A 57671-nucleotide genomic window follows, 5' to 3' on the forward strand; every position below is an offset into this window, starting at 1 on the left:
ATGCACGCCTTGCTTTATCGTAACTGGAAGACCAGAGTGAAGGGGCGCGACTGGTATGACTTCCAATGGTATGTTGCCAATCGCGTGCCGTTGAACTTTGAGCATCTGCAGAAGCGCATCCGTGAGTTCAATGATGAGGACATCACAAAGGAGCGTTTTATGGAGATGCTGCACGAGAAGTTGTCAACGACCAATATGGAAGCTGTGAAGCAGGATGTCAGAGGTTTCATCTTCAACCAGCGTGATATTGAAATCTGGTCGAACGACTACTTCCTGAAGTTGGCCGACATGATGGTGTTTAAGGATTGAAAAGATAATAGTGGTACTTTACGGTCGTTCCGAAGTCATCTTGCGGTGGTTCCAATGGCATCTACGACCCTTTCCGATGATACTTTAGGGGGGTAAAGTATCATCGGAACATCCGCAAAGCGCCGTCGGAACAGGTGGAAGGAACGTCAGGAACGACCCTAAAGTGACATACCTTCGAAATAGCGACATACTGGAAATTTATCATACCTGATCCTTTCCACAATACCTTATATCAAAAAACATCCTCATCTCTCCCGTCATCTTCGGAATCACCTTTGTACAAAGGGGTTTCGACACGGGAGTGATTATTTTCATCCCTCCCATATCTCTCCCATATCACTCCCGTCACCCTCATGTAGGCTTCGTGATAAGGCATGATGTAAGTGTGTCCACTGAGACTTCAATATGCTTATACTCGGAGAGTCGAAGGGAGAGATGAAGGGAGAGATGAAGGGAGGGATGAAGGGAGGGATGGAAATGGTGAAATCCCTTTATTTAAAGGGCTCAGCGTCTCTAGACGGGAGGGATGAGCAGGATTTCTTTAATCGCTCGGCTCCGCCGCTTCGCTCTGCGAAGAACCCTTGGTTGTCTGTGAATAAGGCACACTTATTTCTTGATAATGCTACCTTATTCGTGCCAATTATTCCCATACTGGGAACTATTTATTCCCACCTTGGGAACAAAATACTCCCATACTGGGAATAATCACAAAGGAAGACCTTTTGAACCTCCGCCTCGCCAACAACGAGTCGCCTGTGGTAAAGACCATCATTTACCGCTGGGTAAAAGAAAGTCTCGTCGTCAAGATGGGTGCCAACCTCTGGCAGAAGGTTGAGTAACTAAAAAGCCTCCCGAATCTGGGAGGCTCTTTTTTTGTGATAGTACATAGTGTCAATTATCAATACAATAACCCAAACATCCATAATGGAATGCGGTTTCGATGACCAACCTCAGTATTGTCTACAGCAAGATAACTATCAGCTATATCCTTTATTTGGTCAAAGTTCTTCCCTTTTCCACCAACTTCGAACAGATACTTCTTGTCAACAAGGAAATCACCAGCTTTTGGGTAACGCACATCATGGCCTTGTGATAACTGGTTACAGAAGAATGTCTCACGAAGGGTGCCAGTATCAACTTTTGGTGTAAGCGCATACATCATAGTAGGATTATTGATGTATATTTTATCTGGGCGAGACAAGTTATCTGGACTTTTCGCATTGTCACTCAACAACAGAAGCAGGCCTCCACGCTGAAGCGCATAAAGCATCTTTAATCCTTGGTTGCGATCTGTTTCTAATTCGTTGTAGAGTTCATTCATCTTGGGCAACTGTGGTACCCTCTCCGCTAGAATCATCAGCAGTTTCTTTGTTTTACGAATTGTTGACATCGTAATGTCCTCGACATTAGGATAGTCCACCTCTATCACCTGATTGACAACATTCTGTAGCCTTTGGTAATAACCATGATGAACGGTCTTATAGAAAGGATAATAGCCCACTTCGAGATATTTCTTGAAATGCTCCAATATCTTTGTCTTGCCACACACCTCCATAGCAATGCCAACATGATCTGCAAGCAGCTGTTCAAGTGAAACTGAAGGAATCTGCAATATGCCTTCGTACCCCAAGAACTCACGTAGTGACAGACCCCGCATTTCATACATCGTCAGACGACGTGATAAATCGCCTTCGCTGCTCTCCAACTGAAGCATTGATGAGCCGGTATAAGCTACATAAAGTCCAGGATAGTCATCGCAGATATTTTTTAGTAGCGTTTGCCAGTGTTTGTAATAGTGAATCTCGTCAATAAAGAGATGGGTTCCACCATGCGTATAGTGATAGTCCACCACATCGATAATATCGTGAGAACTGAACCATAGATTGTCAAGCGACACGTATAGCACCTTGTCCAACTCTTTTCCCTTGAAAGTCTCCTTGATGTGTTGCAATAACAGAGTTGACTTACCACATCCCTTCGGACCTTTAATACCAATCAGCGAGTCATTCCAATCTATATGGCTGTATAGATAACGGAAAAAAGACATTGGCGTAGAAGTCAACCTGCGCTGGAAAATCTTAATAAGATAACTGATTTGTTCCTCCATACTTAATTAAAATATAGTTCTCGGCTGCAAAGATAATAAAATGTTTCCAAACATCAAAATATTATCCAATAAAATGTTTGCAAACACTTAAAATACATGATTTCAGCTTTCTCTCGTTCCTTGTTTTAATATATCTTTCTTTATTGGTTTTAATTTTAAGTTAATATAGTTATGTAGCGGAAAAATACAAAAACCTCAAAATTCATTTGGCCGAAAACCACAAAATTCTCAAAATCTTGCCCTGTTTATCTTCGCTTAAACCAGCTGAAGCCACTTGATGAGGAAGCATAGATATGGCCATCAGAGGTAGTAGCGATTAACTCGTTCCCCATATCTTGGATATCAACGCCGCGTGTTCATAAAAGCTGTCTTGAAAAGCCGTATTCCGCTGTACAAATTCGTAATTTCAATATTAGACTCTTTCCCCTGCTCGATGAAAGTATCTATTTACGGGTTTTGCTTCTTATAATCATCGTAACATTTAAAACAAAGCTCTCCATACTTTTGCATTTTGTCATATGCATTGGGAAGTGCTTTGTTGGGGAATGTATGAGCAATGACGGCGTGTATAGAAGTCATTGCTTTTCCCTTGTTATATGTAATCTTAATGGGAGTACAACATGCTTTTCTATCATTCTGAAAAAACGGCCATTCCTCTTTGTCGCCAAAAACAATACTTCCTGTATATCCCGTATCATCACTATACATCCTAAACAATGTGTCGAAAAAGTCAGAACAGAAAATCACATAATTGCGCTCTTTTGAGAATATCTCATCGAACAGGGTTTCAACGTACGGAAACAGAAAATGCATTTTTTCTTTTTCAACCTTTTTAAACTCGCGCGAAGCATAGGGAATTAATTCAAGTTGCAATTTTTTCATCAAAACTGTTTGCTTGGTTTCCCGAAGTAAGATGATAATTCGTTGGGAGTACCAAACAAATCCACAGACAACCGTTTAGCCGCGCTTATCTTGCAGTTTTTAATTGCTCAATAAATCTAAGGAGACCACTGTTATACAGATCTTCTAAATCTTTTTTAATTCGATCGTCTAATTCAAATGTTTGTCCCATAATCAGATTGTTTTAGATTTAATACGTTGCAAAGATAAAAAATAAAATTGAAAGTCGTATCATTTTGCACTATTTTTTACAATGACGACAAAAATGCTCTACCTGTCGTAAAGATCGACGCCAACCTCTTCTACTTTTCCATATCCGAAGCATGTATCCTTGAAGTCATTGACATCTTTTTCTTGTATGCCTCGACCACCATCGAGATGTTGGCTGATAATGCTGGCTATGCGATAGGCAATCAGTAGGCTTCGGCTATCGAAGTTGATGATATCGCACGAAGGCCGAACAACAAACGTATTGCAAACGATATTCTCTTTCCTCAGACGATAGCCCAGATTGTTTTCGGTCAGGGGGAATCGCTGAGAGTGCAAATCTGACTTCAAAGCATAGTCTTTCTGTAGCATTTCGTCCAATTGACGAAGCAACTCCTGATAGGCCGTTTGTTGACGTACCGTAGAGTCACTACCATCTTTTTGGGCATCTGCGAAATGGAAATCTACGGTGTTCATCGAGCTCTTGATATGAGCGGTGAATAGAATCACCCATGAGTCTTCGCCTGTAGCCATTTCCCTCAAGTCTTTGAGGAATGCCTCACGGTTGACATCTTTCTGGTCGAGAATTTCGATGGTTTTCTTGTCTTTTTTCTTGTCATACTCGGAGCGTGGACGCTTCTCGTAGAGCGACTCATCAGACATATTATAGAACGAATCCTGTTCGTCAGGATCCACCTCAATGTCCTTGCTGACATAATTGAAGCCACCGAATTTGGCTAGATAGTAACAAAACCATCCCGTTCCGTTCTCTGCAAAACTGCTGGTAGAAACGATGGTAACCTTTGACTTGCGATCAATAGCATAGCCATAGGAGCGGTTCTTGGGGAAATGTTCGACAACGAAGCTGTCTTGAGGATGTTCCTCACCACTGATAGCCTCAGCCAAATTCTTCAGTCGGAACTCAGGATACTTCTGACAGATTTCGAAGATATCCTTCATCTCGATACCTTGCCGAATCTGGATCCTCGAAAGGGGTATCCTTTGAGGCACGAAATTCAACTTCGCTAATTTCTCACCTCCACCGTCAGGCAGCTTATCCAGATACCCTCTCAGCGTCTTATCCACTGTACGACGGAAAGATTTACGCATACGGACTCTATATTCGTCCAATTTCTTCTCGCGCTTTTCCTCATCCATCGCATCCGTTAGTCCGGAACCAATGAGACCGGCAGGTACGGCAAAGATGGCCACGCCCATGATACCCACAAGTGTAGCGATAAATTTGCCTATCGGAGATATCAAGGGTTCGTCGACGACTTTTCCTGGGTCACCAAGATACTTTTCGTATGGCCAGATAAATGCATCCCAGAAGCTAAATTCGGGATCTACGCGGCTTTCTGCCAGATATAGGATTACCGTTAGCACACAGGTTATTGCTATCAGGAAAATACCAGACACGAAGATTTGACGTCGCGTGTTCATAAACGCTGTCTTAAAAAGACGTAATCCGCTGTACATCGTTAGGTTTTTATTCGTTATACAATTGAGGTAACGTTGCAAAGATAAAAAAATAAAATGAAAGTCGTATCATTTTGCACTATTTTTTTACAACAACGACAAAAATATCCTGCATATCGTGAAGATTGGCGCCAACCTCTGGCAAAAGGTTGAGTCAAAATATTTGAAATCATCAAACAGAAATGAAAAAATAATTGTATCTTTGCACCATGAACTATAATTATTATAAACTTTCTTTATCATTGTTTGCTCTCTTTGCATCAATGATTGTGTATGGAGGCGAATACTCAGTACAAGACTCTATACAACAGAAAGAGCGTATAGAGACTCCTCTTCCCAAAAGGCATTCTTCGGAACAGATACTATATCGCAAAGGCTATACCGTATCCTACAATAAAGATTATAAAATTCCCAATTGGGTGGCTTGGCATTTGACAGCAGAACACGCTACAGGTTCCATTCCTCGTCCAGGTAATGCTTGGCATGAGGATGAAGAAGTGCCTGAACCTCGTGCGACTCTTATTGACTATCGTGGCAGAGGATGGAGCCGAGGCCATATGTGTCCTGCTGGTGATAACAAGTGGGATAATGATGCCATGTATGAATCATTTCTATTTACTAACTGTTGTCCGCAGAATGCTAATCTGAATAGTGGCGACTGGAACCAAATAGAGATGGCATGCAGGCGATGGGCAGAAAAGTATGGAGATATCTATATAGTCTGTGGCCCCATATTATATAACAAGGTGCACGAAACGATTGGCCCTAACAAGGTGGTAGTTCCAGAAGCGTTCTTTAAGGTTGTGGTTTGTCTAAATGGCACTCCCAAAGGGATTGGTTTTATCCGAAAGAATACAGATCCCGCCAAACGCAACGACCTTTACGTCAATACCATTAGTGAGGTTGAACGCATTACAGGAATAACGTTCTTTCCACTCCTCCCCAAAGATATTTCCAAATCTGTCAAATCTAAGGCTGATTTGAAAGATTGGGAATAGTATCTTTATCATCTTTAGTGCTTCATCACCAAACAAACAGCCCGCCGAGCTATTAGCAGTTCGACGGGCTGTGATATTTGAAAAACTAAATTTCGATTACTTGGCGTAAGCCACAGACCTGGTCTCACGAATCACGGTGATCTTCACCTGACCGGGATAGGTCATCTCGTTCTGGATCTTGGTGGCAATCTCGCCGCTCAGTGCCTCGGTCTCGGCATCGTCCATCTTGTCGGCGCCTACGATGACACGGAGCTCACGACCAGCCTGGATGGCGTAGGTCTTGGTGACGCCAGGATAGCTCATAGCGATGGCCTCGAGGTCGTTGAGACGCTTGATGTAGGCCTCTACGATCTCACGACGGGCACCAGGACGGGCACCAGAGATGGCATCGCACACCTGAACGATGGGAGCCAGCAGGGTCTGCATCTCCATCTCGTCGTGGTGGGCACCAATGGCATTGCAGATATCGGGCTTCTCCTTGTATTTCTCGGCAATCTTGGCGCCATAGAGTGCGTGAGGCATCTCGTTCTCCTCATCGGGCACCTTACCAATATCGTGGAGCAGTCCGGCACGCTTGGCCTTCTTGGGGTTCAAGCCCAGCTCTGAGGCCATCACAGCACAGAGGTTGGCAGTCTCGCGTGCATGCTGCAGCAGGTTCTGACCATAGCTGGAACGATACTTCATCTTACCAATGATACGCACCAACTCAGGATGCAAGCCGTGGATACCCAGGTCGATAGCAGTGCGCTTACCAGTCTCAATAATCTCGTTGTCGAGCTGCTTCTTCACCTTGGCCACCACTTCCTCGATACGGGCGGGGTGGATACGGCCATCGCTGACCAACTGGTGCAGGGCCAGACGGCAGACCTCACGACGCACAGGGTCGAAGCCACTGATGACGATTGCCTCGGGGGTATCGTCGACCACAATCTCAACACCGCAGGCAGCCTCCAGAGCACGGATGTTTCGGCCTTCACGTCCAATAACGCGACCTTTCACATCATCATTGTCGATATGGAACACCGACACGCTGTTCTCGATGGCAGTCTCAGTAGCCACACGCTGGATGGTCTGAATCACTATCTTCTTGGCCTGGGCATTGGCATTGAGCTTAGCCTCGTCCATAATCTCATTGACATAAGCGGCAGCATCGGTGCGAGCCTCGTCCTTCATGGCTTCCACCAGTCGGGCTTTAGCTTCCTCAGCGCTCAGTCCAGAGAGTTCCTCCAGTTTCTCGCGCTCCTTCTGCTGCATCTTACCCAGTTCCTCCTGTTTCAGGGCCAGTGCCTTCTTCTCGTTGTCGATACGCTGCTGCTGATTATCCAAATCATTCTTGCGGCGGCCCAACTCTTCCTGACGCTGGTTCAGCGATATCTCACGCTGCTTCAGGCGGTTCTCACCCTGCTGGATATGCTGGTTGCGCTGCTGCACTTCCTTTTCGAGTTCGCTCTTCTTGTTGAGGAACTTCTCCTTGACCTCCAACAGTTTCTTTTCCTTGATAACCTCGGCCTCCTTGGTAGCAGCATCGACGATGTCATTGTATCTTCCCTTGATAACCTTCAGGAAGATGAAATATCCGCATGCCACACCTATAAGAAGCGCAGCAACGGCTATCAGAATTACATAAATAGTATCCATAAATAAATATATAGGTTGTTAATATTCTCTGTTCACTCTTCTTACTTCAAGGCGTCCTCGATCTCGGAAGTCAACTTTGAGAGAATATTATCATAAGGAGTGGTGTCGTTCTTGGCCATCTCTTTCTCATAGCGCAAAGCTATCTCGATGAGGGTCATCAACGCAATGGTATGGTCGCTCTTGCGGGCCTTGTAGACCTGCGAATAAGCGCCATAACGCTCGGTGATGAGTTTGGCCGCTGCACGGTAATACTCCTCATCCTCACGGTTATGGAGCACCATGGGGATTTCTTCGTCGTAGACGTGCAACGTTATATTGAGTTTCTCCTTACTGTTCTCTGCCATTGCTTCCTGTTACTTATCGTCCTTGAGGACATCAATGCATTTATTTACATCGCGAATCAACTTGGCCACACGCTCCTTGGCTCCTTCCAGGTCGCCATCGGTGATTTCCATCATTCGGGCCATCTTCAACGACTGATAGTCACGCTCCTTCTGAGTCAGCTTCTCCTCCAGTTTCTTGATGCGCTTCTCGTTCTCTTCGACCTTCGCACAGAGGCCTGCATTCTCCTTTTTCAATTCCTGAAAGCGGAGAATCAATTGACGAACGCGCGTCTGAAATGTGGTTAAAACTTTCTCTTCTTGAGCCATGTCTCGTGATTTATTCCACAAAAGTAGTCAAAAAACATTAAATTTCCTACCTTTGTGCCACATATTTAATATTTATTAATCATTTAGCATCGGTTTGCGGCTGCTTTTCCTTCTTTGCCAGCATCACAACACGATAAACGAAGTCTGTGGTCCACTTCTCTGAGAAGCCCAAGCGCTTGTTGTATTCACGAACGGCAACCACCGTCTTCAGCACACCGGCATCCTTGTAGTCGTTCTTGTTGAAGATATCGTGAACGGTCTTCTCGGTGGCAGTTCGGATAGCACTCTTAAAGAAACTGGGAAGACGAAGCTTGAACTTCATTAGGTTGCCGGAAAGCATCATCACATCCTGCACAAAAGCCTGGAACTGAAGCAGATATGTCTGCACATCCTGAATCTTACGACAGCGACGACGGATGCTCTGATCAATCTCTTTGAAGAAGTCGTCGTCCATCTCATAGAGCTCCTTCAACATTTTCTTACAACGGGCCTTCTCACCAATGCCCAGTTTGCCACCTTGGGTAGGAACACGCAGGGTAGTTTTAAACACACGCAGGTCGGGCAGTGCATTCAGATTGGTGATACCCAGATCTGCAGCCATCACTGCCTGAAAATAGACGCGAATCAGGGTCATGAAATCTTCCATGCCCCCAACTTTCTTTTCTGTATCAGCCGCTTTACGACCGAAGATTTTTGAAAAAATTCCCATAGTTTTGTCTTAATTCGACTGCAAAGGTACGCTTTTTTATCGACATTCGAATAATTTTCATGGGAAAAAGACTCTTTTGACAAAAAAAATTAGTACCTTTGCACCGAAAATATAACGTTATATCGATATTCATGAAAGGAATTGTATTGGCTGGGGGCAGCGGTACGCGCCTCTACCCTATTACAAAAGGAGTCAGCAAACAGCTGATACCCATATTCGACAAGCCGATGATTTATTATCCTATCTCGGCTCTGATGCTGGCGGGTATTAGGGATATTCTCATCATCTCGACACCCTACGACCTGCCTGCCTTCCAAAGACTGCTGGGCGACGGCAGCGACTGGGGAGTGCACTTCGAATATGCTGAGCAGCCATCGCCCGATGGTCTGGCCCAGGCTTTTATCATTGGAGAGAAATTCATTGGCGATGACTGTGCCTGCCTGGTACTGGGCGACAACATCTTCTATGGTTCTGGATTCACAGGACTACTGCGAGAGAGTGTTGAGAATGCTGAGAAGAATGGCAAGGCCACCGTATTCGGCTATTATGTCAACGACCCTGAGCGCTATGGCGTGGCAGAGTTTGACAAAGACGGCAACTGCCTGAGCATTGAGGAGAAACCCGAGAAGCCCAAGTCGAACTATGCTGTGGTGGGACTCTACTTCTATCCTAACAGCGTGGTGAACATTGCCAAGAATATCAAGCCCAGCGCACGAGGAGAACTGGAGATTACAACAGTGAACCAGGAATATCTGGCACAGAAGAAGCTGAAGGTGCAGACCCTGCAGCGCGGCTTTGCATGGCTGGACACAGGCACCCACGACTCACTGGCAGAAGCCAGCACCTTTATTGAGGTGATTGAAAAACGTCAGGGACTGAAGGTGGCCTGTCTGGAAGAAATTGCCTACAAACGCGGCTGGATAAACAAAGAACAACTGCTTGAGCTGGCCAAGCCCATGCTGAAGAACGGCTATGGACAATATCTGGCCCAGTTGGCAGAAGGAATCTAAGTCTAAGAATAAGTTACACATTATTTAATATAATAAAGATGGAAGAAATAAAGAAAATTGACCCTGCTGTAGAACCGGAGTTCAAAGAGGAAGAATTTTCGTTTGACTTTAGAACCATTTTCACACTCTTGGTTTTAAACTGGCAGTGGTTCCTGCTTTCTATGATTATCTGCGTCCTGTCGGCCGCACTTTACCTGCGTTGGGCTTCACCCGTCTACCAGATGTCGGCTAAGATGCTGATTAAAGACGAAGTCAACAACCGACGCAGCAGTGGACAGATGCTGGCCAACATGCAAGATCTGGGATTCATTACGAACTCTACAGGTATTGACAACGAGGTAGAGATTCTGCAGTCACGCATCCTGGCTCTTGAAGTGGTGAAAGACCTGAAGCTCTACACCGAGTACCGCACCGAAGGACGCATCAAGAAGACACTGGTCTATAAGGTTCAGCCTGTCACCGTAGATATGACTGAAGAAGACTTGGAAGAGCTGCCCAAAACCGGACTCACCATGAGACTGATTATCGAGGGCAACAACTACCAGGTGATTGGCAAGGACAACGAGTTTGAAGGTTCGTTTACTACCCTACCCGCCACTGTTGAGACACCTTATGGTACGCTGACCTTCACTAAGAATCTGGCAGCAGAGTTGAATGTCCGTCGTCCCAAAATGACGGGAGACAATGAAGATGAAGAACAGGAGGACAGCAAGAGGCAGTCGTTCGTCATCACCATCAACCCGCCTATGGCAGTAGCTTCGGCCTATGCCAAGGCCCTGTCGGTGAAACCAACATCAAAGATGACCTCTATTGCCGAGCTGACCATCAACGACCTGGATCCTGACCGCGGCTACGACTATCTGAAGCATCTGGCTGTGTGCTATAACCGTCAGGCTAATGCCGACAAGAACGAGATTGCCTATAAGACCGAGGAATTCATCAACTCTCGTCTGGCGAAGATTAACAATGAATTGGGTACCACCGAAAAAGGTCTGGAGGCCTATAAGCGCCGCAACAACCTGGTAGAGCTGAAGTTGGATGCCACACAGACCATGAATCAGGCCAACCTGTACTATGGTCAGCTGATTGAGGCAAGCACCCAGATTCAGATTCTCGATGACCTGCGCCAGTGGATTGGTAAACCAGAGAACAGATATCAGATTATCCCCTCAAATGTAGGTCTGAGCGATGTGGCTTCATCAGCATTGATTTCCCAGTACAACCAAACGGTGCTGGAACGTAACCGCATCATGGCATCAGCCTCGGAGCACTCTCCGCTGGTAATGACACATACTGAACAGCTCGACCAGCTGGAAGTCAGCATCCAGGAGGCTCTGCGTCAGGCTCGCCGCACGGCAGACATCCAGCGTCAGGGTATTGAGAAGCAGTATCGCGAATACCAGAGTAAAGTGGAAGCCACACCTGAACAGGAACGTATCCTGACTCAGATTGGACGTGAGCAGGAGGTGATGTCAGGACTGTATCTGATGTTGCTTCAGAAGCGTGAGGAGAACTCTATCTCGCTGGCAGCCACAGCCGACAAGGGAAAGCTGATTGACGAGCCCGCCTTTGGCGGAAAGGTCAGCCCCAAGAGTGCAATCATCATGCTGCTGGCCATCGTGTTGGGCTTCGCCCTGCCTCTGATTATTACCTATCTCCTTCAGTTCATGCGCTACAAGATTGAGGGTCACGAGGATGTGGCAAGGTTGACCAACCTGCCTATCGTTGCCGATGTGGCTGTGGCCAGCGATAATGTGAAGACCGCTGCCGGTATTGTGGTTCACGAGAACAAGAACAATCAGATTGACGAGATATTCCGCTCAATGCGTACAAATATCCAGTTTATGCTGAAGGAGGAACAGAAGGTGATACTCTTCACCTCGTCAACATCTGGTGAGGGTAAGACCTTCAACGCCGCAAACCTGTCAGTCAGTTTCGCACTGCTGGGAAAGAAAGTCATCCTGGTGGGTCTTGATATCCGTAAGCCGGCTCTGGGTCGTCTGTTCGACATCTCTGACCGTCAGATTGGTATCACCTCACTGCTGGTAAAGAACCAGGTGACCGAGAGCGACCTCGATGCACACATCAGACCGTCGGGTGTAAACAAGAACCTCGACCTGCTGCTTGCCGGTCCTACACCTCCCAACCCCGCTGAGCTGCTGGCACGTGAACAGATGGGAACCATTATCAAGATGCTGTGCGACAAATATGACTACGTGATCCTCGATACGGCACCTGTAGGTCTGGTTACCGATACCATCCAGATTGGTAAGTATGCTGATGTAACTGCATTCGTCTGCCGTGCTGACTACACGCCGAAGTCGAGCTTCGGACTGCTGAACAACCTCCACAAAGAGGAGAAGCTGCCCAACCTGTGCGTGATTATCAACGGTATCGATATGTCGAAGAAGAAGTACGGCTACTACTACGGCTACGGCAAGTATGGCAAGTACGGACGCTATGGCTATGGATACGGCTATGGACGCTATGGTCGCTACGGCTACGGTTCTTATGGTAATTACGGTAGTTACGGCAACTATGCCGAGAGCCACTATGGAAGAAAAGACGACGATTCAATTAAGAAATAAGCTATGACAATCGCTGTAGATTTTGACGGTACTATTGTTGAGCACCGTTATCCCGAGATTGGAGAGGAACTGCCGTTTGCGACAGACACTTTGAAGATGCTTATCAGAGACCACCACAGACTTATTCTGTGGTCGGTCCGCGAAGGCAAGTTACTGGATGATGCCGTGAACTGGTGTAAGGAGCGTGGCGTGGAGTTCTATGCCGTCAACCGCGACTATCCGGAGGAGACCACCGACAACAACCAGCATTTCAGCCGCAAGCTCAAGGTTGACTTGTGGATTGACGACCGCAACATCGGTGGACTGCCTGACTGGGGAACCATCTACAGAATGGTTAGCCGCCATAAGACGTGGAATGACATTATCAATGAAGAGATCAGTCATTTCCGCATGGAGTCTTACGAAGAGAGTCATCACAGAAGGAAGAAGCACTGGTGGCAGTTCTAAAATAAAAAAGCAGTCCTTTACGGGCTGCTTTTTCTATTCTACACCAAGAAGTATCTTTATTTTGAAGAAGGTCTTATTTCACCAAGACCTTCTTCTTTTTATTTCCTTGTTTAACGATATAGAGACCAGACTTTGAGAATGCCGACACCTGTCTGCCATCGAGCGTATAGATGCTGACGGGCAGAGCTGATGCGGATGTCTCGAAGGTGACAATGCTATTCATTGAAGACTCAACAGGACTGGTAACAAGTGCCAACTCCATGATTACTTTACCATTAGTGGCAGTGGTGCTCGTCAGGATGCCTGTGATGTCGTATTGTTTTCCTTCATAGTCCTTGGGCATCGTCATCTGATTACTGTCAAGTCCAAAGGTGTTGAAGACACGCACATCACCACCATTGCATGTGACAAAGACGCCCTTCATGCCCTCAACAGTAGCTCTCTTCATCTCTGCACCTATTATGGTGATCAAGTCAGAATAGGAAGACGAGTTAACCTGATTGGGAGTGAGGACATGAGGTTCGACTATTGAACCTTCACTCACATTGACACTTGAAGTATAGTCAACGCCTTCGAAAGCTACTAATCGTTCAATATCATTGACGGTCTTTCTAGTACCAGAAATAACGCCATTCAGCAAATCGTTTGCCTTAACATCCAACCCTGTATTCAACATCAGCAGACTGCCTGTAGCATCACGCAGATAGATATCTGAGTTGTATACATAGAGAACTTGAGCATTGCTTAACTTCAATATTCCAGAATAATTATTAGGCAAGTTCTTAAAGCCTGCAACATTATCAAGCACCTCCAGGTCAGAAACCGTCACCTTGCAGACAGCTGTCAGCTGGTCATTGTCATTTGCCTTGACCGAGATGTTAGCCTCACCCACGCTGATACCAGTCACCACGCCTTGGGCGTCAACAGTAGCTACGGCCTCGTTATCGGACTTCCACTCAAACGTATAGGGTGCAGTCTCGGGATAGCGTTCAACCTCAAGTGGATAAGTAAAGCCAACATTGACATAGGCAGTTTCTGGCAGTTTAACACTTGTCAACTGATTAACATCAACAACCTTGAAAGTGATGACACCATTAACCTCCTTAATACTATCCAGACCCCACGGCGAATCTAAACCAGACCATGACTTCAGGTTGGCAGGTGACGTCGTGTTATCTAATCGTCTGACCTTCTTGCTGCCAGGGAATGGATCAGATGCTTTGTCACCGTCCTTATAGCCATCGGCGCGCAACAGCTCAAAATAATTATGATTCGGATTTACATTCACCTTATTTTCTCTCCACACATTAGCATTGGTGGAGTCTACACGGAATACCAGCATACCATGACCAGGTGCATAGTAGTTCCACTTATCCTTCTGACGGTTCTCTAACAGGAAGAACTCTTTGTTTCGACGGGTATTAATACGGTAGCCTGTATTTGTCGACACATTCTCAAGCGTGTACTCACCCTCGGCATTAATGACCTCTGGTGTGGCGAAACCTACTGCATAGCGCTCATAGAGGGTATAGCCCACAGGTGTACGGCTGTTGTTACAATAACTGCCAGCAGCCATGATATCCCACCAGCCAGGATGGTGACTATTTCCACCACTTCCCTCATAGTCGGTATCGTAAGTATCCATGAGCCCCAACACATGGCTGAACTCATGACACATTGTACCTATACCATCAATAATATTATCAATAATATTACCTGTATAAGTAGGAATAAGCTCCGTAGAGCAGGCATAGCGTCCTAACCTCACACCGTCTTTCCACACCGAGCTCCATGTCTGAGGATTATAGAACTTGCCTGCATGCGGCCAGAGCAACCGACTATCATTTCCCGTGATATTCGAACCTAAGCCTGCAAAGATAAGGTAAACCATATCCACGACGCCATCGTCATCACGGTCATAGTTTCGGAAGTTCACCTGACTATCAACAGCATTGATAGCATCATACATCAATTGAATAGAATTATCCGTTCCATTGACATAATACTGACTCCTATTGACCTGAACAGGACCAACGACGTCAAACTCTGGTTTGAACAACCCTCCAGAGATATCATTGAAATAGTCGCGCACACTACCCGTAAAGGGATTCTGTGTGCTGTAGCCAGTATAGTTCTCTGCGTTGGCAAAGTCGTTGATGATTGTGCCAATATCATCGCGTGAGAACTGCATATCATTATATTCCACCAAGATGATAAGCCCATGGAAATTGCTGTAATCATACTGTGGTTCACGATTCATCGCCTTCTGACGAGCCACGGCACGACGAGTCATCTCACGTTCCTTTTCTTCTCTAACAGACTGTTTCATCTCTGGCTGCAGATACTTCTTAACACCACTCAGATAAGCCAGTTCCTCGGCAGAACGGGCATCAGCATCATGAGCCATCCTGGAGGTAGGCAGCAACTGTCCATCCCTCAGTTCGGCATAGACATAACGGTTGTTGGCATCCTTGACGATAGAATAACCATCTGCAGTAGTATAGAAATGCAGATACTCATCACCATGAAGGCTAATGGTTACGGTTGTCCCGTCGGGTTGCAACATCTTTGCAGTGCCTTTATAGGCGGGAACTGCCAAAGCACAATGTATGCCAAAGGCTATGGCTAATGTCATACAAAATAATATTCTCTTCATATTTATTCTTTAACAGTTTGCAAAGGTAATACTTTTTCTTTATAACACAAAGAACTATAGTTTTTTTAGCATAAAAAAAGGGAAGGCCGAATGACCTTCCCTCTTATATATAATAAGGTGTGCTTACTTCACAAAGAACTTCTTGCCATTCTTGATAACAAGACCCTTGAAGCTGTTGTTAACACGCTGACCTGAAATATTGAAGGCAGGAGCATTAACAGACTCAGTATCGACACTAACCTTTTCAATACCAGCAGGAACCTGTGTGAAGGTTGAACCAGCATTGAAGAAATCAAGATAATACAGACGATCGGTATATTCTGCATTGACAACCAAGCCAGTCAGCAAGGTGTAAGTATTGGCCTCGCTGTCATACTTAATCTTGATGTCACAAACCTTCTCTGTTGCATCATCAAAACCGATAGCAAAGAGATATAAACCGCTACGCTCATTGATCATATAAAGACCCATGTAAGCTCCCTGTGGGAAGGTGTAAACATTGTCTTCACCCTTAATACCCACAATCCAAGCATTCTGATCTTCATCGATAGGTTCTATGCCCTGAATGAAGAGCTTGTCACCATCGTTAACAATATTAACCGTCATTTCAAACTCAGGAGTACCATCAGATTCTGTCTTAGTACCCTTGAAGATATAAGATGAAGCAACAACAGTGCTATCAGGCTCAGGAGCAATGTAAGGCAAAACCAAGTCGTACCATACAATCTCAGACTCATGAGTCTCGCCACCACCTTTGTAGATGCTCTGCATACCAATCTGCTTCCATGAATTAATAGACATGTTCAGGAAAAGAGAACCCTCGTAGAAGTCGTAGTTATCAGTGAAGGTGGCAGGCACCTCTTCCATTGCACTCTCAAGCTTCTCGTACAGATCAGGAGTAAAGGTTATCACGCTCTGTGTTCCTTCATTGTCCTTGCTGTAGAGCTTGAAGTACAGTTTGCTTGAGAGCAAGCCTTCACCATTGATGTCTACACCAGTCAAATCGTAATTAAAGATACTACCATAAGGAGTGTACTCCATGTTGCCGATAATCGGGTTGGCAGGAGTAGCAGCCTTCTCAGTAATCTTAGTGATGGTAACATCCTTGTATAATTCGAACAACGAAGCGTTAATGGATGCTTTATAAATATTGACACCCATCAGCATGCCCTCAGGAGCAGTAATCACACCATTCTTGGCATCATAGCTACAAACATAATTGGTAACCTTTCCTGTCTCGTCATCCATACCTATGAACCAAAGGTCATAGTCTCTATAAGTACCCAAAGCCTGACCGGTACGGAAAGAGATGGAATTACCATCCAAGGTACCCTTCACCCATGCCTCAGGCAAAGTCAGAGAAAGACCCTGAGCATATACATCATTACCGTCAAAGCCAAGCTTCACAGTATGAGTAACAATAGAATCCTCACCTTCTTCAGCAAAATAATCAGTGCCCTTGAAAGTATACTCAGCTGTTACAAGACCCTCAGGAGCAACGACAGGATCGTCGCTTTCACCCTTCAAGGTAATGGTACAATCTTCATTATAATAGGTGTAATAATAGCTCTTATCCGTATAGAATACATTCAGCAGAACAGGATTCAAGAACTTATAGACGCCATTCTCAGTATCGACACCCAGCTTGAAATCATCAATTCCTTCTTCGCCAACACCTACCAGGAACAGGCGATAAGATGATGTAGAACCCAGATCCTGACCTGACTTGAACACATAGACACCGTCTTCATCCTTAGTACCCTTTACCCATGTATCGGAAACACCGGCATCAGCGCCAAAGCCCTGGATATACAGGTCATCACCGCTCTTGGCAATATTCAGAGTAGAGGTAAATGGAACATCTTTTCCACTCTCATAGGTTGTTCCTGCAAAATCATGGCTAAACACAGTCAGACCCTCAGGCAGAGTGGTCTCGATAGGCCAGTTAATGGTATACCATGCAATTTTAGACTCGTGAGACTCGCCGCCGCCCTTATAAATGGCCTGCAAGCCAACCTCTGTCCAATCTGCATGGTCCATCAACAGAGCAACCTTACTATTCGTAATCTCCTTATTGTCAATTGTATAAGGAATCTCTGTCAGGTCATTCTCCAGTGCTGTGTAATAGTCCTTAGAGAAAGTCACCTCACCCTCAGTACCTACTACATCCTTGTAATACAATTTGAAGAATAACTTCTCGGGAAGCATACCATTACCATCAATATCAGAAACATTGACAGTAAACTCTAGATTATCCTTCTGAGGAGTAAACTGCATATTAGAGATTGTAGGATTAGCAGGTGTACCAGGCTTCTCAACTACCTTAGCGATAGTAACATTGGTAACATATTCAAAGAGGGCATTTGACTCTCTCTCCTCATCGTACCAAGAATCCTCCACATAGCTGATCATCAAATCGGTCACTGCTGAAAATGTATTCTTATCTGCTTCATAGGTAAAGACAGCATCTTCAACATCGTCTCCATCATTAAATCCATGGAAATAGAGCGTGTAGGTATTATAAGTACCCAGATTCTGACCATACTTGAAGGTGACAATATCTCCATCCTTTGTACCTTTAATCCAAGCTTCAGGTAAGTCTTCGCTAATTCCCTGAATATATACTTCGTCGCCATAGAATCCAACGTTGACAATGCGAGAAACAGATCCGCCACCTGTAAAACCAACCTTTCCTGAGTATGAATACTTTTCAGTAACGAGACCAGTAGGAGGTTCGATAGGCAGACTCACCTCACCCTCAATCAGAGTCAAAGTAGTATTAGGAGACCAATAAGCAGTAAGACCAGACTCCTGACCCATAGCATAATATTCACAAACATAAGAAGGGAATGTGAATACCGTCTCGTCTTCATTCAGTGTAGCAGTAAATCCTGCGCTCTGAGGATTACCGCTCATAAACATAGAGGCATCACCGTCAGAGAAAGAGAAATCACCCATATACTGCAAGGGTTCAAAAGACCACACATCTCTATTTAAGGAGCCCTTTACAAAAGCGTCAGGACAAAAATAACTCAATCCAGAGATGTAAACATCGTCGCCATCGAAGATTACCTTAACAGTACGCTCGAGTTTACCGCTAACACGGGAATGGGTACCAGTCAACTTATAATAAAGGACGTCACCGCCTGCAGGAGGAGTAATTGTCCCAATCCGGTTAATAGGAGTGACCTTAGGAGTTGCAGTCACTTTGTTAGACATCGCCATCTGGCCAGGAAGAGTCATTCCCTTCTGAACCATAGACGGACGCTGCGCTAAGAACTGCTTTTCAATAGGAGCAGTAGGCTTTTGCGCAAACGAGAGTGCTGACACGAAAAGAGCCAACAACATCAATGTAAATGTCTTAATTCTCATAATGCAAATAATTTGTTAATAATGTGATAAATAATATATTTCTATCTCTTAATGTTATTTACTTGCCAGTTTGAACTTCTTGGTACCATCTACAGACACAGCAGTCACAGGAGACGGAACAAGATAGCTCTCGGGAGTCAGATTATAGGTTCCAACAAAGCCCTTAGCCAAGTTACGTGCAGCAGCAACCACTTCGGCTGCCTTTGATTTCATCTCGTTGTCGGCTGTCGGCTCATCATCACAATCTATGGCTAACTGACCATAGGCAGGAATGCTACGCTTGAACGTGATACCACCCATCTTCTTGGTGGTCTTGCGTGAAGTGGTATACCACTGGACTACCAATCCCGTTACATTATTGGCATTCGTTGTTTTGCCAAAGCCAACAGCTGCCAGAGAATTATTCTTATTGGCGGCTGTCAAGGCGGCATCAAGTTCTGCCACGAGTTTCTTCAGATCATCAGACAAGCTATCCAAGTCCAAATACCATATAGTTGAACGATTAGCCACATGCTGATCCCACGTAGCAGTAATCTTCACACTTCCATCTTCATTCACAAGACAAGTACTGTCCTTGGAAAAGGTAAACTCATGGAATTTCTTATCACCAATGACATTATTCTTCTCCAAACGGAATCCATTGGGAGTGAAGACACATGCCAGTGAGTCAACCTTCACAGACTTGGTCTTATCCAGATTATCAGTATAAAGGAACTTACCATCAGCTAATCCAGAGAAATAGAGGGTGGTAGTGTCACTCTTAACATAATAAGAGGTGAGTTCTGAACTACAGTATTTCTCCTTTGCAGCCTTCGTGTCTTCGATGTATTTCTGCCAGTCGCGGTCACACTTCACCAAACGGACCTCTGCTCCATGGCGCTCACCACGAAGGATTATCTCGTTATCGTTATATGACATCACGACAAAGTTATGGTCACCATGCATACCAACACCATCCTTAATAATATAGGTGGGAGCATATCCATATCCAACAGGATCAGAGAATGGTGACAAGATATCATTCCATACATTGAACGCCAAGACCATACCATCTTCGTTCAGCATCTCATAAAGACTGGTGGCCTCGGTATACTTATTCCTATTGCCATCACGAAGGAAACGGTGGTCACCGGCAAAAGTCACCTTACCATTCTTGTCGAAGCGGGCAAAGAGATTGAAACCCTCGAACTGGGCAACATCTGTTGCGCAGAAGAACTGCATAACCCAGCCGTTAGGAGCACTAACCAGCAATTCCTTCACGGCATCACCCTGATGCTCAATACGCAGGGCTGGTGACTCGTCGAAATAATCTTCATCCTCAAAACGGCATGATGTCAGTACAAATGCTGGCAACATGGCGAGGAGAGCTATACGGTATAATTGAATCTTTTTCATATATCATTCAGTATTATGTTCTTATCTCAGCGGGAAAATAGTAACCTCGTCCTTCAGGAAATTATCCAGATTGTCCTGACGTTCGCTTACTTCCTTACGCAGGACAAAAGTGTCAAGTCCCCAACGCTCCTTATGCCAGGCAGTGGCAATAGAGATCTTCTTCAACATAGCATTGATACCAGCCAGAGAGTCATCACCTTTAACAGGAACCCAGTCAAGGAAATCATTGAAGCTGTTGAAACGCTTCAACTCAGTATACTTATATTTGGATACATAGGCTGTATAGTCCTTATTGATCACCTCTTCTTTACTCTGGTGAACATCCAGGACGATACGACCATCTTCCTCATAAGTATCAGTCTCACTGTTATACTCACTCTCTTTGTAGAGCTTGAAGTTATTCCAATGAGCACCAGCCTTGTTCATATCGATACCAAGATCGTTGATGAGTTTGATGACGTCATTCTTATCATCAGCGCGCCAACCAGGAGCACAGGCATTGATAATACGCATCATCCATCGATAGTCAGTATCTGTAATGATACACGACAACGTCTCAACGAAATCCTCGTAGTTGGCAGAAGAAGCATAGTGAGTCACAAAACCCAGACGATGAGACTCAACAGAGTCGCGCTCATGCCAGTCGATGGGGTCGTAACTGCCAGAAGTCACCTGTCCAAACGTTACAGGATAAGACTTCGTCTGGTGCATGATGTGAGAGAACTCATGGTGCATGGTGTGGAAATACTTCTCGTTAAGCACATCAATATCTGTTGCACTATAGGAAACACCAGGAGTATAAGCCTTCATCTCATTGAGATTGTAAAGCGTAATCTTTACACCACCCGATGCCAGACCAAGCACCTCAGTACCAGTATTGGGACTGTAGCCGGAAGATCCGATAAAATGGAAGATACGGGGACCATACTGTTTCATAAAGCCCTCACCAGCATACTTGATATATACATCATAGAAGAGGTACTTGATGAAATAAGCCAACAACTGCGATTTCTCGTAGCTGGCAGGTGCCAACTGGAAACTGTAGTCAGAGGCGGGCAGATTGAACTTATACTGAACCTCTACGTTATAGGGCTTCGTAAAGTTATCATACAGCCACTTGTCAAAATCATAGGTGGCAGCATTGGTGTCAACGGCTTGTACTGTCGTATCATAGATAGACTCCGTAAAGTCGTCATCCTTGCCACAAGAGGTAACAGCCAGCAGAATGGCCATTGCACTCATCATATATAGTAATTTTTTCATCTCTTATATGCCTTTAAGTTGATTATTGTACTAATTGGGGCTTCTGAGTCAGAGGATTGCTCTGGTTAGTCTGTGTAGCACGGTCTGTGCTAGGATAACCTGCATTGATAACATTCCTCGGAATCTGCAGCACACGACGTGGGTCATTCCACTCCAGCTCATCAACAGTGCTGCTGGCATCTGTAGGACCACGATAAACGTGGCGAACAAGAATACCATAACGCTTGATGTCGAACCAGCGCAGACCCTCGAACATGGTCTCGATGCGACGGAAGTGCAGAATGCAGTACAGCATAGAAAGGTCAGCACCAGTCAACACCTTGAACTCAGGACTCATCTCAGCAGGATGCAACTCAGAGATATAATCATCCTTGGCAATCTGAGTCTTCGTCTTGCTGCTATCATAGAATTTTGTGATATCAGCCATTGTCAACGGGGCATCAACCTGTTTCGACTGTGTCCAGGTCTCCAGATCCTGTCTTGCCTTTTCTGTCTCACCTTTATAAAGATATGCCTCAGCACGGCAGAGCAATGTCTCTTCAGCAGTAAAGGGCTGATAAATGATATGTACCCAACCGATACCTGCAATCTTATCACTGTACTCAAAATACTCATAAACGCGGAACAACCAAGAACCATCGTCATTCTCGCCATAGCGATAGATCTTACCATCGTAGGCAGGCAGACGGTTGCTCCAGTTAGGACCACCACCATATACAGCATTCTTTGAAGACTTCACACCCATGGAAATATTACCATCATTGCAAACGAAGCGGATGGCAGAGAGCAAGCGGTCCTGCAATGAGTAGGTGCTCTGCAACAAGAAATTACAGGGAGCAGTCTCATCGTTGAAAGAATTCAGCATGGCATCAATGGTGTTCGTGCTGATAGAACCCCACTTACGTAACATGGTTGATGCAGTGCCACCCAAAGCTGCATTTGCATACTTGATAACACTATCGTAATCACGCTTATAGAGATAGAAACGTGCAGCAAAAGCATTAGCAGCATTCTTATTAAAGTGGTAAGCAGGCACCTTATACTTAGAGTCGTCAATGAGGTCGATACCCTCTAACAGGTCTTGCTCAATGAGGTCATAAGTCTTCTTAACGCTATGAAGATATTCACGAGATATGGTGTCACCATAGTTTACATTCACCGTCTGTTCAGGCTCTGTAACATAGGGAATACCCCAATCGGCATCACTCTGTGTATCATCTTTATAACATTCTGCAAAGACATTGACCAACACGAAATGAAGGTAAGCACGCAACACATGAGCCTCACCCCAGGAATGAGACAGTTCAGGGTCTTTTGCAGGATCATCGCTCATTTCCTTCATGGCAGCAATAGCGTGGTTAGCTACTGCAATACCCTGATAGTACTGTTCCCAAGTCTGATAGGGAGTATCGTCTTCACCTGCGCTATAGTTGGTAATATCCTCCCAAGCGTAAGCCTCAGCATGGAAGTCACTATATGGTGAACGGTGAATACCAGGCTTCACCACGTTGTTGTCAACATAGTTGTCGCCGAAGAGTTCGCAAATAACGGCAGGTACTGCCTGAGGATAGCCCGACACAAGCAACAGCTGTACTTTCTCGGGGGTATCTATCTCTGTACGGTTATCAGGCACCTCGTCCAACTCGCTCTCACAAGAAGTCAGGGCAGCCGACATACCGAAGCATACGAGACCTGCCAGCAAGAATGTCTTTATATCTTTTATATTCTTCATTGCTTTCAATGTTTTCATTTTTACATTGTTACATAATAACATTTAGAACCCAAGACGCACAGTAGCAGTGAATTGCTTGGTAATAGGAGATGCCACACCACCAGAATTAATGAACTCAGGATCCTGTCCATTCAACTTCTTGTCAGCATAGAGCAGACATAGGTTGGTGGCGGCCAGCTTAACAGATGCCGTATTCAGCAGTTTGGTCTTGCCAAGCAGCTCCTTCGGGAAGGAATAGGTAAGAGCAACCTCTTTCAGACGAATGAAATCGCCCTTGGCAATACGTGCTGTAGAATAGTTGTAAGAGTTATAGGCCGTGCGAAGTGCAGTAGAACCATAACGGTCCAGTTGGTTGCGAGAGGCTATAACAGGAATATCTGTCAAAGCTTCATCACCTGAAACCATCCAGCGGTTCTTGAACTCACGAGGCAGTGCCGACAGATCACTGTAACCATAAGAGAATACTGGATCAAGACGAACCTTATTACCACCAGAATAGGTAATAAACACATCGAGGTTCAGTTTACCTGCTTTATTAAATGTATAGGTAAACGAGTTATTGAACGAACCATACCAAGTGGGGTCTGACGGACCTTCGTAGACAAGGTAGTCTGTGAGATTTGATGTCTCTTGGAAATTCACGTCACCAACAGTCAGTTCACCCTTCTCATTATATACCTGAGGCAGACCCTCACTGTTCAAGCCACCAAACTTGTAACTAAACAGCGAACGAACGGGATAACCTTCGAGCGCATAACCCTGACCGCTGACGAGGTCGATGGCACGGCTTGAGGTCTCCAGTGAGGTAATTTCATTCTTTGCAAACGAATATACGAAGTCAGAAGTCCACTTAAACTGGCTATTCTGAATATTTACGGTAGATATTCCTAACTCTATACCGCGTGAGCGCATATCAGCCACATTAGCCATCTTCTGAATCTGACCACCAGCACCCTGTGTAAAGACGGCACCAATCAGATCATAGTTATTACGCCAATATGCATCGAAGTTCACGGCAATACGGTCACGGAGGAAACCAAAGTCAACACCAACATTGAACTCGTGCTTCTTTTCATAAGTCAACTCCGTATTTGAAAGGTCTGCGATATAAATCTGTGACTCAGCAGCAGAAGTAAACGGACGCCATGTATTCTTGGTCTTATAGATGGCCATAGCATTGGTCACATAAGAGGGGCCCGTATCAGCAGTCAGAGAGTATGACACACGTAACTTCAACTGTGACAGCCATGAATGGAAGTTCTCCATGAACTTCTCATTGTACATATCATAGCTACCCGAAATGTTCCATGTAGGCAGCCAACGGCTACTACGGCTCTTACCCAGACGGTTGGTACCCTCGTATCGGAATGTTCCGTTGATGGTATAACGCTGGTCAAAACTATATACAGCCTGTGTATAATAAGCCAAGGTATTGGTCTGAGTGAATGACTCACTGAAATAGTCAGTATTCTCCTCATTACGCTGCTTCAGCCAGAGATAGGGGGTATAGACGATACCACCATTATTATATTGATAGCCCCATCCTGTCCAAGTGGTAGCTGTACGACGAACGGTAGAGAGCTCCGTACCAATAAGTGCATTCACCACATGAACATCGTTGTAAACATCACGATACTCTGCCATGAAACGGTAGTTGTTCGAACGCATCTTATCGTCGTACTGGTACTTGATACCACCCTCAGGCAGCACAGACTCAGGAAGAGCCAGCTCATTATCGGGGTCAGTATAAAGCAAGGGGTTACTATAACGAATTGTAGAGTTGTCGTCCTGGGCATCAACACCAGCACGGTATGCATTGGCCTGATTTGAGTTATCCATCACATTATGCTGACGACGGGTCTGCGACAAACGAGTAGAAACCAAACCAGAAAGCGTTACAGTCTTAATGGGCTTGTACTCCAACTCTGCACGGAACATCAACTCATGAACGTCAATATCATTGTAGTTATTCTCGAGTTCATTGAAAATGTTGAAAGGAGAATAGAAACGTGTATAACTGATATTGGGATCCAGACAGCGGCTGGTATTCATAGCGAAGCTGAACGGGTTGATATCGAAATCACGCTTCACCTCACCAGTCACCACGTCGACACTCTGATTCAAAGAACCAGGAGCCTCCTGATTACGGAACGAGCCCTGAGCAGCCAGACGTGCAGTCAGGTTCTTCAAAATGTCATACGACGTGTTACCGTTAAAAGTATAGCGCTGTACCTTTGAAGCACTGACATACTGTCCCGGGTCATTCATCAACGACATTGAGAAATAGCTTGACGAACGGTCTGTACCACCCGAGATGCTAACTGAATGGTTCTGCTGAACACTATTTGAGAACAACAGATCAAACCAGTCTGTATTACGGAACTCAGCCTCCTGCAGATAAGCATTGCGGGCTGCCTCAGTATTCTCAAGACCAAAGGTTCCTGTTGTGGCATCATAGTTACGCAGTTGCTGATACATATAACCATAGATACCAGTATTCTGCGAATTCACCAGATTCTCCAGAGAAAGCCAACCCTTATCAGCCATCTCCTTATAAACACCCATAATCTCCTGAGAGTTCATGATGTTATAATCACGATAGCTGGGTTTCAGACGAGTTGTAAACTCACCGGTATAATTCACAGAAGCACGACCTTTACCACCTTTCTTGGTAGTAATAACAATCACACCAGCCATGGCGCGAGCACCATAAATAGAGGTAGCGCTACCATCCTTCAGCACGGTGAACGACTCGATATCGTCAGAGTTAAGACCAGCTACAGCACTCGAGATCAGCGTCTTAGCATCACCAGAGGCCAGTTCGTCAGCCGACACATCAACGTTGTCTTCATAAATAACGCCGTCAATAACCCACAAAGGCTTTGAGTTACCATAAATTGAAGTGGCACCACGAACACGAATCTTTGGTGAGGCACCAAACGTACCAGAAACGTTAGTCACCTGCACACCAGCCACACGACCTTCAAGTGAACGGCTCACGTCAGCCATACCTGAAAGTTTTGCTTTTTCGGCGTCAATCTTCGTGGCTGAACCGGTAAACATACGTTTATCCTGCTTAACCACACCAGTCACCACCACTTCTTCAATCATTTTGGAATCAGACTCCATGGTCACTTTCATGCCGTTCTTCGGCGTTAGGCGCTGGGTCTTATAACCAATATAACTGAATTCCAGTTTTTTACCCGCTGGTACCGTAATGGTGAATTTACCGTCCACATTGGTGGTCACACCCTGCGAACTACCAGCCACCTTGATAGTAGCACCGATAATCGGCTCACCATCATCTTGCGAGATAACTGTTCCCGTAATCTTGTTTTGTGCCATTGCCACTCCTACTGAGAGCAACAACCCAACCAAGAATGCTGTTAGTCTTTTCTCCATAAAGTTTTCCTAATTCTTTTCAATCTAATTTTTTTATATTACTTTCGTTCATTCTCACAGTTTATGGTCTGTCTATTTACGACATTTCTATACCCTGTTAAATTTCGACCTGCAAAATTAATACTTTTTTTTCTATTATCAACTATTTTTTTACCAAAAACGTATTTAAAACGTATTTTTTTTACTTTTATCAACGTAAAAGCGATAATATTTCATAAAAGCAACACTTTTTACGTCAATCTGTCTTACGCAAAAAAGAATGGGCCATCATTTCTGACGACCCATTCATTTCCTTAGTAAAATCTTGTTTACTTAACCTTTTCAACGATAGCCTTGAATGCCTCGGGGTTGTTGAGGGCGAGGTCGGCGAGCACCTTACGGTTAATCTCGATACCAGCCTTTGAAAGAGCGCCCATGAGCTTAGAGTAGCTCATACCTTCAAGACGAGCGGCAGCGTTGATACGCTGGATCCACAGAGCGCGGAAGTTGCGCTTCTTGTTACGACGATCGCGATAAGCATAGGTGAGACCTTTCTCCCAGGTATTCTTCGCTACTGTCCAAACATTCTTGCGGGCTCCAAAGTAACCGCGTGTAAGTTTCAGGATGCTCTTACGCTTTGCTCTTGATGCAACGTGATTTACTGATCTTGGCATAATTTCTGTACTTTAACTGTTAGACAATAGGGATAATTAACGGAGACACAACAGGTCGCGAACCTGCTTCATGTTGGTCTGATCAACGATTGTTGAACCTACCAAGTTACGCTTCTGCTTCTTGGTCTTCTTTGTCAGAATGTGGCTGTGGTAAGCGTGATGTCTCTTAACCTTACCTGTACCGGTGAATGAGAATCTCTTCTTAGCACCGGAATTTGTCTTTACTTTTGGCATTGTTTTTAAATTTTAAAATTGTTATTAATAATCGGCAGCTACGCATATACCGGGCGCGCCACCCTTTCTTTCTTTTAAGGTTTGAGATTTGAGGTTTGAGATTTACTCATCCTCTGTCTCTGTCAACTTCTTCAGTGCATCTGCACTAATCTTTGCGTTGGCAAAAAGACCGCCGTTAGCGGGAGTCTCTACATCAATATCGCTGACTGCTGCCTGATGCTTCTGTTCTTTGAGTTCTGCCTCATTAGCCTCACGGTCACGAGCCTGCTGACTCTTCTTGGCCACACCAGCCTTTTTAGGAGCGAGATAAAGGAACATCTTCTTACCTTCCAAGCTGGGCATCGACTCTACCTTACCCACCTCTTCAAGATCGTTGGCGAATCGCAGCAACAGCACCTCGCCTTGTTCCTTGAACAGAATGCTTCGACCACGGAAGAACACATATGCACGAACCTTATTACCTTCTTCCAGGAATTCTTTAGCGTGCTTCAGTTTGAACTGATAGTCATGTTCATCGGTCTGAGGTCCGAAACGTATTTCCTTAACCTCTACTTTCACCTGCTTGGCTTTCATCTCCTTAGCACGCTTCTTCTGCTGATAGAGGAATTTGGAATAGTCGATGAGACGACACACAGGAGGATTGGCATTGGGAGAAATCTCCACCAGGTCTACACCTTGCTGGCGGGCCATATCCAGTGCTTCTTTCGTAGGCATCACCGACGATCCGCTCTCGCCTACAATACGGACCTCTCGTACACGAATCTGTTCGTTTACGCGGTATTGATTCTGTTTTTTGTCTGTCTTCATCAAGCTATTTTACGCAAATCGGCTGCAAAGGTACAACAATTCAGTGAATTAGCAAAATTTTTCCACCACTTTTTTAAGTATCATTCAGAAAAAGAGACCTTTAAACAGAAACCAGAGGACAGGCACCAGGAGGGCGGGCAGAAGATTGAGCGTCTTGCAGTCCTTCAGGTTAAGGAGTGCCAAACCACTACCCGTAATCATCAGACCGCCCACAATCAACAACTCTGCCATGAGAGCATCGCTCACTGCCTGACTCGATATCTGGGCAGTAACATAGAAGAATCCCTGCCAGAGGAACAGCACGGGTGCTGCCAGAATCATGCCGAATCCATAGGTAGAGGCAAAAATGGTAGATGACACAAAGTCAAGTGTGGCATTCGTATAGAGAAAAGTATGATCGCCTTTCAAAGCCGAGATGACAGGTCCCAGCATCGACAGCGGTCCAATGCAATAGAGCAGGATAGCTGTAGCCAGACCGTCAGCCAGGCTACGACCATTATTGTTTTTCGAGCGTTTCTCTATGAGACGATGGAAACGTCCGTCAATATCAAGCTTCGTGCCCACCACGCTGCCGATGGCCAGCGCCACAATGAAAAGCACAGGATACTGACTCTTGGGCAAATGGGTAATGGTGGCATTCAGGCCAATGGCCAGTGATGCCAGTCCAAGGGCGTCATAGAGACCTATTTTATATTTCTCTTTAATGCCCCTACTCAGTAGCGACCCTACGACAGTACCAACGATGATAGCTGCTGTATTGACAATAGTTCCTATCATTTTGTAACGAATTTGCGTGCAAAGTTACGAAAAAACATCAAAAACCCTCGTTATTCTCATGTTTTTTAGTAATTTTGCACAGGAAAAATCAGACTTACACTAAATATGGAGAAGCAAAAAGTCATTATCAGCAACCAACTGGAACAGATTCTCAGTGAGGAAATTGCGGCATGCAAGGCTAATCATACCTTCATACTCACCGACGAGACAACCCTTCGGCTGTGTCTGCCTGTGGTTAGCAGCTATGCCTGTCTGCAGGGAGCAAGAACCATCACTATCAAAGCCGGCGACACACACAAGGATTTAGAGTCTATCAGTCATGTATGGAACGAGCTGCAACGCATGGGTGCCACACGTCACTCCTTATTAATTAATCTGGGCGGTGGCATGGTGACTGACCTGGGCGGTTTTGCTGCATCGACTTTCAAGCGAGGCATCTCCTTTATCAACATCCCCACCACCCTACTCTCAATGGTTGACGCTTCTGTAGGTGGCAAGACAGGTATCAACTTCGGAGGACTGAAGAATGAGATTGGTGTCTTCAACAACGCCAGTTGCGTCATCCTCGACACCATATTCCTTCAGACGCTCGACGAAGAGAACATCCTTTCGGGTTATGCCGAGATGCAGAAGCATGGGCTTATCTCAACAGAAGAGCATTGGGCCGAGTTGATGAACTTCGACATCGAAAAACCCGACCTCAAAGAATTAGGGGATCTAGTAGCCAAGAGCGTACAAGTGAAGGAGCGCATCGTCACCGAAGACCCCACAGAGAAAGGTATCCGCAAAGCCCTGAACCTTGGACACACCGTAGGTCACGCCTTCGAGTCGCTGGCCTTGCAACGCAAACCCGTACTTCATGGTTATGCTGTAGCTTGGGGGTTGGTTTGCGAACTCTATTTGAGTGTAGCGAAGACCGGCTTCCCTGTTGACAAGATGCGACAGATGACCCGTTTCATCTTTGAGCATTATGGCAGGATGTCCATCACCTGCGACGACTACCCTGCCCTGCTGGAGCTGATGACTCACGACAAGAAAAATACTGGTAGCGATATCAACTTCACGTTGTTGGGTGGCATTGGTGATATCCGCATCAATCAGACAGCCACAAAAGAAGAGATAGAAGAAGCTTTGGACTTCTATCGCGAGGGCTAAATCAACACTATCGAAAGAGCTATATCAATGGTTCATGCATAATTGCTGCGCTTGATATCGGGCAGGCTTACCTGTCTCCGTCATGGGTAAGGCGTCAACATGCAAATAGCAACGCGGTTGCCAGTACTTGGGCAGCACACGTTGACAGACACTTTTAACATCTTCAATATCCATCGACTCGGTGAGCAAGACCACTTGTTCTCCGAATTTCTCATCTGGTCGTTTTGAAATCATAAAAGGCACCGTCAGATACGGGTGCAGCAACCGTTCCACCTCCTCCATCTGAATCTTGATGCCGCCAGAACAGATGACATTGTCTTTGCGGCCTAAGATACGGAAGCCCTTATCGGAGAGCTCAGCAATATCGTTGGTGATAAGCGGTCCGTCATGCACAGCGGGAGCATCAATCACCAGACAACCCTCATCCGTCGACGACAAACTTACGCCCTCAAAAGGCACATACCACTCGCTGGTCTCAGGCCCACTGAGACGGCGAAGAGCAATATGAGAAAGCGTCTCCGTCATTCCGTAAGTACTCCAGACTGCATTGGGGAAGGTCTTCAGCTCCTGAGCCATCGACTCATCGATGGCACCGCCACCAATAATAAGATGCTTAATAGCTTTCAGCCGTTCCCGTTCCTCAGGTACTTGCAGGGAGTTATAAACCTGCATCGGTACCATCGCCGCAAAATCGACTGGCTCAGCTACCGTTTCCAGAGGATGTCCGCTGGGAGCGACAGTAATGAGCCGCAGACCACAGGTCTGAGCCCTCACCACCATCATCTTACCTGCAATATAGTCAAGCGACATACAAAGCAAAGCGCTGTCGCCTGCCTTCAATCCAAGGAAGCCACAGGTGATACGGGCCGAAGCCTCCATGCGCCGTTTCTCTACCAGCATGGGCTTGGGCTTACCTGTCGACCCGCTGGTATGCACCAATACGGTGGGACTGTCGTTATGCCATTCTTTTAGGAATGCTTCGAGATCCATAGCTTGTCTCCTCTGATTTCCAGTGGCATCGGGATATTGTCCGTAAAGAGCTGTCCTGTGCCAAGACCTTGTGGAAAAGTGATAGAATCACCATATACGGAACTGCAGAACTGAGCGATAGCATTCAGGCCGATGTTGCTCTCCAGGGCAGAGGTAATCCACGAACCGATACCCTCTTCACGAGCTATGTCTATCCACTCCCTGCAGCCCATCATGCCACCATGCAACGATGGTTTCAACACGATATAGGCAGGTTTGATGATATGCAGCATCTGCCGTTTCGTCTCTGGGTCGTTCACGCCGATAAGCTCCTCGTCGAGGGCGATAGGTAATGGAGAGTCACGACAGAGCTCTGCCATCTTTGCCCATTGCTTCTGACGGATGGGCTGTTCTATGCTGTGAATGACATACTGTGACAACAGCTCCAGTTTATAAAGTGCCTCGTCAGGCGAGAAGCCACCATTGGCATCCAGGCGCAGTTCCACCTCATGATGCGAGAACCGTTCACGAATGCGCTTCACCAAGTCAAACTCCTTATCGAAGTCAATGGCGCCCACCTTCAGTTTCACACAGCGGAAGCCCTGCTTCAGTTTATCCTCCATGCGTTGTAGCATCTCCTCGTAAGAGCCCATCCACACCAAGCCGTTGATAGGTATGCCCTGTTCACCACGAGCAAAAGGCGTATCAAAAAGTTGAAAGTTGAAACTAATAAGTGCTGTCTCCAGTCCGAAGAGCATCGAGGGATAGTCACGCATCGCCTCATAGGGTATCTCACCAGTTTCTTCAACCTGGTCACAGAAGCCCCGTAACACCTTATTATATATATGGGGCTCCAAAGCGTCGCAACTCAGGTCCAACAATGGGGCACATTCCCCCACTCCAACGGTCATACCATCGGACACATGAACCAACCAGATACGCCGCTCCGTATATACCCCGCGACTGGTACCCGCTGGCTGCTTGAAATGGAGCACCCGCTCCTCAATATCTATCTTCATGGAATCTGGGGATATTGGTCAAAGTTGGGCTTACGCTTCTCGAGGAATGCCTTGCCGCCCTCCTGTGCCTCGTCGAGGAAGTAATACAACATGGTGCAGTCGCCTGCCAACTGCTGGATACCTGCCTGACCGTCGAGTTCGGCATTCAGTCCTGCCTTAATCATTCGCAGGGCTATGGGCGAACGCTCCATCATCGTCTCGGCCCAGCTCACACATTCGTCTTCCAGTTGGTCAATAGGCACTACCTTATTCACCATACCCATCTCCTCAGCCTCCTTTGCCGAATACTGTCTGCACATAAACCATATCTCGCGGGCTTTCTTCTGTCCCACGATACGAGCCAGATAGGAAGAACCGAAACCAGCATCGAAAGAACCCACCTTAGGTCCTGTCTGTCCGAAGATGGCATTCTCCGAAGCAATAGTCAGGTCGCACACTAGATGCAACACATGACCGCCACCGATGGCATAGCCATTCACCATTGCAATGACAGGCTTAGGCAGACGACGAATCTGCATCTGCACGTCGAGTACTGAGAGGCGGGGCACACCCTCATCATCAATATAACCACCACGACCCTTCACATGCATATCGCCACCACTACAGAAGGCATGTTTTACGTCTGCAAGGCTCTTGCCCTCAGGCACCTCACTCATGGCTCCTGTCAGCAACACCACACGGATGCGCTGCAACTCACGACACTGTGCGAAAGCCTGGCTCAGTTCCAGCGTGGTCTTGGGGGTAAACGCATTGCGATATCTGGGACGGTTAATGGTAATCTTTGCGATACCGTTATACTCTTCGAAGAGAATCTCCTCGAATTTTCTAATCTCTTTCCATTCTCTTTGTGCCATTTCTCTGTTTGTTTTTAAATTATGCGGCAAAGTTACGAATTATTTGAGAATTATTTACTATCTTTGCAACAAAATATTATCTACGCCATGCTTCAAATCCGCTGTAAGAACAATAACGTGACAAAGAGCTTCCCAGAAGGAACCTCGCTACTCGATGTGTATCAGGAGTTTGCCGACGACATCAAACTCCCCTATCCTGTCATCTCGGCTAAAGTCAACAACGCCTCTCAGGGACTGAAATTCCGACTCTACCAGAATCGTGATGTGGAATTTCTTGATGCCCGTGCAGGTAGCGGTCATCGTGTCTATGTCCGTTCGCTGAGCTTCGTGCTCTACAAGGCCACGCAGGATATCTTTCCTGGTTCAAAGCTCTTCATCGAACATTCGCTGTGCCGAGGCTACTACTGCAACTTCAAGAAGAAAGACGGGAGTCAGCTTATTGACAAGGATGTGGAGCAAATCAAACAGCGGATGCAGGAGATTGTGGACCTCGACATGCCGTTCCGACGTACGGAAGCTACTAACGAGGAGGCTATCCGCGTGTTTGCCGAACGTGGATTCTCGGATAAGGTGAAGTTGCTGGAGACCAGTGGTCAGATATATTCTGACTACTACACACTAGGCGACACCGTCGACTATTACTACGGACCGCTGGTGCCCAGTGCTGGCTATCTGAAGGTGTGGGACTTAGAGCGCTATGAGGATGGATTGCTGCTGCGGGTGCCTGACTGGAACAACCCCAATCAGGTGGCAGAGAAAGTTGATCAGCCCAAGACTTACGAGATGTTTGCTGAGAAGACCCGTTGGGATATCATCATGCGCCTGTCGAATGCTGGCGACGTCAACAAAGCCATCATGCGAGGCCATGCCTCCGAACTCATCCAGGTGTCGGAGGCCCTGCAGGAAAAGAAGATTGTGCAGATAGCAGAAGAGATTGAGCGTCGCTTCCATCGCGAGAAGGATCCCGTGCGACTGGTGCTCATCACTGGCCCGTCGTCATCGGGCAAGACCACCTTCTGCAAGCGTCTCTCCATACAGCTGCTGGCCTGCGGCCTGCGCCCCGTCTCGTTCTCTACCGACGATTATTTCGTGAACCGCGTGGACACGCCAAAGCTACCCAACGGCGACTATGACTTCGACAACATCGAAACGGTGGAGTATTCATTGCTGGAGGACCATCTGCTCAAACTGATGCAGGGCGAAAGGGTGGAGATTCCTGAATATAACTTCGTTACTGGCAAGCGAGAGTGGAACGGCAAGAAGCTGAAGCTGGCTGGCGACACCATACTTATCATAGAAGGTATCCATGCTTTGAACCCGCTGTTGACGAAGAATATTCCCGATTCCATGAAATACAAGATCTACACCTCGGCGCTGACCAGTATCTCGTTGGATGACCACAACTGGATTCCCGTTCGCGACAACCGTTTGTTGCGCCGCATCATCCGCGACTACAACAAAGGAGCCTTTACCGCCCAGCAAACCATAGCGCAATGGAAGAATGTGTGTGAGGCCGAGGACCAATGGATATTCCCCTATCAGGAGTCAGCAGACGTGATGTTCAACTCAGCTCTCAACATCGAGTTTGCCGTGTTGCGCACCCATGCCGAGATTATCCTCGCCTCAGTACCCAGGAACTGTCCAGAATATTCCGAGGCTCACAGGCTCTTGAAGTTCATTCATTTCTTCCTGCCTGTCAGCGACAAAGAGATTCCTCCCACCAGTATTATGCGTGAGTTTGTGGGCGGTTCCTCGTTCAAATACTAAGCCATTACTTCCAAGACCATTGGACGTGAGAACTCTTCCGAGAGCAGCAGGTCTATACCCTGTTGCATCTCTTCTATTGTCGTGGCCTGCTGATAGTAGATATCGTTCTGCTGGCAGATACCTTCGGCGGTTGCCGAGTGCTGGGCAGCCACAAATCTGTCGCAAGCCGGACTCTTTTCCAGTCCTGGCAGTTTCTCAAAGATGCCACCCTTACCATTATTCAAAAGGAGAATGCGCAGGTTGCCTCTCAGGTTCTGGTTCCACAAGGCATTCTGGTCGTAGAAGAAGCTCAAGTCGCCTATGACGCAGAACACCTTCTCGTCAGTAACGACGGAGAAGCCTGCCGCAGTAGACAGCGAGCCCTCAATGCCATTGACACCACGATTGCAATAGACAGGTGTCTTCGAGTAGATGTTTGCCAAACGGATGGCCATCGAGTTGGCATAATGCACCATTTCCTTTCCTCGTTTCTGCTCAAAGTATTTCACGGCGGCAGCCTGCAAGTCAGCAGGCTCTTGTGTCTCCACCTTTCTGCGGACATCGGCAATCAGCGCCTCCCATTTCTGCACAAAGGGATGTGGCTGCTGCTCCAGATTAAAGCGAACCATATCGGCCACCACATCACCATCGCCCTGAATGATATGCGTCAGATTCATAAACGTATCTGTCACGTCGCCTTCACGATTCACCACCCACGTCTCCTTTGCCTTCCGCAGGAAACGCTTCAGATGTTTGCTGACGATAGAGCCACCTGTATAAAGCACGAAGTCGGGCACATAGCTCTCATCATCGCCAATCTGCACGACAGCCTCGTCCATCAGCGGATTCATGGGCTGTCCCGCAATCAGCATAGGTCGCTTGGCCTGCATAAACATCCTGCACACATGACTCAATGTGACATTGGAGATATCTGCAGGCATCAGTTCTATCTTCCGCTCTGCAGGCAATGCTGGCGTAGAGAAGTCAAAGAGCGGCTCCGTGATGGGTACGTTGATATGCACAGGGGCATACTTCTCTATCAGCGCCTCGTTAACCAGACGGTTGCAGTACCAACGCTCCTCATCGTTGTGAGGTTCTGGCAGAGAGACGGCCTTACGGACAAAGCGTCCTAAGGCATCAGGCTGAGGCAGCGTCTGACCATCGAGCTGGTCTATCCATTGCTGAGGACGATCGGCAGAGACAACCACCAAGGGGCGATGCTGATAGTATGCCTCGGCAACAGCTGGCGCCAGGTTGAGCAAGGCTGTTCCGCTGGTGACGCACACCACCACAGGTTCATTCAGGGCCTGCGTCATTCCCAAGGCATAGAAGGCCGCCGAGCGTTCGTCAGTCACAGGATAGCACTTGATATCAGGACATTCGTTCAGATTATGGACGATAGGCGCATTCCTGCTTCCAGGACACACCACCGCATGACGAATGCCGTGAGCCACCAACAGGGCAGTCAGTATGTTTACGTTCTCTTTATTGCTATACATTGTCGCATTGTTTCAAGTTTCGCCTCTGTCTCCTGCCACTCCAGCTCCTCAATGCTGTCCTTCAACAAGCCGCCGCCAGCATAAAGACGATAGCGGTCTGACGTTATCTGCATGCAGCGCAGCGATACGTAGAGGTGGGTAACCGGTGAGTGGTGAAGGGTGACGGGTGATAGGTTTAAAGGCCCCATAAAGCCGCTGTAATACAGGCGGGGCGTATGTTCATTATCGAGGATAAAGCTATAGGTCTCCTGCTTGGGCAGACCACAGACGGCAGGTGTGGGATGCAGCATTTGAAGAACATCTCCCACGCGCGCGTTATTTAATAAGGTGAAAGTGAAGTCGCTTCGCAGGTGCACCAGGTTGGCAGCACGTACCGTTCGCGGCCCCTCCTCGCGGATATTCTTTGCCAGCTGCTCCAAACAACCCATCAGATAGGTGGCCACATAGCGCTGCTCCTGAATATTCTTGGTGCTCCAAGTCATGTGCTCACCCTCGCCCAGCAGCTCGTCGCCTTCCAGTTTCATGGTGCCAGCCAGCGCAATGGTGCGCCATTCGCTGCCGTCGCCCTCAAGTAGAATCTCTGGCGTTGCCGTGAGCCACAGGCCGCTCTTAGGGGTATAGACCAGCGAGATAAACAGTCGAGGGTATAACTGACAGGCCCTTTGGAAGAGTTCCATCGGCGTAACACCCTCAATAGCAGGCTCTTCCGCACAACGGCTTAGCACCAGCTTGCGAAAATTGCCGTTCCTCAGATGCTCAAAAAAGCGACTGAAGTCTGACGCATAGCATTTCCTTAAAGTGTTTCCCCTATCGAAACAAGTTGTTTCCCCAATCGAAACAAATTGTTTCTCCAGTGGAAACAAACTGTTTCTGCCGTCGAAACAATCGGAAACAGTTTTGAAAGTCTTTACGACATCTGGGCGGATAAGGATGAGGGGCGTATCAGGACTGATGGAAAAGGGTGCCACCACGAAGCCTGTCTGTCCGTTGAGGGCCTCACACGACAGAAATTCCTGCGGCTCGCCCTCCGTCTGCGCCACCATCGTCACCTGCTGCTCATGGGGCAATCTGTAGAGTGCCAGTCCTGTCATTTCTGCTTGACTACATAATTGGTTACGCGGACGTTCGAAATCAGGTCGCCCGCCGTATCCTTGATATCCACATTCCAAACATGAAGCGTAGATCCCTGATGCAGCAAACGGGCATAGGCCGTCACCGTATCGCCCTCAGCCACAGCCTTTACATGACTGCCGCTGACCTCGATGCCCACACAGGCACAGCCAGGACAAAGGGCGCTGGAGCCCACGCCAGCCACATTTTCTGCCAATGCCAACGAGGCACCACCACTGAGGAATCCGAAGGGCTGACGGTTACGTTCGTCCACCTTCATACGGGCCATACAAGTATCGACCTCGGGTGTGGAGATAAACTCCATCCCGAGGGCGGTACTCAAGTTTGGCATTGAATCTATGATGTCTTTGATTCTTTCTACGTTCATTATGGTTTATCAGATAAACAGCGAATATTCCTTGACGTTCCAGGCTAAGGCGCTGGCTCCCAGCACATCGCGCTCTGCTTTGTTCAGGTTCGATGTCAGGAACTTCACCTTACCCTTCAGGTTATGGAACACATGCTCCTCAAACGAGTCGTGCGTGGGTTCAATGAGCCACTTGCCTGCACGGGCTATGCCGCCTGCCAGGATAACAGCCTCAGGATTCAAGATAGAAGCATAGTTGGCCAAGCCTATGCCCAGCATCTGACCAGTACGACGGAAGGTCTCGATAGCCAGTTCGTCGCCTTTCTCACAGCACTCAAACACGTCTTTGGGAGTCATATCAGTCATGCCTCGCATCAGCGAAGGACGCGAATCGGACTCAAGCAGATCGGTGGCTGTTTTCACCACGCCCTTCGTACCAGCATAGGCCTCCAGACAGCCCCTGTTGCCACAGCCGCAAAGACGTCCGTTGTGCTCGATACATGTATGTCCTATCTCACCCGAGAAACCCTCGGAGCCCAGATAGGCCTTGCCGTTGGTAAAGATGCAGCTACCCACGCCATGACCCAGGTTGATATAAAGGAAGTCCTGAAGACCGTGTGCGCTGCCAAACACATACTCGCCCAGCGCCCTGACGTGGGCATCGTTGCCCAGCGCCACAGCCAGTCCCAGACGGTCGCGCAGCATAGCAGCCATAGGTATCTGACCCTTCCACGGCATATTGGGTGGATACTCAATACATCCAGTTCGGAAGTTACCACTTGGAGAGCTGATACCTACCGAACGGACAGATTCATACCCGCCGTTAGCCTCAACAAGGGCTACGATGCGCTCACTCAGATAAGTGATGAAATCGTTCACATTGGGGAAATCCGTAGTGGGGAAACTATCCTTGGCAATGATGTTTCCTCGTAAGTCGACAATAGCGAAGATGGTCTCGTCAATGCTCAAACCAACTCCTACGACTCTTGTTTTAATTGTACTTTGTATCATAGCATGAAATCCTAAGATTGGGCAAAAATAGTAAATATTTTGTTAAAACCAAAGGATTCTTGTTTTTTTTTTGTTCAATTCAACAATTATTTCTTAATTTTGTGCCCAAATAAGATTTTTTACAACCATTTTAACAAAACTAACAAGGTATGAAGAAGTTATTTTTTGTAGCCGTTGCAGCTCTGACATTGGGTTTTGCATCGTGCAGTGAGAAAGCAGAGAAAGCAAGTGAAGTGGCTCCATTCATTGAGCAGTTGACATCACAGCTCGAGGCTGGTAATCTCGACGAGATGGAAAGCACCATGGATAGTGCTATGGCGAAAGTGGAAGAGCTGGCAGCAAAGGACCCCGAGGCAGCCAAGACCGCATTTGAGGAGATTCAGAAGTTCATCAAGGACAGCAAAGAGAAGCTGATTGCCGCTGGTGCTGAAGAGAGCGCCCTCGATGAGCTGATCAGCACACCTGCTGACGTGATTGTCAACGCGCTGACTGCCAGCCAGTCTATTCTCGACAATGCCGAAGCTACTGCCGACAGCGCAGCTCAGGCCGTTCAGAATGGTTTGGAGCAGGTTGCCCAGAACCAGGTAACCACCGTGGAAGATGCTGTCAACGAGCAGGTTGACGCTGCCAAGCAGAAGGCTAACGATCAGGTGAACGAGGCCAAGCAGAAGGCCAACGACGAGGTGAACAAAGCTGCCCAGAAAGCTAACGAGGAAATCAATAAGGCAGCAGGCGACGCCCTGAAGTCACTGGGTCTCTAATCATATCCCACACCTTATTATTATATGAGAAAACTTTTTCTTTGCATCCTGACCTGTATGGCAGGCGTGCTCTCTGCCAATGCCATTGACGACAATACCGTAAATATTGTCTACAGCGGCAATAGCGCAACGGTGACCATTGCCAATAATATCAGTAGCTACGTCACCGTAAGCAGCGGCACATCATCGCATGTCATCATAGTGCAAGATGCCAGTTTCGAGGGTGTGGACAAGACTACCGACAACGAAGACGGAGAGATTATCTACAATCTCTCCGGCACTTCGTCTGACGGCGAGTTCTATCTGGAAGGCTCGTACAAATGTACTGTCGAGCTCAACGGTGTCAGCCTGACCAACCCCAGCGGTGCTGCCGTCAACATCCAAAATGGCAAGCGTATTGCTGTCAGCATCAAGAAAGATAAGACCAGCACGCTGACTGATGGTGCCAACGAAAACAGTAATGGTGCCCTGCACATCAAGGGTCACACCAAGTTCAAGGGCAAGGGTACCCTCAATGTCGTAGGCAACAGCAAGCACGGCATCTACAGCAAGGAGTATATCGAGATCAAGAACTGCAACATCAACGTCACCGCAACTGTGAAGGACGGCATCCATTGCAAGGAGTACTTCTTCATGGAGAGCGGCAATGTCAGCATCAGCGGTACTGGCGATGATGGTATCCAGGTAGAGCTTGACGGAAACACCTCTACGGGTCAGATGCCCAGCCATGAGGACGAGGATTCTGGCAATTTCTACATGACGGGAGGCAGCCTCAGCATTGCCAACTATAGTGGCAAAGCCATCAAGGCCGACGGCACCATCAACTATAATGGTGGTTCGCAGGACTTTGATAAAGACGACACCAAGCAGTATGCCGGCATCCAGAGTGTCAGCGCCACACAGCGCCCCTTGCTCAATGGCATCTACGACCTGCAGGGGCGTCGTCTGAGTGCCGTTCCTCAGCACAGATGTATTTACATCATCATTGAAAACGGCGTAGCCAAAAAGATTATCCGCAAATAATAAATTCGTTTGGGGATAAACATCATGAAAAGATTATACCTTACTATGCTTGCGTTGCTGCTGATGGTGGCAGCGCAAGCTCAAATGGCTGACCCTGTGCATTTCAGCTCAGAGCTGAAGATGCTGAAGGGCAACGAAGCCGAGATTCTGTTTAAGGCCACCATCGACCCTGGCTGGCACGTTTACTCCACCGACTTAGGCGACAGCGGTCCTATCGAGGCCACCTTCACCGTTGAGAAGATGACAGGTGCCGAGTTGGTAGGTAAGCTGAAGCCTGTGGGCAAAGAAATCAAGAAGTTCGACGCGATGTTCGGCATGGAGCTGCGCTTCTTTGAGAACGCAGCCACCTTCAGTCAGAAGATTCGCTTTACCCAGCCTCAATACGACATTGACGGCTATCTAGAGTTTGGTGCCTGCAACGATGAGAGTTGTCTGCCGCCAACACAGGTCACCTTCCGCAAGAGCGGCGAGGTGAAGCTGACTACTGACAAGGCTATTGAGGAGAAAGAGAAGCCACAGGCCAAGGAGGAAGTTGCTGTAGCAGAGGAGGTTGCCACAGCCGACACCGTTCAGGCAGACACAGTAGCCGTTGCCGCCGTGGCCCCTCAGGGCCCTGAGGACACTGACCTCTGGACGCCTGTCATCGACGAGCTGCGAACTATGGGCGACAGCGATAATATTGCCAACCAGTCATTGCTCTACATCCTGCTTATGGGTTTCGTGGGCGGCTTGCTGGCAGTCTGCATGCCCTGCATCTGGCCCATCATCCCCATGACGGTGAGCTTCTTCCTGAAACGCTCCAAGAGCGATAAGGGCAAAGGCATCCGCGATGCTTTCACCTATGGCATCAGCATCATCGTCATCTACCTGGCGCTAGGACTCTGTGTGACAGCACTCTTTGGCAGCGACACGCTGAATGCGATGTCCACCAACGCCGTCTTCAACATCTTCCTGTTCCTGCTGCTGGTAGTCTTCGCCCTGTCGTTCTTCGGCTGGTTCGAAATCAAACTGCCTGACTCTTGGGCCAACAGCGTTGACACGAAGGCATCAGCCACCAGCGGACTCATCAGCATCTTCCTGATGGCTTTCACGCTGGTATTGGTGTCGTTCTCTTGTACAGCACCCATCATCGGTCTGCTCCTCGTTGAGACCACCACCAGCGGCAACTGGCTCGCCCCTGCCCTCGGCATGTTGGGCTTCGCCATAGCATTGGCTCTCCCCTTCACCCTCTTCGCCCTCTTCCCCTCATGGTTGAAACAGGCGCCGAAGTCGGGTTCGTGGATGAACACCATCAAGGTGGTATTAGGCTTTGTGGAGCTGGCCTTCGCGCTGAAGTTCTTCTCCGTAGCCGACCTGGCTTACGGCTGGCACCTGCTCGATCGCGAGGTGTTCCTCTCGTTGTGGATTGTCATCTTCGCCCTATTAGGAGCCTATCTCTGTGGTTGGCTGAAGTTCCAGAGCGACGTGGAGAATGGTGAACAGAAGCCCATGCCTGTGGTCTGCATCATGGGTGGCCTCGTCTCGCTGGCCTTTGCCGTCTATCTGGTTCCTGGCCTGTGGGGCGCACCTTGTAAGGCTGTCAGTGCCTTTGCTCCTCCTATGAACACGCAGGACTTCAACCTCAACACCAAGACGGTGGAGGCCCGTTTCACAGACTACGAGCAGGGAATGGCTGTGGCGAAGGCTGAGGGCAAGCCTGTCCTCGTTGACTTCACAGGCTTTGGCTGTGTGAACTGTCGTAAGATGGAGGCTGCCGTATGGACTGACCCTCAGGTGGCCGATCTGATTACCAACGACTTTGTGCTGATATCGCTCTATGTCGATGATAAGACACCGCTGGCAGAGCCTTTCGAGGTGACAGACCAGCAGGGAGAGACCAAGACGCTGCGTACTGTTGGCGCCAAGTGGAGCTACCTGCAGAGTCATAAGTTCGGCGCCAACGCCCAACCCTTCTATGTGATTCTCGACAACGAAGGAAAGCCCCTCTGCGGCAGTCGAGCCTACAAAGAGGATATTCCTGAGTACATACAGTTCCTGAAGGAGGGACTCAATCGCTACGAGTAAGCAATAAAAAAGTGAGTTGCAATTGCAGCTCACTTTATTTTTGGCTTCAGCTCGTCAGGCGAGTCGTTTGTAAACATGCTGACCTTCGGACCCTGCTTGGTGTAGAAGTTGCGAATGGTCTGAACATCCAGCACCAGCGATGGGTTGAAGTCGCTGCTCTGCATATAGTCAAGAATCGCTTTGCGCATCTGGCGAGCCACGATGCGACGCTCCAAACCGCTGCTGATGTCCATCGTGGTCATCAGCAGTTTTCCGTTTAGCACCTTAGTCTCAACCATCATACCTAATTTCCTGCTGACATGCCACGTGTCGATGGGCTGTATGGGCGACTGGTAGTCCTTGGGCAGCTCCATCAGGTTCATCACCTGCGCCTTGTTCAGCAGCTCCCACCAGTTCAGGTTGCTCCAGTCGTCTGTGGGGAAGCCGTGTTTAAACAGCGGATGCTCTTTCTCGATATAAGCTCCTGTGGTATGAGGCGGACGCATCTTAAACCACGACGTGTTCCAGAACACAGGCAGATAATGCTGCACCACATCGCTGCCCAGCGTCACGCGTCCTGCTGCCGTCAGCAACACCGTGCCGCCATCATTCAGCACCTTCAGCGCCTCAGCATCGAGCGAGTCGGCAATATAGACCTGACCGTCTTGAGTTTCCACATTCTGAGGATACACCCAGAAGTCCCAATGGTTCATGATATCCTTACCGAAGTGGGTCCAGAGCGTCAGCTTCGTAGGTGCCTTGACGGCATCAAGGTTCCACTCCACCACACCCAGCTCACAGTCTTTGCCCAAGGGGATGGTATCTTTTTGAAACGCCCCTTTATGCCACACATGCTGCTGTTCGTCTGTTATCGAGTAGCGAATCGTGGACTTGGCAATCTTCGACCACAGCGCATTATATATTTGAATAGGTACGCGAAGGGTCTCGTTGTTAGTATATACGAAACGGGGGAAGCGAGCCAGCAGTACCACCCTCGAACAGAACTGACGCCAGTCCTCAGCATTGCAATAGCCTTTCTCACCCCAATGCACATTGAGTGGGCCCACCAGTGCCGTACCCTGTCCGCTATAGTCGTTAATACCTAACAGCTGAAAGCCGGCATAGTCCTTAGTCCTCAGGTTGCGCTCTATCTCATATTTATAACACAGCACCTGCAGCTTGCCGCTGGCCATCAGGAACTTCTCTGCCATCGACTCCATACCATTGTCGCGCAGCAAGTCACGGAACACCTCGAAGTTACGGGCCTTATAGGCACCCTTATACTCATCTATCTCCTTGAAGTCAGGGAAGGCACACCACTGACCCTGCTCGTGGGCGATGATAGGCGACTGATTGGGCGTCTTGGATTTATAGTTCCTGGGAAACTCGATGCCACTATAATAGTCATCATCGCTGGAAGGAGCCTTACGTTCCCATTCCAAGCCTCGTGCCCCACCCTTGACATGATACTCCGACCCATCGTCCCAGGCCCAGCCGCCACCCACGCTGGCGCCACAATACACCTTGGTGGGGTCATACTTACGCATCTTCTTCACCCAGTCGTTGCAGTAGGTCACCCAGTCGCCTGCAGGCTCATTACCTGCCGCCATCATCACAAACGAGGGGTGATAGCCGTATTCGTCGATGATACGCTTCGACTCTTCTAGCAGATACTCGTCGATCTTCTGTCCCCTGCGCAGCCTCACACCATGATTAGGCCACGAGGGTCCCTCTGGCTGCAGGTAGATACCCACCCTGTCGGCAGCGAAGAAGGCAGCCTCTGGCGGACAGTAGCTATGGAAGCGCACATGGTTCAGACCATACTCCTTACATTTCATGAAGATCTTCATCCACGACTCCTCGTCAGTTGGCGGATAACCCGTCTCTGGGAAGCAGCAGTTCTCTACCGTTCCTCGCAGGAATATCGGAATATCGTTGATAAACATCTGACGGCCCTGGATGCCAACCTTCCTGAATCCCACCAGCGCCTCGAAGACATCCTCGCCAGCCGAGATAGCCAGATGATAGAGGTTAGGATGATGTTCGTCCCAGAGTTTGATATCCTGACCCAAGGGAATATCTACTGTCAGCTTATTGCCTTCAGCATTCATGGTTCTGTTCACCAGCGTCTTGCCTGCCTTAGGTCCTACCGTCTCATAGAGCTTACAGCGCACATCATAGTCGTAGAGGGGGAAGACCCTCAGACCATCGACATGATTCTCCAACTCTACGGTCACACGGCCTACAGGCATTTGGACCTTTTCACCCTCTATATGCTCGCCACCTACCCATCTGCCAGGCAAGGTAATCTTGGTACTGTCCACCTTGACCGATACGCCCTTGATATTCAGCTTCTTCCATTGCGCCTGCAGCTCTATGCGTCCTGTGATGCCGTTCCAGTTGCCCTGCGTCTGGTCTGTCACGCTATGCGAGTCCTGTCCCACACACACATTCTCAATACCATTATACACACAGATGGCAATCTCGTTGCGCTTACCCTTTTTAAGATAGCTGGTCACATCATAGCGATGGGGCGTCGAGAGCGACATCTGATGCCCCACCTCCTTGTCGTTCACATAGACGGTGGTCTCGATATGAGGACGCTCCAGGAAAAGGGTGATACGCTGGTCGTCCCAGCTCTTGGGCACATAAACACTACGGCGATACCAGGCCTTTCCCACATAATGTTTCTCTGGCGTCAGGAAGAAAGGGAATTTCATCTGCCCTTTCTGCCTGTAGGGCTCCATATAGGGGTTGAAGTAGAAACTGGAGTCATAGAGAGAGCCCGTCCATTGGGTGTGGATGTCCACATCGTCGCCCTTGCCGTTGGTCAGCATCGAGCCAGGCAACTGTATCTGGTCATGATAGCGGGGTGTCTCACCTACAGCAAAGTCCCAGATGCCTGAGAGACTCAGCACTTTCTGCGCTACGACAGACGAAGCACAGGCAATGATGAAAGATAGTGATATCAGCAGTCGTTTCATAGTCCTTCGTTTGTCAGTTCCACTTTAACAAGTCGTTCGCCTGGTGTCTTCTCGGCCTCACGAGGCAGATAGACTGGCGCATCTTTCTGCAAAGGCAGGATGCGCAGCTCCAGTTCGTTGCAGCCTTCTGGCAGACGCCACAGACCATAGAGCATCGGGCGACCATACTGGAAATGGTCAGCCACCAACTTGCCGTTAGCGTACAGACGGGCGCAGTCACCCTGATAGGTGATTCTCAAGAGCGACGATCTGTCACCAGGCACCTGAATCCTATATACCGCAGCCTGCTCGAAGTCCTCGTCAGTAGGCTCCTCGGCCACCTTCTGCACACCAATAGGAATCTGGCGCAGCGGCCCTGCCTCCTTCACCTTCTCGGCAGTCCATTCCCGACTCTTCACCTCGCCCTTGCCAGCCAAGAACAGGCGTTCTGCATCGTACTGAGTCAACAGATAAATATTCTGATAGACAGGCTTTTCCTCGCCACGTGCTTTTACGTTCTTCAGCACCTTGCCGTCCTGCATACAGATAGTGGTGGGGATGCCAGGAACCTGCATCAGGAATAGCTTACCATCGCGTTTTGCCACCAGTTGGGCCGTAGCATATTTGATGCCATCGACATTCACAGGGAAGATGGCCATACAGCCACTGGGGATGGTGAGCTTAGGCAGTTTCACGCCACAGGCCTCCAGCACCACATCTTTCTTCGCTGAGAGGTTCTGCAAGCGCTCGTAGTTGTTCACAAAGACGAATGCGGAAGCCGCTCGACCTTGGTCGCTCGTTCCCAATGCGGCAGCAAATTCTTCACTTTTCACTTTTCCCTTTTCACTTCTAACTGCCCATCGCAGCTGACTGTCATCGCCCTTCTTGATATCCTGTGGCGATGGAAACGAAGCCTCCATCGGAGCCAGCAGCTCGCCCCAGTCCTGCATAAACAGATGCAGGGGGCGCAAACGGTAGAACGACTCGTTCCTCTGACCAAACTCACCCAATGGTGCCTGGAAGTCGTAGTTCTTCACAGGCATATCATTATAATTGGTGGCCTGCGTGCGCTGGTTCTCGTTCAGATAGGTCTTGCCCTCAGGGTTCGTACCACCATGATACATATAATAACCCAGCAGGTTCGAGCCTGAGCCCAACTTCACCAACGCCATCGAATAGGCATCGTCAGCATAAAGATAGGGTCGGCGATGATAGGCTTGCATCATGCCACCACCCAACTCACAAGTGAAATAAGGGTATTCCTGACTGGTGACAGGTGAAGGGTGAGTGGTAGATTGAGAATAGTCTATCTGCTCGGTGGCGATGGCTGTCGACGAGCGGAAGGCCTTGAAGTTAAAGGCCTGATAGTAGTTGCCAGCCGTCTCCTGCAACGAGCGGTCCCAGAAGCCGTCGGCATAGTCGCCATACAAAGGCAGCATCTCGCCGAAGGGCACAGGCGTAGCCAGCTCGGGCCACCCCGTTCTGGTATAGAAAGGCAGGTCGAAACCTATCTTCGTGGCAATCTCCTTCAGCGCCACCAGGTATTCGCCCCTACCTCTGTATTCATTATCAAACTGCGCAGCGATGACTGGTCCGCCATCCTTCCATTGCAGACCCTGCACCTGAGTAAAGATCTGTCGATAGAGCTTCTCAGCATATCCCATAAACACAGCATTCCTGTCGCGCATCCTGCAGCCCTTCGTAAACATCCAGTCTGGAATGCCGCCATTGCGCACCTCACCATGACAGAACGGTCCCAGGCGCAGCACCACAGGCACATCCTCCTCCTTACATATCTCCAGGAAGCGACGCAGGTCGCGCTGACCGTCCCAGCGGAAGATGCCCTCTTCCTCTTCTATATGGTTCCAAAAGACGTAGGTGGCAATCATCGTCACCCCGCCCTCTTTCATCTTCCTCACCTCCTGCTGCCATTCGTTGGCTGGCAGACGCGAGTAGTGAATCTCGCCCATCACAGGCACTACCCGCTTGCCGTCCATCATCAGGCTATACTGGTCCCATGTCACCACAGGCTTCGCCACATTGCCTTGTGCATCAGCCACTATACAAGCCATCAACAGGCACAACAAAGATATAAATTTCTTCTTCATTTGTTTTAGTCATTGATTTCATCTGCAAAAGTAGTGCAAACCGAGCGAAAAACCAAATATATTTGAGTTTTTCTGAAAGGAATTCTGATTTACTTTGAGGCAAGGATGGCGTAGTTGATGCCGTCGCACTGGATGGAAGTACACTCCTCGGACTGAGGGGCTGGCTTCTTCGCATCTGCCTTTGCAACCTCTGGCATCGGGATATACTTATTGACTATCCGCTCCTTTTCCACAACCTGCGTCAGATAGAGCGTATCGTGTACAGGCTGGAAGATACGGATAGTATCTATGGACTGAGCCAGAGTAGTGTCAGGTTGGTTGCCTGTGAACAGATGCAGAGACATACCAAATACGAGGCCTACTACTGCAGCGGCAGGTGTAGCCACCCACCCCCAATAGGCACGCTTTTGCTGCATGGGATTCTTGGGCACATGCAGGTTCCTGTCTTCTTGACTTGCAAGGCGCTGGGCCGATGCTTGGAGTTTATCTTCAAACGTTTTCGTTAAGCCAGATGAGCAATGCCAAACTCGTTTGGGCATTGCCATGGCGAGAAAACGAAGAATGAAATTCAACTGTTTCATGATGATTTGAGTTTTTGTTTTAACGTTTGGGTGAGTATGTGGAGTCTTGACTTCACCGTTCCTTCCGGCACCGCCATGACAACGGCTATTTGCGGAACGGTCAGTTCTTCTTCGAATCGGAGCGAGAAGAGCAGTCGGCTCTCTGGCGGCATCTTCTCCAACAATCGCTTAAGGGTCTGATCAAATGTCTGTTGGTCGAGTTGGTCTATGATATCGTTGTCGCTAGCTTCTTCCTGAGTCTGTATGGCAAACGATTCATAATCCTTTTCGTGCTCGCTGTGCCTGTAATGATTCTTAAGGAGGTTGTAGCCAATGGTGAGCAGCCACGTGTGGAAGCTGAAGCCTGAGAACTTATCCCGCGCCGTCCAGACCCTCATGAAGGCATCTTGCGTCAGGTCGGCAGCCAGAGTCTCGTTACCACCTGTCTGACGGAAGAAAAAGCCCATTAGTCGACGAGCATGACGATGATAGAGCTCGTCGTAAGCCCTATCGTCGTCCTTGCTGCTTACTCTCTGCATCAGTTCTTCATCCTTGAGTGCAGAAAGCGGTTTGAATAGATGAGTGATAATCATTGGAGTTGTTCCTTCAACAGATTCTCGTAATAAGACTTCCGTTCTCCTGTTTCTTTTGGATTCTTTGACACGCATCGCTCTACGCACTTGCTGAGGATACGATACAGACGTTCTGCCTGAAAATCGTCACCATTCTTTCTGAACCTCGAAATCAGGTTAGCCAGAAGCGTCACATGGTTCATGTCAAGCATCTCACTTGTCTCCCACGAGTCATAGACGAGGTCTGGTTCGGCCAGATATTCCAGACTGTAGACCTCCTTCACGTTATGCATCGCCACGTCGAAGTTTTTGTAGGGCTTGGGACTGTATTTCAGCACAAGTCCCTCGTTGTAGATGCTGTCCTTATTAAGAATGGACACTTTAGGATTTGTGGGCGAGAAATAGGCTGGTCGCTTGGTTTCGTTGATCAAGTGCATGATGATGTCGGCCTCGTAATGGGTGTACCAATCCTCACCATATTTATCACCATAGTCCTGCACATTCAGAGTCAACGGCTCCACGTTCAATTTCTTATAGAGCGCCTTCATGAAGGGTTCGGCGTGAAGGAAGGCAACGTTGATAATCATTACGTCCGTACGTTCGCCCAGCGCCTCCTGCAACATCTTCATGGGTTCTGTGTCAAGGTCGCCGTTGGAAAAATAAAGGGCGTTGGGTTGCATGCACTTAAGCATGTTGTGGTTGAAGTGCATGATGCGGGTGGGGAAATACTTGTTGCGGTACGACCTGGTGAACAATTCCTTGATGCGAGGATTCTCGGGGTCGTTAAGCCACAGACGAACTGTCAGATATTCGAGGTCTTCTGGACAGATATCCTCTGGCATCAGTTCTATGGCGCGGAATATGTTGTCGCCCCTTATTGCTGCAGAGTCAGTAGTCAGGCAGAAGCGACCTTTGCAGAGGTTCAGCACATAGCTATCGGGCAGCGTAGCCTCCATCTTGCGAATGACGTCAGCCGTTTTCGATTCATCTTGATTTTCGTTCCACCCGCCAGTAAACTGGTCGTGATAACAAGTAGCTCGAAACAGATTTCTCCAAGCCCATTGGTCCTGCGGGTTGGCATCCACTATCTTTTGCCATACCTCAGCCTGAGCCGCATACCATTCCGGCTCGTGACTGTTGGCGATGAAGGATTCTATGGTTTCCGCTTGCTGTGCTCTGACGGTCAGGTTGCACACCAGCGTCAGCATCATAACGATTGTCTTTCTCATTTTTTTTATACCTTTTATGTTATACCATTTCTGAGGCGCTCTCATAATGATAAACACTCGAAAGTGGAAAACGTTCAATCTTTTTTCACCTCACCACCTTCTTTCCGTTCCTGATATACACACCACGCTCAGGCTCCTTATTCAGACGACGGCCTTGGAGGTCGAAACATTGTGAGGCATTCTTTGGTTTGGCAAGTGGTTGGGATTGGATGCTTACGGTCTCTTCACCCTTCACATGGACATAGCCTTTAGCTGCAATAATAGTCTGGCCCTCCCACGGTAATGGTATCACCAGACTGATATTATTGTCCCCACAACTGGTTGCCTTATAGCATAGGGCTATAGTCAACGTCTCGTCAGCCTCTGCCTCGACATGGGTATATCCCTTGATTTCATCATTCACGTAAAGAGTCATCACTTCGTTAAAGTTGGGACCGTTGTTGGTCAGCGTCACTAGAAGTGGCACACTACTGCCCAGCAATGGTTCCCCGACTGTGGATTCTATGGTGCCGCTTACGCTGATGGCGTTATGGCTGCGAGGGATGAGCACATCGTCCTGTATTGTCGCCTCAATCCTCATGTCAAACTGACTCAGACCTACCAGCCACTCATCCGTATCGACAGGTTTGCATATAGCCTTGATAACATATTTTCCGTCAGCCAGATGGTAAGGAATCGACAGAGTGTCGTTTTTCCATACTGAAGTAAGGTACGTGATATTCTTCGATGTAAACAACTGTTCTGCCAGCAATAAAGAGTCTTGGGCGTTATAAATGCCGCAGCCTATATCATAGGAACGAGGGGTGGCCGAAGGGTTTAACATGACAATAAAGACGGGAAGCGCGAAGGTGCTGTCGGGCTGACGCACAAACAGGGAATCTTCCGAATCCACATACAGATAATTTGTCATCAGACGGAGATCATCCTTTGGCGTCTCTACTTCCGTTGGTTTCTGAATGCCCACAATGGCATGTTGAGAAGAGGAATACCCTTCGAGTGAGATGCTGTCGCCATCGTTGTAGGGATCGAGTATCGAGAGTCGGAAATAGCTATCGTAATACCCTCCCCACCCCCAGTTCACGTGGTAGAAGCCCTCCTCATCACAGCCATCGATGATAAAGGAATGGCCCTCTTTTATCGAATGTCCGCCATAGAGCACAGGACGCTGCTCGCTCAGTTCATGATATATCAGCGCATCCCATTCCTCAGCACGGAAGGCTTCTCTGTGCAGAAAGCGTATCATCTTATCATAGCCGAAATAACTGGTAAGAGCCGAAGGAATTCTTGATGGGAAGGAACTACTGCCATAAGGGGTGTAGTCCGTCTCAATAGACTGTCCGCACAGAAGCATCAGCTGAGCCACCGCTTGCTGCTGCACCTCTGTGGCATTCTCATCATAGCTGTCGAGAATATGGTCCCAGTCAATCGCAGTATTCCTGTTGATGGCTGGCAGGCTGATACCATACGACAGTGTGTTATAGGCCGGAATCTTGATAAGTGTGGATTCTGGGTATTTATAATAGTTCATAATCTGCGCCATCGCTGTGGCGGCACAGCCTGTGAAGGACAGGTTACTACCCGCTACCAGAGGACACAACCCGTTATAAGGTGCTGTCTGACGCCATCTACTCGTAATGAGGGGAGCAACGGCCTGATGGTGAGGAATGGGAGGCATAGTCACTGGCTGTTGATTGAGTTTGCTCATCTGACGTTCATAGTCTTCCAGCCACCACTGCATGTTTTCTGGGATATCAGTAGCATCAAAGGTGCCATCGACAGCATAGCCTAGGATGGCTGGGGTACGATCATCACCACTCACCACGACGTAGCCCTGCTGCTCACCAATATTAAATACATAGTAGCCGACTCCCGTCTGCGCAGTCTGCAGTTTCTGTGGAGCCTTCGATGCCCTGAGCACCGGGCCCTTAGTCATTCTCGGATGTCCCATCACAAACTCACATGCTTTCTGCATTGCCTGCTCTTGTGTTACAGGGGCAGACATCAACAAAAGAGGTAGCAGGAGCATATAAATGGAAAGAACTATCCTTTTCATATTACACTAAGGATTTACGGAGTCGGTCCTGTTCTTTGTTTTAGAATTTTGATTTCTCCACACATTTTAGCTTTGCCGAGGGCTGTCGACAATCTCTTTTGCCAAGGAGTTGAGTGCATCAACATCAATAGTTTCCAAAACTATTTCCTCTGGTTCCAAGTCCAAGAGGAACTGCATATAGTTGGGGAGCGTCAACAACTGGCCATCGCGTCCGATGTTATAGTCACCAAATTTGATGATGTGCTTGACGTGATATTTTTCAGGATGGGCCAATACTGTTTTAACACTTTTAGCCTGTGCGGTTTTGGCTTTGACTTCAAGAGGGATGCATTCCCCGTTTATTCGTACAAGGAAATCTAGCTCTAAGCCAGAATCTTTCTGAAAATAATACAGGTTCTGTGCCTTCTTGTGAAGAGTGTCGGCCATCAGGTTCTCATAGATGGCGCCTTTGAACCCACCCAGATTGCCCTGAATGATGTCGGCACGGGTGCCAGGCCCCAGCATCTCAATGAGAAGTCCAATATCAGCCGTATAGACCTTAAACACATTATCTTTAGCATTGCCTTCCATCGGCAGCCCCGTAATGTTGGTATTGTAACAACGGCAGATAATGCCTGCATCTTCCAGCCATTGCAGCGAGCCCATGTAAGTTTCACTCCGACCTCCAGGCTTCACCTTGTTATATTGGAACTTCTTATTATCCTTGGCTAACTGCTTGGGGATGGAGTTGAAACACTCACGGATATGGGGCTTATCTTTATCGGGAGCATACTTCACCATATCGTCGCGGTATTCCTTCAAAATTGATTTGTGGGCCTTGCTAACCTCGTTCATATTATTGGTCTTGAGAAATGCATTGATGGGTTCAGGCAGTCCACCAATGGCCACATAGAGATTCAGCAGGTTCTTCATCGCCACATGGATACCTGCCGGAACAGGCGTCTCTTCACGGTAGAACCTCCGCAAAGCCTCAATGACTTCCTTGTTGACACCTTTGGCCCATAGGAATTCCTCGAAATCCAGTGGATACATCTCAATGATATCTTCTGAACCGACAGGTACTGAATTGATGCCTAGCTCTTTCTGACCAACCAACTTGCGATGTTGTTTCTTCTTCTCGTCGCCATAACCTTGAACGCCCAGCAGCGAGCCTGTAGCAATTACATCGAAACGCCCATCCTCCTTGAAGAATTTGAGTGACGTTCGTGCTTCAGGACACTCCTGAATCTCATCAAAGATAAAACAAGTATCACCAGGAGTGAACGTGACACCTTGAATCTGTGCAGAGAGGTTGAGCAGAATGTCGTTTACGTCTTTTGAGCCCAGGAAAGCATTGATTCGTTCTGGTTGTTTGATGAAGTTAATATAAATGACATTCTGATAATTTGCCGCAGCAAAATGCTGAGCAATGTAGGTCTTTCCGCATTGGCGAATACCCATTATCACCAGAGGTTTGTGTCCATCAGTACTTTTCCACTGTACCAACGCGTCTTCAATTTTTCTTTTCAGCATTTTTTTAAACGACTTTTTGTTATACAATTACACTTTTTCTGACGACTTCTTATCACTTCTCCACACTTTTTCAAACGACTTTTCGATGCAAAATTACACTTTTCAATCAGAACGACCAAAAAAATTGGCAAAAAAGTGATAAGGGAGCCACGATTTGTCTTTTTCTAATGTGTCAGGAACCTGGTACAAGCTACTTTGTGCCGACGGTGACGAGAGCCGAATGCTCTTGATTCTTCATATTGCATTAAAGATTCACGAAGTCGCAATTCCAAGGGACTTCAAAACTGTGGCACTCACCTCTGTTACCTATCAATCTTCAGTTTGTAATAGTTTAATAAGTGTAGTACGACCTTCAAGAACCTGTTTCTTAAAATGAGGATAATCCTCATAGGCATATGATATCGCCTCATCATCATTGTCTTTCAAATAATTTTCCATAACAGCCTTGGACGCTTCGTCATTACCGAGTAACGTATAGAATGTAGCTTGATTCAGAATCATAGCCGCATCATAAGGTTCCTTTTTACATTCATTGATTGCTTTGTTCAACAATTGAGAATACCTATTCAAGTCTTGTTGCAGATAGGCACCTATAGCCTCATACTCTAAACGCCTCACATCCTCCTTTGGTAATAGCTCCATCGCTTTCCCTTGCTCGAAATAGGCATCTCCTACTTTCCCTATTCTTGTCAACAAATTGACTTTTTTCTGGTAAAGCATAAAGAGCATATTATTGTCTTTTTCCAAACCTATCTGGCTATCACACTTTGCAATATCCTTCAATACAATAATCGTATCTTCTGTCGTACAACTTGAACTTGTGAATTCCTCTGATTCTACATTATAACTTAATGTGTCATCGCCTTTATTTACAACAGTTTGTTTACAACTTGCACAGATAACAAGTATCAAGAATAATCTAAATAATCTCATAGTTATTTCAATTTAACAATTACAGCGGAACCGACTCTATTGTATTCTGAATAATTTTTTACCTAAGGTTTCCATATTCTCATATCTTTCATTGACTCTGTTGGTGGATAGGGAATCGTCAAATCCAATGACCTCATATCAGATTCCGTAAGATCGTATCTAGATAGAATCATGTTATGACTCGCAACATAATTATAACCATATTTTTTAAAAGAGTCAGCAGAGATAAAGAAAAACGAGAGAATCTTTACCTTGACAAAGTCATCAAAGAAATCATCATATAACCCATTTCCCCAATAGTCTGTATTTACAATTGTGGCTAAGACATTTATCTTGTCATGCGCAGATACAGGAACCAAGTAACCAGAAATACTATCATTAACATGAGGGAGATTTCTTTCGCCAACATATGCGTCCTGAGGCAAGCATGTGTCAGGAAAAACCGTTGGATTTGCTGGTGACATTCCAGAGGCCAAGTATATTAGTAAACTGTCGTCACTGTTATTTTCCACGTCTATACCAATGAAGTTTTCCCATATTGGGAAAAAAACACATGACTGAAGTATAAATACCAATCCAAAAACTAATATATTTCTCATACAAACAATATTTTATTTGCAAAAATAATCATTTATTTTCGACGATCTCTGTTCATTCTCAATCAAAAAAACTGTCCCTGAGATTGCTCAAATGATCAGAAAACCCATGATTAGGACCTCGTATTTATCTTCGCCAATAATTTTTCTGTATCCCGCATGAGCTTCTTGGCCCAGCGCATTCCTTCACCATGTTCACTATATGCAATATAATCAAGCCCTTTCTCACGAATGATCATCAATGCATTTTCCGCTTCCTCGTACCTTTCATTTATAAAAAGAGAATAAGCATAATTATAGACAACGAGCATATCATCTGGTGCAATATCAAAAGCCTCTTTTGCATATCTCAGACAAGCTTTGTTGCCTTCAAGATATAGATATTCTGCCAGTTCTGTTTTAAACCAATATTCTTTAGGAAACTCCTCGCATTTCCTTTTTAAATATCTAATTAATTGTGTCCAATCTTTCTTACTTGCAAGTTCCTTTATGTGTTTCTCAATTCTATGACTTTGAATTGACGAAGCATAACCAGTCGAATCATCCATGGAGTTTGTATCAGGATTGTCTAAAGAGAATTCCAGAATTCTCATGAAATCCCAGCATTCCTTTATAGTGAAATCACTTTCTTGTCCTTTCCGTCTATGAGCCATATGCTCCGAAAGGCATTCCTTTGCCTCTGTTTTGCGATAAAGGCAATACAAACAATCTGCCTTATAAAAAAGGGCATCATTCACTACTGATTTGGCCCATTTATTTCCAAATCCATTTCCTGACACATCTAAAAAATCCATGTGGAGGAGTTTATTCCACATTTCTATAGACTCTTCGAATCTTTCCAGCGACCACAAAATCTGTCCTCGTGTATATATCAGCAAAGGATAGACTGAATTAACATTTAGAGCTTTATCAGCAAAAAGTAGTGCTTCTTCATCCTGACCTAGATTCCAAAGTACATTAGCCATCTGGGTTAGCAAGTAAACATCATCTGACTGTTCCTCAAGTCTCTTTTGCAGAAGACGTTTAGCCTTGCTAAATTCATGGGCCTTTAACATAATTACTAATTCGTTCATTATTTTCTTTTACTTGGATTTTTAGAATGTACTTCTTTTAAGAATCAGTGGGGACGGTCCTCCTGATCATTTGGACGCAAAGTTACAAACATATTCTTTTATCTCCAAATATTCAAGTCAAAAAATGAACAGGAGAACCGCATAATCTAGAAGCGATAACCCAAGTTCAATGAATATGAGGCATTTCTTCCAAGATATTTCTCCGATGAATTATAGTAAAAAGTTTTGTTGAATTGTTCAAGGAATCCCAATTCATATTCAAGACGGAACATGAAATGATGATAATCCACACCGATAGTTACAAAACGCCAACCAACATCCCAACGATTGGCTCCAACGACATCATCATACATGGAAGGAGACTCTCCCACTGGTATTCCGCGATACCAGGTGACACCATTGGTAGAAGTAGCCTTGCCTCCAATGCCGTAAGCTCCATAGAGACCTGTTCCCACAACAAATACCCAATGAGATCCCATCCTTCCACGAAAAACAAGGTCTACTTGTGTCTCAACAAAAAAAAGGTCAAAAATAACCCTGCCACCAGCTTTTTCAGGTTCGTAAACATTTCCTTTTGAAATCAGGTTGAGTGATGGCTCCAAAAACGTTTTATTGTTTTTGCTAAGAGGTATCTGAACGCCACCACCAAAGTTAAATCCCATGTGCCCAACGTCTTCCTTACTTGCGGCAAAGCCATCGAACAAACCTATTGTCAATCCACCTTTAACAAAAGGGTGGATTTCTTGTCCTACAACATCTGTAGCAGACAACAGAACACTTGTCAGGATTATGACTATTTGGCGAGCATTCATTTATCCTCAGGTTTAGAACCGTTCCAAAGGGCATTCAACTCGTATGGCAACATACGTTCATAATAGTTAGCATAGTAGGAATTGCCAATACGTTCAATTAATTTGATATTGGTTGAGTCTGCATAGGCCAGTTGCATATAGTCAACAACCTTGCTCACAATCAGATTTTTGGAAACATCGTAGGTGTAGGCATCCGACTGCCTCTCATTGATGTTCTGCTTGAACAAAAACAAAGTTATAGAGTCTTTGTCGAAATACAAGTCTTTAGGGATAAACTCAGACTCACCATTTATGATATACAATGAAGCGACACCATCTGCATTGATTTTCCATGACTCATCAAGTTTCCAGCCATAACCAACAATGCATT

The 57671-nt window shown here is 47.1% G+C and carries 47 protein-coding genes (1 of these 47 running past the window's edge); 11 read left to right on the forward strand and 36 right to left on the reverse strand.

Annotation, left to right across the window (positions count from 1 at the left end):
- Positions 1–309 (forward strand): nucleotidyl transferase AbiEii/AbiGii toxin family protein (locus Q0R57_RS09030; protein WP_294746323.1); only part of this gene is annotated, 309 nt, incomplete at its 5' end.
- Positions 310–714: 405 nt separating this feature from the next.
- A complete protein-coding gene (locus Q0R57_RS09035) occupies positions 715–1014 on the forward strand; it encodes a hypothetical protein (RefSeq protein ID WP_294746327.1) in 300 nt (99 codons plus the stop codon).
- A 193-nt stretch (positions 1015–1207) separates the two neighbouring features.
- Here Q0R57_RS09035 and Q0R57_RS09040 read toward each other — a convergent pair whose 3' ends face one another.
- From Q0R57_RS09040 to Q0R57_RS09050, 3 genes are all read right to left on the reverse strand, one after another.
- Entirely contained in the window at positions 1208–2416 is a 1209-nt protein-coding gene (locus Q0R57_RS09040) for an AAA family ATPase (protein ID WP_294746328.1), read from the reverse strand.
- Positions 2417–2863: 447 nt separating this feature from the next.
- Positions 2864–3298, reverse strand: coding sequence for a hypothetical protein (locus Q0R57_RS09045; protein ID WP_294746332.1), 435 nt, complete (start codon positions 3296–3298; stop codon positions 2864–2866).
- Positions 3299–3586: 288 nt separating this feature from the next.
- Positions 3587–4966: a hypothetical protein gene (locus Q0R57_RS09050; RefSeq protein WP_294746335.1), complete on the reverse strand. Its 1380-nt coding sequence runs from the start codon at positions 4964–4966 to the stop codon at positions 3587–3589.
- A 245-nt stretch (positions 4967–5211) separates the two neighbouring features.
- On the opposite strand from Q0R57_RS09050, the gene Q0R57_RS09055 reads away from it, so the two are divergent.
- Complete coding sequence (locus Q0R57_RS09055; RefSeq protein WP_294746338.1) at positions 5212–6000, forward strand: DNA/RNA non-specific endonuclease; 789 nt, start codon at positions 5212–5214, stop codon at positions 5998–6000.
- A gap of 96 nt (positions 6001–6096) precedes the next feature.
- Here the strand turns inward: Q0R57_RS09055 and rny are convergent, their stop codons facing one another.
- The 4 genes from rny to Q0R57_RS09075 all read right to left on the reverse strand — a co-directional run bounded on the left by rny (position 6097) and on the right by Q0R57_RS09075 (position 8997).
- Positions 6097–7638 carry a ribonuclease Y gene (gene rny, locus Q0R57_RS09060; protein WP_294746341.1) on the reverse strand — a complete coding sequence of 514 codons (1542 nt, stop codon included), beginning with the start codon at positions 7636–7638 and terminating at the stop codon, positions 6097–6099.
- A 41-nt stretch (positions 7639–7679) separates the two neighbouring features.
- Positions 7680–7982 (reverse strand): cell division protein ZapA, encoded by a 303-nt coding sequence (locus Q0R57_RS09065; protein ID WP_294746344.1) that lies wholly within the window; start codon positions 7980–7982, stop codon positions 7680–7682.
- Positions 7983–7991: 9 nt separating this feature from the next.
- Entirely contained in the window at positions 7992–8288 is a 297-nt protein-coding gene (locus Q0R57_RS09070; protein ID WP_294746347.1) for a hypothetical protein, read from the reverse strand.
- Positions 8289–8367: 79 nt separating this feature from the next.
- Complete coding sequence (locus Q0R57_RS09075; protein WP_294746350.1) at positions 8368–8997, reverse strand: hypothetical protein; 630 nt, start codon at positions 8995–8997, stop codon at positions 8368–8370.
- 131 nt (positions 8998–9128) lie between these two features.
- Between Q0R57_RS09075 and rfbA the strand changes: the two genes are divergently transcribed.
- The 3 genes from rfbA to Q0R57_RS09090 are packed head-to-tail and all read left to right on the forward strand — an operon-like array spanning position 9129 to position 13042.
- Positions 9129–10007 carry a glucose-1-phosphate thymidylyltransferase RfbA gene (gene rfbA / locus Q0R57_RS09080; RefSeq protein ID WP_294746353.1) on the forward strand — a complete coding sequence of 293 codons (879 nt, stop codon included), beginning with the start codon at positions 9129–9131 and terminating at the stop codon, positions 10005–10007.
- Positions 10008–10045: 38 nt separating this feature from the next.
- Positions 10046–12595 carry a polysaccharide biosynthesis tyrosine autokinase gene (locus Q0R57_RS09085; RefSeq protein ID WP_294746356.1) on the forward strand — a complete coding sequence of 850 codons (2550 nt, stop codon included), beginning with the start codon at positions 10046–10048 and terminating at the stop codon, positions 12593–12595.
- A gap of 3 nt (positions 12596–12598) precedes the next feature.
- The gene (locus Q0R57_RS09090) at positions 12599–13042 is read left to right on the forward strand and encodes a BT0820 family HAD-type phosphatase (protein WP_294746359.1); all 444 of its coding nucleotides are present in this window, start codon (positions 12599–12601) and stop codon (positions 13040–13042) included.
- 73 nt (positions 13043–13115) lie between these two features.
- On the opposite strand, the gene Q0R57_RS09095 is transcribed toward Q0R57_RS09090, so the two are convergent.
- From Q0R57_RS09095 to Q0R57_RS09140, 10 genes are all read right to left on the reverse strand, one after another.
- The gene (locus Q0R57_RS09095) at positions 13116–15698 is read right to left on the reverse strand and encodes a M6 family metalloprotease domain-containing protein (protein ID WP_294746362.1); all 2583 of its coding nucleotides are present in this window, start codon (positions 15696–15698) and stop codon (positions 13116–13118) included.
- Between the two features lie 123 nt (positions 15699–15821).
- Positions 15822–19070: a hypothetical protein gene (locus tag Q0R57_RS09100; RefSeq protein WP_294746364.1), complete on the reverse strand. Its 3249-nt coding sequence runs from the start codon at positions 19068–19070 to the stop codon at positions 15822–15824.
- A gap of 54 nt (positions 19071–19124) precedes the next feature.
- Positions 19125–20465, reverse strand: a complete 1341-nt coding sequence (locus Q0R57_RS09105) for a DUF4302 domain-containing protein (RefSeq protein ID WP_294746367.1) — start codon at positions 20463–20465, stop codon at positions 19125–19127.
- A 21-nt stretch (positions 20466–20486) separates the two neighbouring features.
- Positions 20487–21728 (reverse strand): substrate import-associated zinc metallohydrolase lipoprotein, encoded by a 1242-nt coding sequence (locus Q0R57_RS09110; RefSeq protein WP_294746370.1) that lies wholly within the window; start codon positions 21726–21728, stop codon positions 20487–20489.
- A 22-nt stretch (positions 21729–21750) separates the two neighbouring features.
- Positions 21751–23460: a RagB/SusD family nutrient uptake outer membrane protein gene (locus Q0R57_RS09115; RefSeq protein ID WP_294746372.1), complete on the reverse strand. Its 1710-nt coding sequence runs from the start codon at positions 23458–23460 to the stop codon at positions 21751–21753.
- A gap of 42 nt (positions 23461–23502) precedes the next feature.
- On the reverse strand, positions 23503–26862 hold the full coding sequence (locus Q0R57_RS09120) for a SusC/RagA family TonB-linked outer membrane protein (RefSeq protein WP_294746375.1): 3360 nt from the start codon (positions 26860–26862) through the stop codon (positions 23503–23505).
- Positions 26863–27170: 308 nt separating this feature from the next.
- Positions 27171–27515 carry a 50S ribosomal protein L20 gene (gene rplT, locus Q0R57_RS09125; protein ID WP_294746378.1) on the reverse strand — a complete coding sequence of 115 codons (345 nt, stop codon included), beginning with the start codon at positions 27513–27515 and terminating at the stop codon, positions 27171–27173.
- Between the two features lie 36 nt (positions 27516–27551).
- Positions 27552–27749 carry a 50S ribosomal protein L35 gene (gene rpmI / locus Q0R57_RS09130; protein WP_091816336.1) on the reverse strand — a complete coding sequence of 66 codons (198 nt, stop codon included), beginning with the start codon at positions 27747–27749 and terminating at the stop codon, positions 27552–27554.
- A gap of 102 nt (positions 27750–27851) precedes the next feature.
- A complete protein-coding gene (gene infC / locus Q0R57_RS09135; RefSeq protein WP_294746391.1) occupies positions 27852–28556 on the reverse strand; it encodes a translation initiation factor IF-3 in 705 nt (234 codons plus the stop codon).
- Between the two features lie 84 nt (positions 28557–28640).
- Positions 28641–29333: a DUF554 domain-containing protein gene (locus Q0R57_RS09140; RefSeq protein WP_294746395.1), complete on the reverse strand. Its 693-nt coding sequence runs from the start codon at positions 29331–29333 to the stop codon at positions 28641–28643.
- Between the two features lie 105 nt (positions 29334–29438).
- Between Q0R57_RS09140 and aroB the strand changes: the two genes are divergently transcribed.
- Positions 29439–30488 (forward strand): 3-dehydroquinate synthase, encoded by a 1050-nt coding sequence (gene aroB, locus Q0R57_RS09145; protein ID WP_294746398.1) that lies wholly within the window; start codon positions 29439–29441, stop codon positions 30486–30488.
- Between the two features lie 24 nt (positions 30489–30512).
- Here the strand turns inward: aroB and Q0R57_RS09150 are convergent, their stop codons facing one another.
- Genes Q0R57_RS09150 through menB form a run of 3 tightly spaced genes read right to left on the reverse strand, consistent with a single transcriptional unit; the run spans position 30513 to position 33330 of the window.
- On the reverse strand, positions 30513–31478 hold the full coding sequence (locus Q0R57_RS09150) for an AMP-binding protein (protein WP_294746401.1): 966 nt from the start codon (positions 31476–31478) through the stop codon (positions 30513–30515).
- Complete coding sequence (locus Q0R57_RS09155; RefSeq protein ID WP_294746404.1) at positions 31457–32476, reverse strand: o-succinylbenzoate synthase; 1020 nt, start codon at positions 32474–32476, stop codon at positions 31457–31459. Before Q0R57_RS09155 ends, Q0R57_RS09150 begins: the two co-directional genes overlap by 22 nt.
- Positions 32473–33330, reverse strand: a complete 858-nt coding sequence (gene menB, locus Q0R57_RS09160; RefSeq protein WP_294746406.1) for a 1,4-dihydroxy-2-naphthoyl-CoA synthase — start codon at positions 33328–33330, stop codon at positions 32473–32475. The genes Q0R57_RS09155 and menB overlap by 4 nt, the downstream gene beginning before the upstream one ends.
- A 78-nt stretch (positions 33331–33408) precedes the next feature.
- Between menB and Q0R57_RS09165 the strand changes: the two genes are divergently transcribed.
- The gene (locus Q0R57_RS09165) at positions 33409–35097 is read left to right on the forward strand and encodes a nucleoside kinase (RefSeq protein ID WP_294746496.1); all 1689 of its coding nucleotides are present in this window, start codon (positions 33409–33411) and stop codon (positions 35095–35097) included.
- On the opposite strand, the gene Q0R57_RS09170 is transcribed toward Q0R57_RS09165, so the two are convergent.
- Genes Q0R57_RS09170 through Q0R57_RS09185 form a run of 4 tightly spaced genes read right to left on the reverse strand, consistent with a single transcriptional unit; the run spans position 35094 to position 39063 of the window.
- Positions 35094–36575, reverse strand: coding sequence for a 2-succinyl-5-enolpyruvyl-6-hydroxy-3-cyclohexene-1-carboxylate synthase (locus tag Q0R57_RS09170; protein WP_294746409.1), 1482 nt, complete (start codon positions 36573–36575; stop codon positions 35094–35096). The two genes, Q0R57_RS09165 and Q0R57_RS09170, sit on opposite strands and share 4 nt — an antisense overlap.
- A complete protein-coding gene (locus Q0R57_RS09175; protein ID WP_294746412.1) occupies positions 36551–37666 on the reverse strand; it encodes a chorismate-binding protein in 1116 nt (371 codons plus the stop codon). Before Q0R57_RS09175 ends, Q0R57_RS09170 begins: the two co-directional genes overlap by 25 nt.
- A complete protein-coding gene (locus Q0R57_RS09180) occupies positions 37663–38073 on the reverse strand; it encodes a PaaI family thioesterase (protein WP_294746414.1) in 411 nt (136 codons plus the stop codon). Before Q0R57_RS09180 ends, Q0R57_RS09175 begins: the two co-directional genes overlap by 4 nt.
- A gap of 9 nt (positions 38074–38082) precedes the next feature.
- The gene (locus Q0R57_RS09185; RefSeq protein WP_294746417.1) at positions 38083–39063 is read right to left on the reverse strand and encodes an ROK family protein; all 981 of its coding nucleotides are present in this window, start codon (positions 39061–39063) and stop codon (positions 38083–38085) included.
- A gap of 149 nt (positions 39064–39212) precedes the next feature.
- Between Q0R57_RS09185 and Q0R57_RS09190 the strand changes: the two genes are divergently transcribed.
- The 3 genes from Q0R57_RS09190 to Q0R57_RS09200 are packed head-to-tail and all read left to right on the forward strand — an operon-like array spanning position 39213 to position 42911.
- Complete coding sequence (locus Q0R57_RS09190; protein WP_294746420.1) at positions 39213–39824, forward strand: hypothetical protein; 612 nt, start codon at positions 39213–39215, stop codon at positions 39822–39824.
- 24 nt (positions 39825–39848) lie between these two features.
- Positions 39849–40847, forward strand: coding sequence for a carbohydrate-binding domain-containing protein (locus Q0R57_RS09195; protein WP_294746422.1), 999 nt, complete (start codon positions 39849–39851; stop codon positions 40845–40847).
- 24 nt (positions 40848–40871) lie between these two features.
- Complete coding sequence (locus Q0R57_RS09200; RefSeq protein WP_294746427.1) at positions 40872–42911, forward strand: cytochrome c biogenesis protein CcdA; 2040 nt, start codon at positions 40872–40874, stop codon at positions 42909–42911.
- 29 nt (positions 42912–42940) lie between these two features.
- Here Q0R57_RS09200 and Q0R57_RS09205 read toward each other — a convergent pair whose 3' ends face one another.
- The 12 genes from Q0R57_RS09205 to Q0R57_RS09260 form a co-directional block, all read right to left on the reverse strand.
- Positions 42941–45874, reverse strand: a complete 2934-nt coding sequence (locus Q0R57_RS09205; RefSeq protein WP_294746430.1) for a sugar-binding domain-containing protein — start codon at positions 45872–45874, stop codon at positions 42941–42943.
- Positions 45871–47961, reverse strand: a complete 2091-nt coding sequence (locus tag Q0R57_RS09210) for a beta-galactosidase (protein WP_294746433.1) — start codon at positions 47959–47961, stop codon at positions 45871–45873. The genes Q0R57_RS09205 and Q0R57_RS09210 overlap by 4 nt, the downstream gene beginning before the upstream one ends.
- Before the next feature lie 89 nt (positions 47962–48050).
- Positions 48051–48542, reverse strand: coding sequence for a hypothetical protein (locus Q0R57_RS09215; protein WP_294746436.1), 492 nt, complete (start codon positions 48540–48542; stop codon positions 48051–48053).
- The gene (locus Q0R57_RS09220) at positions 48539–49114 is read right to left on the reverse strand and encodes an RNA polymerase sigma factor (RefSeq protein ID WP_294746439.1); all 576 of its coding nucleotides are present in this window, start codon (positions 49112–49114) and stop codon (positions 48539–48541) included. The genes Q0R57_RS09215 and Q0R57_RS09220 overlap by 4 nt, the downstream gene beginning before the upstream one ends.
- On the reverse strand, positions 49111–50322 hold the full coding sequence (locus Q0R57_RS09225; protein ID WP_294746442.1) for a hypothetical protein: 1212 nt from the start codon (positions 50320–50322) through the stop codon (positions 49111–49113). Before Q0R57_RS09225 ends, Q0R57_RS09220 begins: the two co-directional genes overlap by 4 nt.
- Before the next feature lie 85 nt (positions 50323–50407).
- Entirely contained in the window at positions 50408–52375 is a 1968-nt protein-coding gene (locus Q0R57_RS09230; RefSeq protein WP_366516841.1) for a C10 family peptidase, read from the reverse strand.
- A 66-nt stretch (positions 52376–52441) separates the two neighbouring features.
- Positions 52442–53887 (reverse strand): ATP-binding protein, encoded by a 1446-nt coding sequence (locus Q0R57_RS09235; protein WP_294746445.1) that lies wholly within the window; start codon positions 53885–53887, stop codon positions 52442–52444.
- 309 nt (positions 53888–54196) lie between these two features.
- Positions 54197–54820, reverse strand: coding sequence for a hypothetical protein (locus Q0R57_RS09240; protein ID WP_294746448.1), 624 nt, complete (start codon positions 54818–54820; stop codon positions 54197–54199).
- Positions 54821–54882: 62 nt separating this feature from the next.
- A complete protein-coding gene (locus Q0R57_RS09245) occupies positions 54883–55419 on the reverse strand; it encodes a hypothetical protein (RefSeq protein WP_294746451.1) in 537 nt (178 codons plus the stop codon).
- 110 nt (positions 55420–55529) lie between these two features.
- Positions 55530–56489 (reverse strand): hypothetical protein, encoded by a 960-nt coding sequence (locus Q0R57_RS09250; RefSeq protein ID WP_294746453.1) that lies wholly within the window; start codon positions 56487–56489, stop codon positions 55530–55532.
- 146 nt (positions 56490–56635) lie between these two features.
- On the reverse strand, positions 56636–57301 hold the full coding sequence (locus Q0R57_RS09255) for a hypothetical protein (RefSeq protein ID WP_294746456.1): 666 nt from the start codon (positions 57299–57301) through the stop codon (positions 56636–56638).
- A protein-coding gene (locus tag Q0R57_RS09260; RefSeq protein WP_294746459.1) for a hypothetical protein crosses the window boundary here: on the reverse strand, positions 57298–57671 show its 3' portion. The gene runs 166 nt beyond the window's last position; 374 of the gene's 540 nt are visible here — the last part of the coding sequence; its start codon lies off the right edge, out of view — the gene reads right to left on this strand; its stop codon occupies positions 57298–57300. The genes Q0R57_RS09255 and Q0R57_RS09260 overlap by 4 nt, the downstream gene beginning before the upstream one ends.

The organism is uncultured Prevotella sp., from assembly GCF_946407605.1.
GTDB lineage: Bacteria > Bacteroidota > Bacteroidia > Bacteroidales > Bacteroidaceae > Prevotella.

What these genes read in the sequence shown, in the direction of transcription:
- Q0R57_RS09035 (WP_294746327.1), top strand. Translation starts at nt 715, where the DNA reads ATGCTTATACTCGGAGAGTCGAAGGGAGAGATGAAGGGAGAGATGAAG.
- Q0R57_RS09040 (WP_294746328.1), bottom strand. Translation starts at nt 2,416, where the DNA reads ATGGAGGAACAAATCAGTTATCTTATTAAGATTTTCCAGCGCAGGTTG.
- Q0R57_RS09045 (WP_294746332.1), bottom strand. Translation starts at nt 3,298, where the DNA reads ATGAAAAAATTGCAACTTGAATTAATTCCCTATGCTTCGCGCGAGTTT.
- Q0R57_RS09050 (WP_294746335.1), bottom strand. Translation starts at nt 4,966, where the DNA reads ATGAACACGCGACGTCAAATCTTCGTGTCTGGTATTTTCCTGATAGCA.
- Q0R57_RS09055 (WP_294746338.1), top strand. Translation starts at nt 5,212, where the DNA reads ATGAACTATAATTATTATAAACTTTCTTTATCATTGTTTGCTCTCTTT.
- rny (WP_294746341.1), bottom strand. Translation starts at nt 7,638, where the DNA reads ATGGATACTATTTATGTAATTCTGATAGCCGTTGCTGCGCTTCTTATA.
- Q0R57_RS09065 (WP_294746344.1), bottom strand. Translation starts at nt 7,982, where the DNA reads ATGGCAGAGAACAGTAAGGAGAAACTCAATATAACGTTGCACGTCTAC.
- Q0R57_RS09070 (WP_294746347.1), bottom strand. Translation starts at nt 8,288, where the DNA reads ATGGCTCAAGAAGAGAAAGTTTTAACCACATTTCAGACGCGCGTTCGT.
- Q0R57_RS09075 (WP_294746350.1), bottom strand. Translation starts at nt 8,997, where the DNA reads ATGGGAATTTTTTCAAAAATCTTCGGTCGTAAAGCGGCTGATACAGAA.
- rfbA (WP_294746353.1), top strand. Translation starts at nt 9,129, where the DNA reads ATGAAAGGAATTGTATTGGCTGGGGGCAGCGGTACGCGCCTCTACCCT.
- Q0R57_RS09085 (WP_294746356.1), top strand. Translation starts at nt 10,046, where the DNA reads ATGGAAGAAATAAAGAAAATTGACCCTGCTGTAGAACCGGAGTTCAAA.
- Q0R57_RS09090 (WP_294746359.1), top strand. Translation starts at nt 12,599, where the DNA reads ATGACAATCGCTGTAGATTTTGACGGTACTATTGTTGAGCACCGTTAT.
- Q0R57_RS09095 (WP_294746362.1), bottom strand. Translation starts at nt 15,698, where the DNA reads ATGAAGAGAATATTATTTTGTATGACATTAGCCATAGCCTTTGGCATA.
- Q0R57_RS09100 (WP_294746364.1), bottom strand. Translation starts at nt 19,070, where the DNA reads ATGAGAATTAAGACATTTACATTGATGTTGTTGGCTCTTTTCGTGTCA.
- Q0R57_RS09105 (WP_294746367.1), bottom strand. Translation starts at nt 20,465, where the DNA reads ATGAAAAAGATTCAATTATACCGTATAGCTCTCCTCGCCATGTTGCCA.
- Q0R57_RS09110 (WP_294746370.1), bottom strand. Translation starts at nt 21,728, where the DNA reads ATGAAAAAATTACTATATATGATGAGTGCAATGGCCATTCTGCTGGCT.
- Q0R57_RS09115 (WP_294746372.1), bottom strand. Translation starts at nt 23,460, where the DNA reads ATGAAGAATATAAAAGATATAAAGACATTCTTGCTGGCAGGTCTCGTA.
- Q0R57_RS09120 (WP_294746375.1), bottom strand. Translation starts at nt 26,862, where the DNA reads ATGGAGAAAAGACTAACAGCATTCTTGGTTGGGTTGTTGCTCTCAGTA.
- rplT (WP_294746378.1), bottom strand. Translation starts at nt 27,515, where the DNA reads ATGCCAAGATCAGTAAATCACGTTGCATCAAGAGCAAAGCGTAAGAGC.
- rpmI (WP_091816336.1), bottom strand. Translation starts at nt 27,749, where the DNA reads ATGCCAAAAGTAAAGACAAATTCCGGTGCTAAGAAGAGATTCTCATTC.
- infC (WP_294746391.1), bottom strand. Translation starts at nt 28,556, where the DNA reads ATGAAGACAGACAAAAAACAGAATCAATACCGCGTAAACGAACAGATT.
- Q0R57_RS09140 (WP_294746395.1), bottom strand. Translation starts at nt 29,333, where the DNA reads ATGATAGGAACTATTGTCAATACAGCAGCTATCATCGTTGGTACTGTC.
- aroB (WP_294746398.1), top strand. Translation starts at nt 29,439, where the DNA reads ATGGAGAAGCAAAAAGTCATTATCAGCAACCAACTGGAACAGATTCTC.
- Q0R57_RS09150 (WP_294746401.1), bottom strand. Translation starts at nt 31,478, where the DNA reads ATGGATCTCGAAGCATTCCTAAAAGAATGGCATAACGACAGTCCCACC.
- Q0R57_RS09155 (WP_294746404.1), bottom strand. Translation starts at nt 32,476, where the DNA reads ATGAAGATAGATATTGAGGAGCGGGTGCTCCATTTCAAGCAGCCAGCG.
- menB (WP_294746406.1), bottom strand. Translation starts at nt 33,330, where the DNA reads ATGGCACAAAGAGAATGGAAAGAGATTAGAAAATTCGAGGAGATTCTC.
- Q0R57_RS09170 (WP_294746409.1), bottom strand. Translation starts at nt 36,575, where the DNA reads ATGTATAGCAATAAAGAGAACGTAAACATACTGACTGCCCTGTTGGTG.
- Q0R57_RS09175 (WP_294746412.1), bottom strand. Translation starts at nt 37,666, where the DNA reads ATGACAGGACTGGCACTCTACAGATTGCCCCATGAGCAGCAGGTGACG.
- Q0R57_RS09180 (WP_294746414.1), bottom strand. Translation starts at nt 38,073, where the DNA reads ATGAACGTAGAAAGAATCAAAGACATCATAGATTCAATGCCAAACTTG.
- Q0R57_RS09185 (WP_294746417.1), bottom strand. Translation starts at nt 39,063, where the DNA reads ATGATACAAAGTACAATTAAAACAAGAGTCGTAGGAGTTGGTTTGAGC.
- Q0R57_RS09190 (WP_294746420.1), top strand. Translation starts at nt 39,213, where the DNA reads ATGAAGAAGTTATTTTTTGTAGCCGTTGCAGCTCTGACATTGGGTTTT.
- Q0R57_RS09195 (WP_294746422.1), top strand. Translation starts at nt 39,849, where the DNA reads ATGAGAAAACTTTTTCTTTGCATCCTGACCTGTATGGCAGGCGTGCTC.
- Q0R57_RS09200 (WP_294746427.1), top strand. Translation starts at nt 40,872, where the DNA reads ATGAAAAGATTATACCTTACTATGCTTGCGTTGCTGCTGATGGTGGCA.
- Q0R57_RS09205 (WP_294746430.1), bottom strand. Translation starts at nt 45,874, where the DNA reads ATGAAACGACTGCTGATATCACTATCTTTCATCATTGCCTGTGCTTCG.
- Q0R57_RS09210 (WP_294746433.1), bottom strand. Translation starts at nt 47,961, where the DNA reads ATGAAGAAGAAATTTATATCTTTGTTGTGCCTGTTGATGGCTTGTATA.
- Q0R57_RS09215 (WP_294746436.1), bottom strand. Translation starts at nt 48,542, where the DNA reads ATGAAACAGTTGAATTTCATTCTTCGTTTTCTCGCCATGGCAATGCCC.
- Q0R57_RS09220 (WP_294746439.1), bottom strand. Translation starts at nt 49,114, where the DNA reads ATGATTATCACTCATCTATTCAAACCGCTTTCTGCACTCAAGGATGAA.
- Q0R57_RS09225 (WP_294746442.1), bottom strand. Translation starts at nt 50,322, where the DNA reads ATGAGAAAGACAATCGTTATGATGCTGACGCTGGTGTGCAACCTGACC.
- Q0R57_RS09230 (WP_366516841.1), bottom strand. Translation starts at nt 52,375, where the DNA reads ATGAAAAGGATAGTTCTTTCCATTTATATGCTCCTGCTACCTCTTTTG.
- Q0R57_RS09235 (WP_294746445.1), bottom strand. Translation starts at nt 53,887, where the DNA reads ATGCTGAAAAGAAAAATTGAAGACGCGTTGGTACAGTGGAAAAGTACT.
- Q0R57_RS09240 (WP_294746448.1), bottom strand. Translation starts at nt 54,820, where the DNA reads ATGAGATTATTTAGATTATTCTTGATACTTGTTATCTGTGCAAGTTGT.
- Q0R57_RS09245 (WP_294746451.1), bottom strand. Translation starts at nt 55,419, where the DNA reads ATGAGAAATATATTAGTTTTTGGATTGGTATTTATACTTCAGTCATGT.
- Q0R57_RS09250 (WP_294746453.1), bottom strand. Translation starts at nt 56,489, where the DNA reads ATGAACGAATTAGTAATTATGTTAAAGGCCCATGAATTTAGCAAGGCT.
- Q0R57_RS09255 (WP_294746456.1), bottom strand. Translation starts at nt 57,301, where the DNA reads ATGAATGCTCGCCAAATAGTCATAATCCTGACAAGTGTTCTGTTGTCT.